The sequence below is a fragment of the Micromonospora sp. ANENR4 genome (assembly GCF_015354395.1).
In the GTDB taxonomy this organism is placed as follows: Bacteria; Actinomycetota; Actinomycetes; order Mycobacteriales; family Micromonosporaceae; genus Micromonospora; species Micromonospora aurantiaca.
In genome coordinates this window covers 227,254-284,444 of sequence record NZ_JADKYQ010000001.1, presented here as the reverse complement: position 1 = coordinate 284,444, position 57,191 = coordinate 227,254, and the positions used below count along the sequence as shown (strand labels likewise).

The window sequence follows — 57,191 nt, the reverse complement described above, 5'->3', positions numbered from 1 at the left end:
TCCGGCCCTGCCCGCCGCGGGTCCGCAGCAGAACGGCCCGGCACCGGCCTTCGGCGCCTTGGCGGCCTTCGGCAACAACAACCCGCCGAGCCTGCCGCCGGCGCCCCACCCGGGCTCCTCGGGCAACCAGGTCACGCTCGGCGGACGCGCGTTCGACCCGGCGCCGCGCAACGGCTCGGGCACCCCGGCGAACGCCGGTGGCGGCCGTGCCATGCCGGCCTGGTCCGACCTGACCGGCGCCAGCCCGTCCGGCGGTGACGGCGGATTCGGCGGCCGGCCCAACGGCCAGTCGACGGACCCGCTGCCGCAGCGGCGCAACCCGGCCGACGGCGACCCGGGCAGCACCGGGCAGCAGCCGGCGATCCCGCGCCAGCTGCCGAGCAGCCCGGAGGCGCGGCCCTACAGCCCGCCGCCGGTCTCCGCGCCGCCGGTCCCGCCGGTGTCGGCCCCGCCGCTGCCCCCGGTCTCCGGCGCGCCGGTCTCCGGTAGCCCGCTGCCGTACCGCCCGGTCTCGGCCGCGCCGGTCTCCGGTGACCCGTTCTCGGGCCGCCCGGTCTCCGCGGCACCGGTCTCCGGTGACCCGCTGCCGTACCGCCCGGTCTCGGCCGCGCCCGTCTCCGGGCACCCGGCGCCGGTGTCCGGGCAGCCCGCTGCCGGGTACCCCGCCTCCGCGCCGCCGGCGAACCAGCCGCAGGCACGTCCGATGCCCGCACCGGGTGTCAGCGCCCCGCCGGTCTGGCCGCCGGTCACGCCGGCCCCGGCTCCGGCGGCGCCGGAACGGGCCACCGGTGGCATGGACATGACCACCGAGCTGCCCAGGGTGCCGCGCACGGAGATTCCGGCCACCCCGCAGCAGGCGGCCGGCCAGCCGTCCGCCGCTCCGGCCGCGAGCCGGCCGGCCGAGGCCCCGGCGGCGAACCGCCCGGCGGCCCCGGCGGCACGTCCGGCCGCGCCGCAGCAGCAGGGCAACCGCCAGCGGTACGCGGACGAGACGATGGAGCTGCCGATCTTCCGGGAGCTGGAGTCGGCGTGGTTCCGCACCCGCCGGCCCGGGCCCAACGAGGAGCCGGCGGCCCCGGCCGCGACGACGAACGGCGGCGCCGCCACCCAGCAGTTCGCCAAGGTGGACACGGCCGGCCGGCCCGTGCCGCAGAAGACACCCGCAACGACAGGTAACACGCCGATGGCACACACTCCGACGGCCGGCGGAGCACCGCGTGACAACGGCGCGGCGAACGGGAACACCCGTCCCGCGTACACCGGCGGGTTGCCCACCCGGCAGCCGACCGCGTCGCCGCAGTCCTCCTCCCCGTGGCAGACGGCGGCCGACGACGGCTGGCGTGCCGCCTCGGCGGCCACCGAGGTCCCGGTTGCGGAGACCACCCGGAAGGGCCTGCCGAAGCGGACGCCGATGGCGCAGCTCGTGCCCGGCAGCATCGAGAAGCCTTCCGCGTCGGTGCAGCGGCGTACTCCGGAGGGTGTTCGGGGCCTGCTCTCGGCCTACCATCGGGGCGTGCAGCGCGGGCGTAACACCGACAGCAACACGACCGGCCCGGAGGGCACTCCGGGCGGGCAGCAGTCCTCGCAGTCTGACTCAGGCCCGGTGGCCGGGAGCGGGCAGAAGGAGCAACAAGGATGACTACTACGCAGGATCTCGGATGGCTGCTCGCCAACTTCGCCGACCGGGTGCCCGGTGTGGCGCACGCGGTCGCGGTCTCGGCCGACGGCCTGCTTCTGGCCTCGTCCCGTGACCTTCCGCGGGACCGCGCCGACCAGCTCGCCGCGATCGCGTCCGGTCTGGTCAGCCTGACCCAGGGCGCGGCCCGCTGCTTCGAGGGCGGGGCGGTGTTGCAGACAGTCGTCGAGATGGACAACGGTTTCCTGTTCCTGATGTCCATCTCCGACGGCTCGTCGTTCGCGGTGCTGGCGGCGCGGAGCTGCGACGTGGGTCAGGTCGGGTACGAGATGGCCCTGCTCGTGGACCGGGTGGGCGATGCCCTGACGCCGCAGCCGCGCACGGCTGTGGGGATGATGGGCTGAATGACGCGCTGGCCGGTGGGTCAGGTGCGGGAACAACTACGACAGCGACGGATGTCACCGGGGCGAGCCGGTGCCGGGTACGAGGGAGGTGAGCGGCGAAATGGCGGATCGTGACGAGCCGACCGGAGCGTTGGTCCGGCCGTACGCCGTTACCCGCGGTCGTACCCGCCCTCGGCTCGACATCGCCCTGGAGGCACTCGTCGAGACGACGGTGCGCGGCCGAGCGGTTGCCACTGGCAATGGTGGCCACGGTCGTGAACACCAGTACATCGCCGCGTTGTGTGACGGACGTGTGCAGTCGCTCGCCGAGATCGCGGCGCGGATGCAGCTTCCGCTCGGCGTGGCCCGGGTGCTCATCGCCGACATGGCGACGGACGGCCTGGTCGCGGTCCACGAGCCGACCATTTTGGACGACTCCGACGACGCGGTGGGCACTGAACTGCTGGAGAGGGTGCTGAGTGGACTTCGCAGGCTCTGACATGTCGCACCGGCCGCCGGCCCCGAGCGGCCGAGTGACGTCGGCGAAGATCGTTATCGCCGGTGGGTTCGGCGTCGGCAAGACGACGCTGGTCGGCTCGGTCTCCGAGATCACGCCGCTGACCACCGAGGCGATCATGACCTCCGCCGGTGTCGGCGTCGACGACACCCGGCAGGTGCCGGGCAAGACGACGACCACGGTGGCGATGGACTTCGGTCGTATCTCGATCGACCGGGATCTGATCCTGTACCTGTTCGGTACGCCGGGTCAGACGCGGTTCTGGTTCATGTGGGACGAGTTGGTCCGGGGTGCGATCGGCGCGGTGGTGCTTGTCGACACCCGGCGGCTCGCCGACTGCTTCGCCGCCATCGACTTCTTCGAGCACCGGCGGCTGCCGTACCTGGTGGCCATCAACTGCTTCGACGGCATGCAGTACCACGATCCGCAGGACGTCCGGGACGCGCTGGCGATCTCCCGCGACGTGCCGGTGGTGCCGTGCGACGCCCGTAACCGGGAGTCCACGAAGCACGTGCTGATCTCGCTGGTCGAGTACGTGCTCACCATGCGGCGCTCGCGGGCCGTCGCGCCCGCCTGACCGACGCGCGGAAGCGCCCGGCGGCCTCAGGGCCACCGGGCGCTTCCTGCCGTCCGGGGTCGGACACGGTACGCGACCGCCCGGTGACCCTCCACGGGACGGTCACCGGGCGGTGAGCGGGGTCAGGCGTACCGGGTCCAGGTGCCGCGGAACACCTGGTACACGGCGAGCGAGTCGGGCTCCATGCCGCCGTGCCGGTCGGCGCTGAACGCGTACCCGCCGGCGATGCCCTCGACGGTCTGCGCCTGGAGGAGGGCCCGCAGCCGGCCCCGGTCCAGGCTCGTCGCCATCCGCGCCGACGTGGCGAGGAGCTGGAGCGCGTCCGAGGCGTACGGGGCGAAGTCCGGGCTGACGCCGTGCCGCTGCGTGTAGCGGTTGACGAAGTCCCTGCGGGCCAGCTGCGCCGTCGTGGTGGCGGTGGCGGCGGAGACGTCCAGGCAGGCCGGGTGCACCGCGTATGCGCCCTCCACGGCCGCGGCGTTCGCGCCCTGGACGGTGTCGTCGGCGACCGCGCCGGCGTCGAAGAAGATCGGGCCGCGGTGACCGGCGGCGCGCAGCTCCCGCGCGGCGACTCCGGAGTCCGGCGCGGTACCCCAGACCACCACGCCGTCCCGCTGGCCGCCGGCGACGCGCTCGGCGGCGGCACGGAAACGCCGGCCGGTCGCCGGCAGGCGTACCGTGCGGGCCAGGTCGACGGTGCTGTCGGCGAGCGCCTCCCGCATCGCCCGCACACCCGAGTCGCCGTGCATCCCGTCGGTGGCGAGCACCGACACCCGCCGGATCTTCTTGGACTCGAACAGCTCCACCAGGCGACGTGCCATGTCGACGGCGTCCGGGGTGAGCTTGTAGGTGAACGTGCGCTCGTCCAGCGGCAGCACGATGCGGTCACCGTAGCCGAGCGACAGGAACGGCGTCTTGACCCGCTGGGCGGCCGCCGCGAGGGCCGCCGAGGTCTCGCCCAGTACACCGCCGATCAACGCCTGCGCGCCGATCCGGGTGAGGTCGGCGGCGTGCCGGGCGGCGACCTCGGGATTGCTGCCGTTGTCCAGGATCTGGAGCCGGACCGACCGGACCAGGTTCCCGACCGGCAGGCCGGTGCGGTTGAGCGAGTCGGCGGTGAGCTGCAGGGCCTGCCGCTGGGCGACGCCGAGCAGCGACCCCGCTCCGGTCAGCTCCAGGCTCGCGCCGACGATCAGATCCTGGTCGCTCGGCGCGCTGCTGGACGGGCCGTCCTCCGGCCGCTGGCCCTGCGGAGCGCAGCCGGCGAGCAGCAGGCTCCCGGCAGCGGCGGCGAGGACGCCCCGCCGGGTGAGCACAGTGGAGTCGAACGCCGGTGTCGCCAATGGAATCGCCTTCCCACCCCGGCGAACAGGCGCCGCCGCTGGTCCGCCGGGTATGTTCCCGGCCGGTCCAGCCCAGCGTCAAATCGCCCCGGTGTGGGATGAAACACCCCCGGGGAGCCCGGTCAGGAGCGGTAGCCCGCCGAGCGGTACTCGTACTCCCGGTCGTCGTCGCGGTCACCGGTGTCGCGGGTGAAGTCCCAGCCGCCGGCCGCCTCGCGGCCCGGACGGCCGCCCACGGCGAAGCCGCCGATCTCCTGGCCGCGCCGCCAGCCCCGGAAGTATCCGGTGGTGTTCTCGGCGAGGCTCGCCGCGTTCCGGACGATCCGCAGTGGACGTTCCTCGCGCAGCGGGGAGCCCGGCACCAGGTTGGCCTGCGGCACGCGCTTCGGCAGCCCGGCCTTGGTCTCGGCGCCGACGGCCGGACGGGCCGCCTGCTCGGCCGCCTGCCAGCCGGTGTCGGCGGTGCTCGACCACTCCAGGTCGGCCTCGTCGCCGTGCCCGACGAACCAGGCGGACTTGGCCTGCGCGAAGATCAGCAGGTCGCCGTCACCCTCGTCGGAGACCGGCGGCGGCCGGTGCTCCTTCGGTGCGGGACGCCGCTCGGGCGCGGCGGGCAGCGGGACGCGGCCCGGGTCACCCTGGTCGACGAGACGCAGCGGTGGCGTCTCCAGACCGGGGTCGGCCGAGCGGCTCATCTCGTCGCGCAGCGCCCGGTCGGCGAGCGGCGGCGGCTCCACCAGCCGCAGCATCGGCGGCTCCTGCGGCAGGTCGTCGGCGAGCCACGGCGGCGTGACCCGGCCCGGGTCGCTCGGCGCGTCCACGCCCCGCCCGTACGGGTAGGTGGTGCCCTCCCGCTCCCGCGCGGTGTCGTCCTCGTTGTTCACCAGCGGCCAGTTCGCCCGGGAGCCCGGCGGCGCCTCCGGCGCGGGCGGACGCGGGGCCGGCACCGGAATGCTCAGGTCGGTGGCGCTGAAGCCACCGGTCGGCGGTTCCTGGTGCTGGTTGGTCTTCGGCCGGGGCGGGATGACGGTGCGCTGCCGCTCGGCCCGCGCCTTGTTGATGGCCGCGGTGGTGAGCGTCGGCCGGAACGGCTCGCCAGCCTCGGCGGGCGGTACGGCGCCGCGCGGGGACGGGGCGATCGGGGTGATCCCGGGGGGCGGCGGTGGCGGCGCGGAGATCGGCCGGTTGGTGGGGCCGTCCACCCGCGACGGCAGCGGCGCGCCGGTCGGCTCGGGCCGCGCCGGGGGAGCCGACGACGGCCGGCCCAGTGCGGCTGCCGGAGCGACGGGCGTGACCGGAGTCGGGGCGACGGGCGGCGGCGTGACGGGCGCGGGCGCGACGGGCGGCGGGCCGAGCGGCCGGGGCGTCGTCGTGGCGGCCGGACCGGACACCGGCTCCGGACGGCTGCGCCGCCCGCCGGGGACCGGTTCGGGACGGCCGCGACGGCCGGCCGGTTCGGGTGCGCCGGCCGGTTCGGGACGACCGAGGTGGGGCTCGGCGATCGGTTCCGGCGGGATCGAGCGCACCGGACGCAGGTCGGCCGCGGGCGCCGGGGCCAGCTCGTCGACCTGCTCGCCCCGTCGCGCGGCGGCCCGGCGGCCGGTCGCGGGAGCGGGAGCGGTGCGTTCGGCGAGCGCGCCGACGAGCGCGTCGCAGCCGGCGTCACAGGTGCGGACGGAGGCGACGGCCTGCCGTACGGTCTCGGCGACGGCAGCGGTGAGCGTGCGGTTGACGGTGGCCCGCCGGGGCGTCTCGGAGATGGCGACGCGCAGCGCGGTCACCGCGTCGGAGACGGCGTCGGCGTCTGCCACTCCCTCGCCGGCCAGATGCGCGACGACCGCGTCGGCGGCCGGCGCGCCACCACGGCCCGCGGGGCCGGTGAGCATGCCCGGCTCGGGCAGCGCGTCGAGCACCGCCAGGGCGACCCGGTCGGCAGGATCCGGGTAGGCCCGCAGCGCGGCCGGGTAGAGCTCGCGGAGCACCTCGCGCAGCGTCACCGCGGCGGAGTGCCGGCCGCTCGCCAGCGCCGCGTGCGCGGCCAGGACCTGCGTGTATCCGGCCAGCTCACGCGGTGCCGGGAGGGTCACCGCGGAGAGCGCGCCGGCCTGGAGCGCGCGGGCCAGCCCGACCGCGCGGCGTTCGGCGGGCGGGGACTGCATCTCCTCCAGGGAGTCGTCGTCGGCGAAGCGCTCGGCGAAGTCGTCGACCGAGTCGTCGTCGGCGATCGCCAGCGGCCGGCCGGCGGCGCTCAGCAGCGAGGTGACGATGTGGTCGTCGCTGTCGGCGGCGATGGCCGCGCCGCTCGGACCGCCGGACCGCTCCACCAGCAGCGCGACCAGCCGGGCGTAACCGGCGGGATCGTCACCGATCTCGCAGACGTGCAGCAGACGGCCTGCGTCGTCGACCACAGCGGACGTAAGCGTCGTTCCGGCCGAAGCCGTTCGGTCGGCCGGATCTGCCGAGGCCAGACCGCAGTACACGCGCACGAGCGCCACGGCGTCGTCCTCCTCCCGGGACACAGGTCTTGCTCTGCCAGAGACTGATGCTCCCCGCTCCGGGTCAGTCGCGCCAGTCCACAACCGCAGAGATCTTGCCGACAATGGTGCGCCAACCCAAACTTGCGGTTTGTGCCCCGATTTTCTTCAGCCGGCGTCGACCCAGGAAACCACCGACGCCACCGTTGACGGAAGCGCGCAGAGCCTCGTCCAGGTCGTCCAGGCTGGAGCCCGCCGAGAGCATGTCCAGCACGGCGGGTAGCCGCAGGGCGTACGCCAGGTCACGGGCGATCTCACCGGCTTCGATGAGCAGCTCGTGGTCCCACGCGTCGTGGCCGCCGCGCAGGTTCTCGACCACCAGGTCGAGCTCGTACGTGTCCTCGTCCAGCGGGGCGATGTCGGCCGGTTCCAGCCGTTCGGACAGTTCATTCCAACTGTCCAGCTGGGACAGATCGTTCGGCGCGCCGGAACGGATGAAAGTGACCAATGACTCGGGGGTCTTGAACAGCAGGAGCCGGCCCTTGTGAGTGAGGAAGAGCGGCACCTCCTCGTCGCCCGCCTCGTCCTCGTCGTCCTCGTCCTCGGAGTCGTCCTCGTCGTCCTCGGCCTTCTCCTCGTCCGAGGCGTCGGCCTTGCCCTTGCGGCGGGACTTGGCGTCCTTCTCCTCGTCCTCGTCGTCCTCCTCGGCGGAGAGGGCGGCGAACTCCTCGTCGAGGATCACCACCTCCTCGTCCTCCTCGGTCTCGACGACCTGGCGGCGGGCCAGGAACGGGTCGTCCTGGTCGCGTTCGGCGACGTCGGTCGGGGTCAGCTCGCGCGCCGGCCGGTACGCCCGCAGCGTGAAGCCGGTGCCGGCGGGCAGGGCGATCTCCACCGGGTCGATCCGCACCTCTTCCCAGAGCGCGCGGTCCGCCGGCGGGCGGTCCTCCTCGACCTCGTCGGCCGCGGCGGCGGCGTCGGTGTCGTCGAGCTCGGGCTCGTCGGCGTCGGGCCGTTGGGGCGACTGGCGGGCCACGCTGACCTCCGTGTGCGTTCGGGTTGCCCACCCGGCGGCGTCGCGCCGCCGAGTGACTCTGCGCACATACCCTAGTGGGCGACGGTTCCGACCGGGAGTCGCACCCCTTGGCGTCGCGGCGGCACGACAAGTAGCGTTGCTACACATGAAGGCGCAGGCGCTGCACGGACACCTGGACGCGCTCCTGCTCGCCGTGCTGGAACGGGGCGCGCTGCACGGCTACGCGATCATCGAGGCGTTGCGGGCCCGCAGCGGCGGCACGCTGGATCTGCCCACCGGCACCATCTATCCGGCGCTGCGCCGGCTGGAGCGGGCCGGGCTGGTGGCGAGCACGTGGAGCACCGTCAACGGCCGGGAGCGCCGTACGTACGAGCTGACCGAGGCGGGCGGTCGCGCGCTCGCCGGGGAGCGGGCCGGGTGGCACGAGTTCAGCGCCACCGTCGGGCGGTTCCTCGGCGCGGACGAGCCGCCCACCGCACCGGCCTGACGGGGGCGCGTCGGCAGCCGCTCAGCCGGCCGACCGGCGATCGGCGAGCACCCAGCATCGGGCCGCCCGGGCCAGCGCGAACCAGGCCGCCGAGACCACCACCATCCCGATGACCAGGGGTGGCCAGGTGAGCGCGGCGTCCCACAGCCCGATCGACCAGCCGAACAGCGCGCCGCCGGCGACCGCGCCGAGCAGCAGGCTGCCGGTCAGACCGAAACCGATCAGTCGCGCCGGGCGGACGAGCCGCGGTGAACCCCACCGGGCGACCAGCGGACCGACCAGCAGCCCGGCGAGCGCCAGCGCGGCGACCACGCCCCAGATGCCGTTCAGCGCGGCGGAGAGCAGCAGGTAGCTCTGCGGCGGCGGCGGACCGTCGCTCCAGCTCGACCCCTGCCAGGTCAGGTCACCGGCGGCGATGAGCACCACCGCCACCACGAGCGTGCGCAGCGCCAGCCCGCGCAGCGCGCCGACGGCCAGCTCGGCCTGGAAACCCGGCACGAGCTGGGCGTCGCTGCCGAACTCGGCGACCGCCCGCCGCTGCGCCTCCGCGCGCGGCAGGCCCCCTTCCCGGTACGCCTCGACGGCGTCCTCCAGCGCGTGCCGCGCCTCGGTCAGCAGGTCGGTCTTGAGCCGGTTCGGCCCGTGCAACCGCGTGGACAACTCGTGCAGCCGCTGGTCGACCACTGCCTCCTCATGCACCCGCATGGGGTAAGCCTGCCACCGGCGGGCGGCAACCCGCGTCAGGGAAAACCCCGATCGGCCGGGCGTCAGGGCGTGATCGCCAGGTAGCCGCGTTCGGCCGCCTCCTGGCGCAGCCACTGCTCCCGGTACCAGCCGGGGCGTGCCACCAGCTCGTCGTGCCGGCCGCGCTGCACGATCCGGCCGCCTTCGAGCACCACGATCTCGTCGAACCCGGCGAGGCCGCTGAGCCGGTGGCTGATCAGCAGCACCGAGTGCCCGGCCGGGGTCGCGGCGAGCGTGGAGTCCAGCACCGCGTCGGCGGCCGCCGGGTCGAGCCCCTCGGTCGGCTCGTCGAGCACCAGCACCGGCGGGGCGGCCAGCAGCGCCCGGGCCAGCGCGAGCCGCTGCCGTTGCCCGCCGGAGAGCTGCCCGCCCTGCTCGCCGACCACCGTGTCCCAGCCGTCGGGTTGTTCGCGTACCCAGTCGAGCAGGCCGGCCGCCCGGGTCGCGGCGACCAGGTCCGCCTCGGTGGCGTCCGGGCGGCCGAGGAGCAGGTTCTCCCGGACCGTGGCGTGGAAGACGTACGCCTCGGCGAGCAGGCCGCCGACCACCCGGGGCAGATGTTCGGCCGGGATCTCGGACACCGGCACGCCGCCGGCGGTGACACGGCCGGTGTCGGGGCGTACCGCGCCGGTGAGCACCGCGGCGAGCGTGCTCTTGCCGGCGCCGCTCGGCCCGACCACCGCCACCCGGCGGCCGGCCGGCAGGTCGAGGTCGAACCCGGCCAGGGCGGGGGCGGCGCCGGCCCGGTAGCGGACCGTCACGTCGGCGAACCGCACGCCGTGGCCGTCGACGGTGGGCTCCGGCGCGTCCGGTGGCGTCGCCGGGCCGGGCTCGGTGAGCAGGTCGGCGACCCGGGCCAGCCCGGCCCGCAGCTGGGTGCGCTGGCGGGCCGCCGCGACGAGCGCGAGCGCCACCTCCACGGCGGCGAGCGAGCCGACCGCGAGGACGCCGACCAGCACGCCGCCGACCTCGGCGCGCAGCGCCACGACCACCACGGCGGCGGCGGTGAGGCCGCCGACGAGGACGCCGAGCGCGTCCACCGCGAAGCCGGCCGCTGCGAGCCGGCGTTCCAGCAGGGCCAGTCGTCCGGCCCGCTCGTCGGCGGCGGCGAGCGCGGCGCCGGTGGCCCCGAACGCGGCCAGGTCGGCGGCGCCGTGGGTGAGGTCGACCGCGTCCACGGCGAGCGCGCCCCGCAGCGGGGCCACCTCGTCGGCGGCGCGGCGGGTGATCCGGGTGGCGAGCGCGGGCAGCGCCACTCCCGCCACCAGCAGTCCGAGCGCGAGCACCCCGGCGGCCGGTGGTGAGATCAGCGCGGCGACGCCGACCGCGAGCACGCTGACCAGTGCCGCCGCCGCGCCGGGCACGAGGACGCGCAGCAGCAGGTCCTGGGCCGCCTCCACGTCCGAGACCAGGCGGCTCAGCGCGTCCCCGGTACGGCGGCCGGTCTCGCGCCGGGCGGCGAGCGTGGCGAAGACGCGGGCCCGCACGTCGGTGATCATGCGAAGGACGGCGTCGTGCCCGGCGAGCCGTTCGGTGTACCGGAACACGCCCCGGCTGACCGCCAGTGCCCGGACCGCGACGATGGCCACCGTCAGCCGGTCCAGCGGCGGTCGGCCGGCGGCGCTCATCAGCAGCCAGGTGGCGGTGGCCATCAGCGCCAGGCCGGCGAACTCGGTCACGGCGGCGAGCAGCCCGGCGCCGAGCAGCCGGCTCAGGTAGGGCCGGGCCAGTCGCAGCACCGCCCGTTCCCCGCCGGGGATCATCGGGGCACCGCCGGGCCGGTGGCGGTCGGGTGCAGTTCGGTGACCCGGCCGTCCTCGACCCGCAGGATCCGGTCGGCGTCGGCGAGCAGCGCGGGCCGGTGCGCGACGAGCAGCGCGGTACGCCCGGCGACCAGCCGCCGGGTCGCGTCCAGCACGACCGCCTCGCTGGCGCTGTCCAGCCGCGCGGTCGGTTCGTCGAGCAGCACGATCGGCGCGTCCCGGAGGAACGCGCGAGCCAGCGCGACACGCTGCCGCTGACCGCTGGACAGGCCGTGACCGCGCTCGCCCAGGCGGGTGTCCAGCCCGTCGGGCAGGGCGTCCACCACCTCGTCCAGCGCGGCGCCGGTGACCGCCGCGGCGAGCGTGGCATCGGAGGTGTCCGGTGCGCCGAGGCGGATGTTGTCGGCCAGCGATCCGGCGAACAGGTGCGCCCGCTGCGGCACCCAGGCCAGCTCGCGCCGCCAGTCGTCGAGGTCGACGCCGGCTAGGTCCACCCCGTCGACGGTGACCCGGCCGGAGGTCGGTGCGACGAAGCCGAGCAGCAGGTTGAGCAGCGTGCTCTTGCCCGCGCCGCTGGGTCCGATGATCGCCACCCGGTCGCCGGGCCGGATGGTCAGCGTGACGTCGCGCAGCGCCGTGGTCCGGTCGTACGCGACTGTGACGCCCTCGAAGCGGATCTCGCCCGAGCCGCGCGGCGCCGGACGGCGTGGCTCGGCGGTGGCGGGCGCGTCGGCGGCGGAGAGCGTGAGCGCCTCGTCCAGCGCGGTGAGTCCTTCCATGCTGGCGTGGAACCGGCTGCCCGCGGCGCGCAGCGGCAGGTACGCCTCCGGGGTGAGCAGCAGCACCAGCAGCGCGGTGGAGAGCGTGAGGCCGCCGCCGAGCAGCCGGATGCCGACCGGCACCGCGACCAGCGCGACGGAGAGCGTGGCGACCAGTTCCAGCACCAGCGCGGACAGGAACGCGATCCGCAGCGTCTTCATGGTGGCCTGGCGGTGGCCGTCGGCCATCCGGCGTACCACGTCGACCTGCCCCTTGGACCGGCCGAACGCGCGCAGCGTGGGCAGCCCGGCGACCATGTCGAGGAAGTGCCCGCCGAGCAGCGACAGCCGGCGCCACTGCCGTTCGGTGGCGGCCTGCGCCTGCCAGCCGAGCAGCGCGCCGAAGATCGGGATGAGCGGGATGGTGAGCGCGATGATCAGCGCCGAGCTCCAGTCGGCGAACACGATCCGGGCCAGCACGGCCACCGGCACCGTGACGCTCAGCACGAGCTGCGGCAGGTAGCCGGTGAAGTACGGGTCCAGCGCGTCCAGGCCACGCCCGGCCAGCGTGGCGAGCTGCCCGGCCCGCTGCCCGGCGACCCAGGTCGGGCCGTGCCGGCCGACCGCGCCGAGCAGGTCGGCGCGCAGCGCCGCCTTCACCGTGGCGGCGGCCCGCGCCGCGACTGTGCCCTGCGCCCAGCTCACCAGCGCCCGCCCGGCCACAGCGGCCACGAGACCGGCCAGCGCCGGCCGGTGCAGCCGCCCGTCGAACGCCGTCGCCAGCAGCGTCGCCAGCGCGGTGGCCTGAGCGATCACCAGCAGCGCGGTGAGCCCGCCCAGCACCGCGAGCACGGCGAGGTCGCGCCGGGCCGCGGGGACCCGACGCAGCAGACGCGGGTCGAACGGGCGGCGGTTCACCAGTACACCGGTGCCCTGCCGTCGATCCGTCCCCGGAACACCCACCAGCACATCGCCTGAAAGCCTAGTAGGGCCGGCAGGAGCGGTAGCGCGAGCCATCCCAACAGCGCCAGCGTCGGGTGGCTGGCGGCCGCCTCGGCCACCGTCAGCGACGCCGCCGGGTCGCCTGCGGAGACCAGGATCCGGGGCCAGAGCGCGGCCCCGATCAGCGGCGCGGGCAGCGCCAGCGCGGTCGCGGTCGCGGCGAAGGCCGCCAGGGCCCAGCCCCGCCGCAGCGCCGCGCGGGCCGCCAGCAGCGCCGCCACGAGCGCCAACGGCAGGAGTACGGCCACAGCCGGGCGCGCCACCGCGGCGCGTACCCGATCGGAGAGCACGCCCAGGACGGTGGCCGCGCCGACCGCGACCAGTGCGGCGGGCACCAGGCCGCTCGCCAGCCGGGCGAGGGCCGGGGCCTCGGCGGCGGGCAGCCGGAGCGTGAGGAACGTCGCACCGTGCACCGCCACCAGCGCGAGCAGCGCCAGCCCGGCGGCGGCGACGAACGGGGTGGCGAGGTGACCGACACCGACCACGTGGCCGTCGGCGCTCAGCGGCACGCCCTGGAGCAGCCCGGCGAGCACCGCGCCCCAGCCCAGCGCGGCCAGCACGCAGCCGACCACCACCACCCGGTCCCAGCGGGCGCGGGCGGCGGCGGAGGCCGGGCGGCTGCGCAACTGCACCCCGGCGGTCACCAGCACCACACCGGCCAGCGCGGCGAGCACCGCCGGGTAGAAGCCGGAGAGCAGCTCGCCCTCCAGCCGGGGGAACGCGCCGAACAGGATGCCGACGGCTGCCACCAGCCAGACCTCGTTGCCGAGGAAGAACGGCCCGAGCGCGGTGAGCGTGGCCCGGCTGCCCGGTGCCGGGCCGCGCCGGGCCAGCAGCAGGCCGACGCCGTAGTCGTAGCCGCCGAGCACCAGGTAGGTGGCGAAGAAGAGGCCGAGCAGGGCGTACCAGGCGAGTTCCACGGCGGGCTCCCTCAGACGAACACGGGCTGGTGGTGGGCGTCGCTGTCGGGCGCGGGCGGGCGGCCGAGCGCGGGGTCCTGCGCGCCACGGGCCGCGTGCCGGGCCATCAGCGTCCAGTTGGTCACCGCGAGCGCGCCGAGAAGCAGACTGAACCCGATCAGCGAGGTGAGCATCAGCCCCGGTGAGACCGGCGAGACGGCCTGCGCGGTGGGCAGCAGCCCGTACGCCGCCCAGGGCTGGCGGCCGACCTCGCGGGCGATCCAGCCGAGCAGCATCGCCACGAAGGGCAGCGGCAGGCCGAGCAGGATCAGCCAGAGCGGCGCCTTCAACCTGATGATCCAGTCCCGCCAGAGCAGCGGCAGCAGCAGCCAGAGGGCGCCGAGCGTGAAGCCGATCAGGATCATGAAGCCGAGGGCGACGTCGGAGAGCACCGGCGGTGCCCAGTCGCCCGGGCCGAAGCGGGCGGTCCAGTCGGCGACGAGTGCGTCCCGGTCGGGGCCGCCGCCGAACTTGGTCGGCTGGAGCTGCCCGACCGGCCCGAACTGGGCGAAGCCGAAACCCTGGAGCATGCTGACCGCTAGGGCCGCGGTGACCAGGCCGAGCCGCAGCGAGGTGCGGAACAGCGCGTAGTCGGGGGTACGCCGCAGCAGGTGCCAGGCGCTCACCGCGGCCATCAGCAGGCCGCCGGTGACCAGGCTCGCCGAGATCACGTGGCCGAACGCCATGCCGAACGTCGGGTTGCTGAGCAGCGCGCCGAAGTCGGTGAGGTGGGCGACGCCGTCGCGGACCTCGTACCCGACCGGGTTCTGCAGCCAGGCGTTCGCCACCATGATCCAGAAGGCCGAGGCGTACGCGGTGATCGCCACGCCCCAGAGCAGCGCCAGGTGCACGCCGCGCCGCAGCCGGTGCCATCCGAAGATCCACATGCCGAGGAACGTGGACTCCAGGAAGAACGCCACCAGCGTCTCGATGGCCAGCGGCGCGCCGAACACGTTCCCGACGTAGCGCGACAGCCCGCTCCAGTTCAACCCGAACTGGAACTCCATCACGATGCCGGTGGCGATGCCGAGCACGTAATTGATCACGTAGAGCTGGCCCCAGAACCGGGTCAGTCGCTCGTACACCGGCTTGCCGGTCAGGTAGCCGGCCGTCTGCAACCCGACCAGCAGCGTGACCAGGCCGAGCGTGACCGCCACGAACAGGAAGTGGATCGACGTGGTGGTGGCGAACTGGAGGCGGGCGAGGAGCAGCGGGTCCACTGTCGTCCTCCCATGCATGGGTTGGCTCTCTTGTCGTAGCCAACCTACACGTAGCCTCGCTACCTATAGGTGCGCGCGAACCCGGAGAAGTCCCGTAGGGGGCGACGTCAGCTCAGGAACAGGGCGAACGGCAGGGAGACGAGCGTGCCGGCGACAGCCAGCGCCATCGCGCCGAGCACCCGCGGCGGGCGGTCCGCGACGAGCAGCCGCTGCACGCGTACGTCGAGGTCGCGGTCGCCGAGTCCGAGCGTGCCGGCCGGCTGGACCCGGTGCTCGGCGGCGGCGAACCGGCGCAGCGCACCGGCCAGCGGTGCGTCCGCGTGCAGCTCCCGGGCCTTGTCGTCGGCGCGCATCTCGACCAGCAGCGCCACCCGCGCGTGCGCGTCCCGCACCCATTGGAACCAGGGCAGTGCCCGGCACAGCGCGGTGAACGGCAGCAGCACCAGGTCGTGCCGCTCCTGGGCGTGCGCGCGCTCGTGGGTGAGCACCGCCGCCAGCTCGGCCGGGTCGAGCAGGTCGAGCGTGCCCGCGCTCACCACCACCCGGGGACGCACCCCGGGCAGGCAGTACGCCGCCGCGCTCGGGTGGTCGAGCACCAGCGCGCCGGGCACCGTCGGGTCACGCCGGGCCACCAGGTGCAGCAGCTCCCGGTGCCGGCGCTGGGCGCGGACCGCGCCGTGCAGGCTGCGTACCGTCGTGGTGAGCAGCACCGCGCCGATGCCGAGACCGACGCCGACCAGGCTGAGGTGCACCGCACCCACACCGGCCGGCAGTGTGCCGTGGGCCAGGTCGTCGGCCAGGGCCAGCAGCGCGTAGCCGGTCGCCCGGTCGTACGCGTCGAGCCCCAGCGCCATCGGCAGCCCCATGGCGGACAGGCCGAGCGCCAGCCCGACCGCCTGCCAGCAGAGGATCGCCACGCGAGGCGCCCGCCAGGTCCAGCGCGCGGCGGCGAGGACCTGCGCGGTCAGCCAGCAGGCCAGGATGATCGCGGCGAAGTGCAGGGCGTACGCCACGGCAGCCGCCCTACCGGTCCGTCGCCTCGTCGAGCGCCGGCCGGCCGGACCGGGGGTTCTCGACCCGGCCGGCCGGTCCGTCCTCGACAGTCGCCCCGGCCTCGGCGCCGAGCGCGGCGCGGAGCACGTCCGCCTCCGTGCCGGTCACCGAGCGGGCGAAGCGTACGAGTGCGGCGTCCCGGCTGCCGCCGAGGTCGAGGGCTTCGAGCATGAGCTGGGCGATGTGCGCCTCACGGGTGGCGGCCGGACGGTAGCGCCACGCGCGGCCCTCCCGCTCACGCTGCACCATGCCCTTGCCGGCGAGCCGGTCGAGCACTGTCATCACTGTGGTGTAGGCGAGTTCCCGGCCGTCCAGGGCGTCGGCGACCTCGCGTACGGTCACCCCGCCCGACGAGGCGGGCGCCGCGTCCCACAGCACGTCCATCACCGCACGCTCAAGGTCCCCCAGCCGAGTCACCCGTCAATCCTACCCCCGGTAGTAGATCCCCTCCGCCGCCCCGGTCCCCGGTTCCGTTCGCCGTCCCTCCCTCCCGAAGATCAACACCAGCTCGGGGAGGTGGTGCGGTCCGAGGCGGCTCGATGCAGCCACCTCGCCGTGCTGGTGTCGATCACGCGGTCCTCGGGCCGCCCCGCCAAGATCCAATCCACCTCGGGGAAGTGGTGTTGTCCCGGGTCGCTCGATGCATCCACTTCGGGGATGTGGTGTTGATCGTGCTGGCCTCGTGCGCGCGCCCCGGCAAGATCCATGCCAGTTCGGGGAGGTGGTGGCATTCGGGGCGGGTTGATCGGCCCACTTCGCCGTGCTGGTGTTGACCTTGGTGCATGGGGGAGGGCGGGGTTGGTGCCGGTTCGGGGAAGAGTGGTGCTGTCCGGTGTCGGTTGGATGTGGCCACCTCGGGGAAGTGGTGTCGATCTTGCCCGGCGCGGGTGCAGTCGACAACAGTCGCGGGAAGCGCGGGAACGGGAAGTGGCGGCAACCCGGCTGGGGGTGTGCCGCCACTTCGGGCCGGACCGGGCTGCGTCGGTCAGACGCCCTTCGGGTGCCAGACCGTCTTGGTCTCCAGCAGCGTGGTCATCCGGGTGATGCCGGGGTCGGCGTACCAGTCGCGGTCGGCCGGGGCCGGCCGGAGCACCCGCTTGAGGTTCTCCGCGGCCTTGATCTCCAGGTCGGCCGCCAGGTCGGCGTCGGCGACGCCGGTCAGGTCGATCGCGTTGACGTCCATGTGCGCGGCGAGCGTCGGCACGGTCTCGGTCAGCCGGCCGGTGAGGATGTTGACCACTCCGCCGGGCAGGTCGGAGGTGGCGAGCACCTCGGCCAGCGTCACCGCGGCCAGCGGCGCCGCCGGGGAAGCGGCCACCACGACCGTGTTGCCGGTGACGATCGCCGGGGCGATCACGCTCACCAGGCCGAGCAGCGCGGGTTCCTCGGGGGCGACCACCGCCACCACGCCGGTGGGCTCCGGCGCGGACAGGTTGAAGTACGGGCCGGCCACCGGGTTCGCCCCGCCGTACACCTGGGACAGCTTGTCGGACCACCCGGCGTACCAGACCCAGCGGTCGATCGCCGCGTCCACCTCGTCGGCCGGGACGCCCAGGGCGACGAACTGCTCGCGCCGGCCCTCCAGCATCTCGGCGACCCGGTAGAGGATCTGGCCCCTGTTGTACGCGGTCGCCCCGGCCCAGCCCTTCACCGCGGCGCGGGCGGCCACGACGGCGTCCCGCGCGTCCTTCCGGGAGGCAAGAGACACGTTCGCGGATTGCACGAGATACGACCGTCCCGACTCGCTGCGCGGGAACTTCCCGCCGATGAAGAGCTTGTACGTCTTGCGTACCGCGACCCGCTCAGACATTGAGGTACCCCTCCAGCCCGTGCCGGCCGCCCTCGCGACCGTAGCCCGACTCCTTGTAGCCGCCGAACGGCGACGTCGGGTCGAACTTGTTGAACGTGTTGGCCCACACCACGCCCGCGCGCAGCCGGTCGGCCAGCCACAGGATCCGGGAACCCTTGTCGGTCCAGATCCCGGCCGACAGCCCGTACGGTGTGTTGTTGGCCTTCTCGACGGCCTCCGCCGGGGTGCGGAACGTCAGCACGGACAGCACCGGGCCGAAGATCTCCTCGCGGGCGATCCGGTGCGCCTGGGTGACGCCGGTGAAGATGGTCGGCGCGAACCAGAAGCCGCGCTCGGGCAGCTCGCACGGCGGCGACCAGCGCTCCGCGCCCTCGGCGGCCCCGGCGTCGGACAGCTCCCGGATCCGGGCGAGCTGCGCGGCCGAGTTGATCGCGCCGATGTCGGTGTTCTTGTCCAGCGGGTCACCGACCCGGAGCTGGGCCATCCGGCGCTTGAGCGACTCCAGCACCCGGTCGGCGACCGACTCCTGGACCAGCAGCCGGGAACCGGCGCAGCAGACGTGCCCCTGGTTGAAGAAGATGCCGTTGACGATGCCCTCGACGGCCTGGTCGATCGGTGCGTCGTCGAAGACGATGTTCGCGGCCTTGCCGCCCAGTTCCAGCGTCAGCTTCTTGCGGGTGCCCGCCACCGAGCGGGCGATGGCGCGGCCGACCTCGGTGGAGCCGGTGAACGCCACCTTGTCCACGCCCGGGTGCTCGACCAGCGCCCGGCCGGTGTCGCCGGCGCCGGTGACGATGTTCACCACGCCGGCCGGCAGATCGGCCTGCTGGCAGATCTCGGCGAACAGCAGCGCGGTCAGCGGGGTGGTCTCGGCCGGCTTGAGCACCACCGTGTTGCCGGCGGCCAGCGCCGGGGCGATCTTCCACGCCAGCATGAGTAGCGGGAAGTTCCACGGGATGACCTGCGCGGCCACGCCGAGCGGCTTCGGGTCGGGGCCGAAGCCCGCGTGAGGGAGCTTGTCCGCCCAGCCCGCGTAGTAGAAGAAGTGCGCGGCGACCAGCGGCAGGTCGACGTCGCGGGACTCCTTGATCGGCTTGCCGTTGTCCAGCGACTCCAGCACCGCCAGCTCACGCGAGCGCTCCTGGATGATCCGGGCGATCCGGAACAGGTACTTGGCCCGGTCCCGGCCCGGCATCGGACCCCAGACCTTCTCGTACGCGCTCCGGGCGGCGCGGACCGCGCGGTCCACGTCGTCGGTGCCCGCCTCGGCGATCTCGGCCAGCACCTCCTCGGAGGCCGGGTTCACCGACTTGAAGCTGCCGCCGGAGGCCGGGTCGACGAACGCGCCGTCGACGAAGAGCCCGTACGAGGGCTTGATGTCCACCACCGAGCGGGACTCGGGGGCGGGTGCGTATTCGAACATCGCGTTCAGTCCAGGGTGAAGTAGTCGGGGCCGGCGTAGACGCCGGTCGTCAGCTTGGTGCGCTGCATGAGCAGGTCGTTGAGCAGGCTCGACGCGCCGAACCGGAACCAGTCCGGGCTCAGCCAGTCCGCGCCGACCGTCTCGTTGACCATGACCAGGTACTTGATCGCGTCCTTGGTGGTCTTGATGCCGCCGGCCGGCTTGACGCCGACCTGGCGCCCGGTGGCGGCGCGGAAGTCGCGGACCGCCTCCAGCATCACCAGCGTCACCGGCAGGGTCGCAGCGACCGGGACCTTGCCGGTGGAGGTCTTGATGAAGTCACCGCCCGCGAGCATGGCGAGCCAGGACGCCCGCCGCACGTTGTCGTACGTGGCCAGCTCGCCGGTCTCCAGAATCACCTTGAGGTGCGCGTCCCCGCAGGCTTCCTTGGTGGCCACGATCTCGTCGTAGACCTCGGCGTACCGCCCGGCCAGGAACGCGCCGCGGTTGATCACCATGTCGATCTCGTCCGCGCCCGCCTCGACCGCCGCGCGCACGTCGGCGAGCTTGATCTGCAGCGGCGCCTGGCCGGACGGGAACGCGGTCGCCACGCTGGCCAGGTGCACGCCGCTGCCGCGCAGCACCTCCGCCACGTACGGGACCATCGACGGGTAGACGCAGACGGCGCCGACGTGCGGGCAGCTCGGGTCGGACGGGTCGGGGCGCAGCGCCTTGGCCGCCAGCGCCCGCACCTTGCCCGGGGTGTCCGCCCCTTCCAGCGTGGTCAGGTCGACCATCCGGATCGCCAGGTCGATCGCCTCGGCCTTCGCCGTGGTCTTGATGGAGCGGGTGCCGAGTTGTGCCGCCCGCTGCTCCGCGCCGACCTGGTCCACGCCGGGCAGGCCGTGCAGGAAGGTCCGCAGAGCGGTCTCGGATCGTCCCAGCTCGGTGAGGTCCGACCGAGCCGACGTCGTTGTCGCCGTCATGCCCCGAATAGTACGCACCCGCGAGTCGAGTGATCTTGCTCACGAACGACCGGTAGTGAGCGTCATACGTGAGCGGTGTCGCTGGTCGTACCGCACCCGCCCGGCGCCCGGCCGGCAAACGGTAGGTTGAGCGATCGTGGACGTAACCGTCATTGACCATCCGCTCGCCCAGACGCGGCTGACCGCCATGCGGGACGCCCGGACCGACTCGTCGTCGTTCCGGGCCGCGCTGCGCGAACTCACCACCATGCTGGTGTACGAGGCCGCGCGCTCCTTCCCGGTCGAGAAGTACTCGATCCAGACCCCGGTCACCGCCACCGAGGGCAGCCGGCTGGCGAACCCGCCGCTGCTGGTGCCGGTGCTGCGGGCCGGTCTCGGCATGGCCGACGCCGCGCTCGGCCTGCTGCCCGAGTCGTCGATGGGCTTCGTCGGCCTGGCCCGCGACGAGGAGACGTACGAGCCCCGCGCGTACATGGAGTCGCTGCCGCGCGACCTCGCCGGCCTGCCGGTGCTGGTGCTCGACCCGATGCTCGCCACCGGCGGCTCGCTGGAGCACTGCTGCCGGCTGCTCGCCGACCGCGGCTGCACCGACATCACCGTGCTGTGCGTGCTCGCAGCGCCGGTCGGCATCGAGCGGCTGGAGCGCTCCGGCCTGCCGCTGCGCCTGGTCACCGCCTCGATCGACGAGGGCCTGAACGACTCGAAGTTCATCGTCCCCGGCCTGGGTGACGCCGGCGACCGCCAGTTCGGCGGCATGCCCCGCTTCTGAGACCGGTCCGGTGCGGAGGGACGCCCTCCGCACCGTGTCCGGCCCTACCCGGCGAGTCGACGCGCGGGGGTGCGGGGAGGCGCTAGCGTTCCGGGCCATGACTGGTGTTGCGCTCGCCGAGGAGTTGCTGCTCCTCGCGTATGACGACGAAACCGGCAAGGCCACCATGCCGCGGATCAGCCTGGACCTGGGCATGGCCGCCGCGGTGCTGGTCGAGCTGGCCCTGGCCGGACGGGTCGCGTACGCGGACGGGAACCTGGCGGTGGTCGACCCGGCCCCCACCGGCGAGCCGATCGCGGACGCCGTACTCGCCAAGATCGCTGCGGACACCCCGCACACGCCGTCGTCGTGGGTGCAGCGACTGCGGCACGGGCTGCGCGACCGGATCCTCTCCGACCTCTGCGGCCGGGGCGTGGTCCGCGACGTCGACGAGACCGAGCTGGGCTTCATCCACGTGCACCGCTACCCGGTGGCCGACGCCTCGGTCGAGGCGGACATCCGGCAGCGGCTGGCCGACGCGCTGACCAGCGGGCAGCTCCCGGACGAGCGGACCGCCGCGCTCGCGACGCTGGTCGCCGTGCTGCGGATGGAACCCGCGCTCGGGCTGACCGGCTCGGCCGCCGAGGACGCCGGCCGGCGCCTGGAGGAGATCGCCGCCGGCGCCGGGTTCTCCGGCACGGTGAGCCTGGACGACAGCGTGGTACGCCCGTCGATCAGCCTGGTCATCGCCGCGCTGGGCCAGGCCGTCGACGCCGCCCTCGGCAAGCGGTGAGGAAGGCCCCTTCTTAATGCCTCCGGTAGAGGAAGGGCCCCTTGTTGACGCCTGGCGTCAACAAGGGGCCCTTCCTCGCAGCAGGGGTCAGAGGCCCAGGGCGGCGGCGATCTCGTTGCGCAGCTCGGTCACCGCGGCACGCGCGCGCTGCCGGGCCGCGGGCACGTCACCGCCGGTCACCGGCTCCACCACCTCCAGGTACGCCTTGAGCTTCGGCTCGGTGCCGGACGGCCGGATCACCACCCGGGCCGCGCCGGTGCGCAGGATCACCACGTCGGCGTCCGGGAGCAGGTCGGACGCCTCGGTCACCGGCTGCCCGAGCAGCGCGGTAGGGGTGGCCGCCCGGATCCGGGCCATCGAGTCCGCGATCACCCGCAGGTCCTCCACCCGGACCGAGAGCTGCTCGGTGTGGTGCACACCGAACTCGGCTGCGAGCTCGTCCAGCCGGTCGAGGAGCGTGCGGCCCTCGGCCTTGAGATTGGCGGCCAGCTCGGCGACAGTCAGCGCGGCGGTGATGCCGTCCTTGTCCCGGACGTGCTCCGGCGCGACGCAGTAGCCGAGCGCCTCCTCGTAGCCGTACACGAGCGGCTCCCGGCCGCCGCCGGCCCGGACGATCCACTTGAACCCGGTGAGCGTTTCGTCGTAGGGCAGGCCCCGGGCCGCCGACATGGCCCGCAGCAGCGCCGACGACACGATCGTGGTGGCGTACAGGCCGGTCACGCCCCGCCGCATCAGGTGGTCGGCGAGCAGCGCGCCCACCTCGTCGCCGCGCAGCATCCGCCAGGACCCGGCGTCGCGTACGGCAACCGCGCAGCGGTCCGCGTCCGGGTCGTTGGCGATGGCCAGGTCCGCGCCGGTGCGGTCGGCGAGCGCGACCAGAAGGTCCACCGCGCCCGGCTCCTCCGGGTTGGGGAAGCTGACGGTCGGGAACGCCGGGTCCGGCTCGGCCTGCTCGGGCACCACGCCCGGCACGCCGAATCCGGCGCGTGCGAACGCGGCGGTCAGCACCGCGCCGCCGACCCCGTGCAGCGGCGTGTACGCCACCTTCAGGTCGCGCGGTCCGGCCGGGTCCACCACGGCGGCGGCCCGCTCCACGTAGGCGGCCACCAGGTCGTCGCCGAGTACCTGACCGGCCGGACCGAGCGGCACCGCCGCGAGCGGGCCGACGGCGCGGATGGCCGCCTCGATCCCGGCGTCGGCGGGCGGCACGATCTGCGCGCCGGAGCCCAGCTCACCGCCGAGCTGCGCGCCCAGGTAGACCTTGTAGCCGTTGTCCTGCGGCGGGTTGTGGCTGGCGGTGACCATCACGCCGGCGACCGCGCCGAGCTGCCGGACCGCGAACGCCAGCACGGGCGTGGGCAGCGGCCGGGGCAGCAGCAGCGCCGGACGGCCCGCACCGGTGGCGACCTGCGCGGTGCGCTCGGCGAACGCACGGGAGCCGCGCCGGGCGTCGTACCCGATCACCAGCGGGCCCTCGCCGCCCTGGGCGGCGAGCCAGCCGACGAGCCCGGCGGCGGCCTGGGTGACCACGGCGAGGTTCATGCCGTTGGGCCCGGCCCGCAGCGGGCCGCGCAGCCCGGCGGTGCCGAAGGTCAGCGGACCGGCGAACCGGTCGGCCAGGTCGGCCGCCGTGTCGGGCAGCCCGTCGAGGACCGCGCGCAGCTCGTCGCGGTCGGCCGGGTCCGGGTCGTCGTCGAGCCAGCGCTCGGCGCGTACGCGAAGGTCGTCAAGGTCAGTGGTTTCCGCCGCCATTGCCTCATGAAAGCACGGCGGCGGATCACCACCGACCGTCGGCCTCGACTCAGTTCGCCGCCGTGAGCTGGAACGAGCCGGCCATCGCGTCGAAGATCGGCTTGCTCTCGGCGAAGGTGGCGTCGCTGGAGGAGAGGTAGAACGAGTAGACCTTGCCGCCCTGGACCACGCCCCGCCACACGCCGTGCCGCTTCTCGTCACCCTCGCCGCAGGTGTACTCGAACTCGGCGGCCGGCTTACCGGCCAGCGTCGTCTCGGTCATCGCGAGCTGTTCGTAGGGCTTGGCGCACGACTTGCTCTTGTCGCGGAGGTTGCGGGAGGCGAACTCGGCCCAGCTGACCGACGTGCCGCCCCAGTTCTCGGCCAGCACCCGCACCTTGCGGCTCTCGTCCTGCGGGTCGACGTAGTCGACGAAGACGCCACCGGTCTTGCGGTCCCAGCCCTTCGGCACCTGGACGGTGATGCCCTTGACGGTCTGCTCCTGCATCTCCACCGGCGAGGCGGCGGCCGAGTTCGACGGCAGCGCGCCCACGATCGGCGGGGGAGCGTCGTCGCCGCCGCTGGTCAACGCGATCACGCTCACCAGCAGCACCACGGCGAGGCCACCGGCGGCGGCGAGCTGGACCTTGCGCGGCCACGCCTTCACCCGGCCGAGCAGGCCCTTGGCCGTGCCGAGCGGGCCGCCACCACCGGCGGCGGGTGCGGTGGCCGGGGTGGTCCACGCCTGGCCGGTGCCGGGCACCGACCACTGGTTGCCGGCGCCGTACACCGGCTGGGTGGCGTCGACGGTGCGGCCGTAAGTGGCGGGTACCGCCTGGGTCGCGTCCGCACCGGCGCCCGCCCCGAGCCGGACCGTGGCGTCCGGCGAGATGCGCTGGGTGGCGTCCGGCGTGCCCGGCCCGGACATCGCGCCGGTCGGGGTGTGCAGCGGACCGGCCAGCGCGTCGGCGCTGGTCTCGTCGAGCGCGGCGGCACCCGCTGCGGCCTTCTCGGCCTGGGGCCGCTCGCCGCGACGCAGGGCGGCGAGGCGGTCGGTGAGCGACTCGTCCGGGCCGATCATCGCCCGGCCGCCGATCTGCCCGCTCGGCTTCGGCTCCGCGGCGATCGCCGGCGGCGTGGTCGGGCGCGGCACCGGGACCACCGCGTACGGGTCGGTGACCGAGTTTACGGCGGTCGCGGTGCTGGTCAGCGGCCCGGCGAGCAGTTCGCGCAGGTTGGCGCGCGCGCGGTGCACGTCCATCCGGCGGGCCGGGTCCTTCTCCAGCAGCCCCATCAGCACCCCGGTGAGCGGGCCGCTGCGCTGCGGCGTGGCGGGCGGGTCCTCGACCACCGCGTGCATGGTCTCGATCGGGTCGCCCTTGTCGAACGGGGGCCGGCCCTCGACCGCGGTGTAGAGCGTCACACCGAGCGAGAACAGGTCGCTCGGCGGCCCGAACTCCTGGCCCATTGCCCGCTCGGGCGAGATGAAGTGCGGCGAGCCGAGCACCATGCCGGGCGTGGTGAGCTGCACGTCGGTGGGCATCCGGGCGACGCCGAAGTCGGTGAGCACGCAGCGGCCATCGGTGCAGATCAGCACGTTCGCCGGCTTCACGTCGCGGTGCAGCACGCCGATCGCGTGCGCGACCTCCAGCGCGCCGAGCAGCGCGATCCCGATCTTGGCGACGGCGCGTGGCGCGACCGGCCCGTCCTCGATCACCATGTCGGCCAGGCTGCGGGCGTCCAGCAGCTCCATCACGATCCACGGGCGGCCACCCTCGGTGACCACGTCGTAGACCTGCACCACCGCCGGGTGCTGGATCGCCGCGGCGGCTCGGGCCTCCCGCAGCGTCCGTTCGTAGAGCGCGTCGCGGTCGCTCGGGGCGAGCCCCGGCGGGAGGACGACCTCCTTGACCGCCACATCACGGCGCAGCAACGTGTCTGTGGCCCGCCAGACCGTGCCCATGCCTCCGTTGCCCACCGGGGAGCGCAGCGAGTAGCGACCACCGATGGTGGTGCCGGGCGCCGCGCGTCCAGTGGGGGGACTGGCCGGTCCGCCGCTCCACGTCGGAATCTGAGTCACAGAAAAGCCACCGGGGGATATCGAGGGGGCTGGGACACAACCCCTCTATCTTGCTGGTTCCGACGCCCGATGCGAAACCCGACGCGGCGGGCGTTTACCTACTCGACGGTATGTGGTCGGTTGCTCACCTCCGGTGGGTCGCCGCCGCGAGGTGTGCGGTATCCCTCACCCACCAGGCGGTCTGCGCGTCCTACCATCCGGTAATGAGCGATGCGCGGTCAAGCGAGTCGGGTTTCCCGATCCAGGGCGTCTACACGGCGGCAGACCTTCCGGCGGATCTGGACGCCCGGCTGGGCGAGCCGGGCGAGTTCCCGTACACCCGCGGGGTCTACCCGACGATGTACACGTCCCGGCCCTGGACCATGCGACAGTACGCCGGGTTCGGCACCGCGACCGAGAGCAACGCGCGCTACCACCAGCTGCTGCGCGCCGGCACCATGGGCCTGTCGGTCGCGTTCGACCTGCCCACCCAGATGGGGTACGACTCGGACGACCCGATCGCGCACGGTGAGGTCGGCAAGGTCGGCGTCGCCATCGACTCCATCGAGGACATGCGCACGCTGTTCGGCGGCATCCCGCTGGACAAGGTCTCCACCTCGATGACCATCAACGCGCCCGGCTCGGTGCTGCTGCTGCTCTACCAGCTCGTGGCCGAGGAGAACGGCGTGCCGGGGGCGGCGCTCAACGGCACCATCCAGAACGACATCCTCAAGGAGTACATCGCCCGGGGGACGTACATCTTCCCGCCGAAGCCCTCGCTGCGGCTGGTCGCCGACACCTTCGCCTACTGCCGGGCCGAGGTGCCGAAGTGGAACACCATCTCGATCTCCGGCTACCACATGGCCGAGGCCGGCGCGTCGCCCGCGCAGGAGGTGGCGTTCACGCTCGCGAACGGCGTGGAGTACGTCCGCGCGGCGCTCGCCGCCGGTCTGGCCGTCGACGACTTCGCGCCCCGCCTGTCGTTCTTCTTCGTGGCCCGCACCACGCTGCTGGAGGAGGTCGCGAAGTTCCGCGCGGCCCGGCGCATCTGGGCCCGGCTGATGCGCGACGAGTTCGGCGCGAAGAACCCGAAGTCGATGATGCTGCGGTTCCACACCCAGACCGCCGGCGTGCAGCTCACCGCCCAGCAGCCGGAGGTGAACCTGGTCCGGGTGGCGGTGCAGGGCCTCGGCGCGGTGCTCGGCGGCACCCAGTCGCTGCACACGAACAGCTTCGACGAGGCCATCGCGCTGCCCACCGAGAAGGCGGCCCGGCTGGCGCTGCGGACCCAGCAGGTGCTGGCGTACGAGACGGACCTGACCGCCACCGTCGACCCGTTCGCCGGGTCGTACGTGGTGGAGGCGATGACCGCCGAGGTGGAGGCGGCCGCCACCGAGCTGATGGACCGGGTCTTCGACCACGGTTCGGCGGTGGACGCGATCGAGGCCGGGTTCCAGAAGCGGGAGATCGAGCAGTCCGCGTACCGGATCGCCCAGGAGATCGACTCGGGCGAGCGGGTGGTGGTCGGGCTCAACCGGTTCCGGATCGACGAGGAGGAGCCGTACGAGCCGCTGCGGGTCGACCCGTCGATCGAGGCGGCGCAGGGGGAGCGGCTGGCCCGGCTGCGCGCCGAGCGGGACTCCGGCGCGGTGGAGCGGGCCCTGGCCGAACTGCGTGCCGCCGCCGAGGGGGACGCCAACGTGCTCTACCCGATGAAGGAGGCGCTGCGCGCCCGCGCCACTGTCGGCGAGGTGTGCGGGACGCTGCGCGAGGTGTGGGGGATCTACCGGCCCAGCGACCGGTTCTGAATCGTCCCGGCGGCGGCCCCGCCGCGCACCCTGAGTGCGCGGTGCGGGCCGCTTTCGCGTGTGCGATTCGGCGATTCGGGTAACCGGATCGGGTGAACGGGACGGACAGCCTGTGCGGTCGGCGGTCGGACGCTCGTGTCACCGTCGGGAGTCTTCCGGCAGCCGACAGTTGTCGTGCAATTGTCGGAGCGGCAGTTAATTGCCACGACTAATGCGACAATTCGGAACGACGGGTCGTTATTTGTGGCCGATGAAACGGTTACGCGTTGTAGGAGGTGGGAGGCGGATGACGGCGTTCGACCGCGATCTACCTGCTGTCCCGCAGATATTCGAGCCCTCCCACCAGGGCATTCGTGACGCTGCGCGGTCCGACCGCTACGCGAAAGATGTTGCGCAGCGTCACCGTCGGAGGTCTAGGCTGTCTGCTGTCCGACCCGAAGATCCATCCACTTCTAGTGATCGAGAATTCGACGTGACGAGTGCGTTGACGCTGCCTTCCGGCGGCCCGCTGGCGTCGTCCCGGCCCGAGGCGCCGACCGGTTACCAGCCCCTGCCCTTCGAGCTCGACCATCTGCTCGCTCTGCGCGTACCGGGCCTCATCGAGACGCGCCGTCACATCCACTCCCACCCGGAGCTGTCCGGCGAGGAGTTCGAGACGGCCGCGCTGGTGCACCGCGAGCTGTCCCTGGCCGGGCTGAAGCCGCGTCTGCTGCCGAAGGGCAACGGCGTCATCTGCGACATCAACGGGCGCCCGGACGGGCCGGTGATCGCGCTCCGCGCCGACATCGACGCGCTGCCGCTGAGCGACCCGAAGGACGTGTCGTACCGCTCGACAGTCGAGGGCGTCTGCCACGCCTGCGGCCACGACGTGCACACGTCGGTGATGCTCGGCGTCGGCATGCTGCTGGCCCAGCTCGCCGACACCGGCCGGCTCGACGGCCGGGTCCGGCTGATCTTCCAGCCGGCCGAGGAGATCCTGCCCTGCGGCTCGCTCGAGGTCATCGAGGCCGGCGGCCTGGACGACGTGGTGCAGATCTTCGCGCTGCACTGCGACCCGAACCTGCCGGTGGGCAAGGTCGGCCTGCGGGTCGGCCCGATCACCGCCGCCGCCGACAACGTCACGGTCCGGCTCACCGGGCCGGGCGGGCACACCGCCCGCCCCCACCTGACCGTCGACCTGGTGGACGCGCTCGGCCGGCTGGTGACCGAGGTGCCGACGCTGATCAGCCGCCGGGTGCCGGCCAACAGCGGGCTGCTGCTGGTGTTCGGCCACGCCTCGGCCGGCACCCGTTACAACGTCATCCCGTCCGAGGCGTGCGCGGCCGGCACGCTGCGGGTGATGGACCGCGACACCTGGGACCAGGCACCCGAGATCGTGGCTCAGGTGGTGCGGGACGTGCTCGCCCCCACCGGCGCCACAGTCGACCTGGAATACCTGCGCGGCCGGCCCCCGGTGACGAACGACGCCGGCGCGATCGGCGTGCTCACCGCGGCCACCGCCGCGGCGCTCGGCCCCGACGGCATCGCCGAGACGCCGCAGAGCATGGGCGGCGAGGACTTCTCCTGGTACCTGGAGCACGTGCCGGGTGCGCTCGCCCGCCTCGGCGTCGGCCGTAGCGGGCCCAACGTGGACCTGCACCGGGCCTCGTTCGACGTGGACGAGCGCGCCATCGAGGCCGGCGTACGCCTCATGGTCCAGACCGCGCTGCGGGCACTGGCGGCGGCGCGCTGACCGGACCGTCGGCCGGCCCGGCCGGGCCCGGCGGCATCGGGCCCAGGCCGGGCGGCAGCATCGCACCCGGGCCGGGCGGCGGCGTCCGCCGGGCCCGCACCCGGCGCCGCCACAGGAGCAGCAACCACAGCGGTACGCCGATCACCACCGCGAACGGCAGCACCGCGCCGAGCACTGTGAGCAGGACCCGGGCCGAGGCCAGGAACGCCGTCCAGCCGCCGCCCAGCCCGGCCAGGAAGCCCAGGTCAGCCTCCTCCTCGGCGGTGCTGGCGTCCTGACCGAGGAACGTCACGGTGATGGTGGACAGCGAGGTCAGGTCAGCGAGCCGGCGCTTGCGGGCCTCCAGCGCGGCCAGGTCCGCCTGCCGGGTGCCCACCTCGTTCTCCAGCCGGACCAGCTCGTCCACCGACGTGGCCCGGGCCAGCAGCTTGCGGGAACTCTCCACCCGCGCCCGCTGGGTGGCGATCCGGGCGTCCAGGTCGACCACCTGCTCGGTGACGTCCTCGGTGCGGATCTCCCGGCGCTCCTGCCGGCCGAGACCGGCGAGCCGGTCGATCACCGCGGTGAACCGGTCGGCGGGCACGCGCAGCGTCAGCGCCGCCCGCGCCTCGGCGGCCCGGCTCGACCGCCGGTCGGCGCCGACGAATCCGCCGGCCGCCGTCACCGCTGTGGTCGCCTCCCGCGCGGCGGCCTCCACATCGTCCACCCGGACCTGCATGGTTCCGGTGTAGATGATGGACCGCTGGTCGACCCGCAGGTCCGCGCCGCCGGTGCCGCCCGGGGCCGCCTGGTCGCTGTCCGCACCGCCCTCGGCGGCCTGCTCGCGCCCCGCGCCTCCGTCGGCGGCGGGCGCGGCCGAGTCGCTGCCACTGTCACCGCCCGCGCCGCACGCGCCCACACCCAGCGCTGCTATCAGACCCACAGCCACCAGGGCCACGCCCCGGAGTCGTCGTCCACCCATGCCCCGTACTCCGATCGTCGGCGGCCCCGACTGCCGGGACCGATACCTCGGACGTGACGCGTGGTCGCGCCGGTTCCGGCAGACTGCGCTGAGGACATCACGATTCGATAAGCGAGGAGTCACGATGCAGGTGACCAAATTCGCCCACTCCTGCCTCCGGCTGGAGCACGACGGTGCGGTGCTCGTCGTCGACCCGGGTGTCTTCAGCGATCCGGCGGCGCTGGACGGTGCCGACGCGGTGCTGATCACCCACGAGCACCCGGACCATGTGGACGTCGGCGCGCTGACCCGGGCGCTGGAACGGCGGCCGGTGCCGGTGCACGGTCCCGCCTCGCTCGCCGGGGTGCTCGGCGACGCCGCCGAGGCGCTGGTGACGGTCGAGCCCGGACAGTCGCTCACCGTCGCCGGGACGCCGGTGCGGACGTACGGCGGGCAGCACGCGGTCATCCATCCGGACATCCCGGTGATCCAGAACATCGGCTACCTCTTCGCCGACGTGGTGTACCACCCGGGCGACGCGTTGTTCGTGCCCGACGACGTGCAGGTGGACACGCTGTTCGCCCCGATACACGCACCCTGGTCGAAGTTCTCCGAGGTGGTCGACTTCATCCGCGCGGTCGCGCCGCGCCGGGCGTACGCGCTGCACGACGGGCTGCTCAACGACAACGGCTTCGGTGTGCTGGACCGGCAGTACACGGCGATGTCCAACACCGACTACCGCCGTCTGGAGCCGGGCACCCGGATCGACGCCTGACCATGACCGAGGTGCCCGCGGAGGTGATCCGGCGGCTCTACGCCACGCCCCCGGACCGGTTCGTGGCGGCCCGGGACGAGGCCGTCGCGCAGGCGCGTCAGTCCGGCGACCCGCGTACCGCCCGGGAGATCGGCAGGCTGCGCCGGCCCACGGTGGCGGCCTGGCTGGTCAACCTGCTGGCGATCCGCCGGCCCGAGCTGGTCGCCGACCTGAGCCGGCTGGCCGAGTCGCTGCGTGCCGCGCAACGCGACCTGCGCGGCGGCACGCTGCGGGAACTGTCCGCGCAGCGGCGCGCCGTCGTGGGCGCGCTGGTGGCGGAGGTACGCCGGCTCGCCGCCGCCGAACCCGCCGCGCCCCCGGTCGGGAAGCTGCCGCTGGGCGAGGTGGAGGCGACACTCAACGCCGCGTTGTCGGACACCGAGGTGGCCGAACAGGTACGCGCCGGACGCCTGCTGCGGGCCAGCCACTACGCCGGGTTCGGCGAGGTGCCCCGCCCCCAGTTGCGGCTCGTGACGGGGGGCGAGGAGACGCCCGTCGTACCGGATCGGGCGGCCGAGCGGGCCGACGCGCGCCGGGCCCGCGACGAGCGGGCGACGCGGGCCGAACGGGCCGGGCGGCGGCGGACCGCGACCCGGGAGCTGACCCGCGCCCGCGCGGACCTGGACCGGGCCGAGAAGGAGCTGGCGGCGGCCGACGCGGCCGAGCGGGACGGCGCCGCGACGCTGGACCGGATCGAGACCGAACTGGCCGAGCTGGAGCGTCGCCGGGCCGTGGCCGAGCAGGAGCTGAGCCGGGCCCGGCTGGCCCGCCGGGGCGCGGAACGGGCGGTCACCGCGGCCCGGCGCCGGGCCGGTGAGGTGGAGGCCGTGTTGGAGGCGCTGGACGCCGAAGAGGGGGATGCCGACACCGGTGACGACCGGGCAGACTGAGCGTGATGAATGGCTACGGTGGAGTGACGGGCGGCCGATGACTCCGGAACAGCTCGCCGCCGCCTGCAAACCGCTGGTGCTCGAACTCGGCGAGGCGTTCGCCCGCTGCCCGTCCACGCTGCGCCGGGCGCGGCTGCTCGGCATCTCCGGGTGGGCCTTCTACATCACCGGGCGGGCCGGTGCGCTCGGTGACGTCCGCGCCGAGACGGTCGCCGCGGCGCTCGGCTTCATCGCTCCCGAGGCGGTCACCGACGGCTGGGACGCCGCCGCGCGCACCGTCCCGCCGCTGGAGGTGGCCGCCGCCAACCTGGCCGAGTGCTGCCGGTGGGGCACCGCCCGGCTGGGCGACGGCGCCGAGTCGTCCCGGCTCGCCGCGCTACTGGGCCGGGCGGTCGACGCGGCGGATGGCAGCGGCATGCCGCTGTTCGCCGCCTGGCGGGCCATGCCGGTACCCGATCCCTCGCCCGGTGCGCGGGCGGCGGTCGGCATGCTGCTGCTGCGTGAACACTTCGCCGGGGCGTACCTGCTGGCGGTGCGCGCGGCCGGACTGACACCGCTGGAGGCGGTACTGGCCGGGCCGGAGGGCGAGGCCGGTGCCGCGGCGTGCGGCTGGGTGCCCCCGTACCCGCCGGTCGGGCCGCTGGTGCGGCGCCGGCTGTGGGCCGAGGCGGTGACCGACCGGCTGGCCTCGGCGGCGTTCCGCGCGTTGAGCGCGGCCGAGGGTGCTGAGCTGCTGGGCCTGCTCGGCGCCGCGCGGCAGCGCGCCCGCGGCGGATAAATGGGAGGCGATCCGGCCGGTCCGGCTGCCACGATCTGGCCCGTGACGCTCCCCGCAGGCTGGTCGGCCCGCCGCCCGACCCTCGACGACATACCCGCGATCCTGGCGGTGGTGCACGCCGCCGACACGTTCGCCGTGGGCCACCCCGACTTCGACGACGAGGACGTACGGTCCGCGCTGACCGCGCCGTTCGTCGACCCGGCCCGGGACTCGTGGCTGGTCACCGATCCGGACGGCACGGCGGTGGCCTGGTCGATCCTGGCCAACCCGAGCGGCGTCGGCCGGGAGTGGGTGGACGTGCTCGTCGACCCCGACCGCGGCGCCGACCTGCGCGCGCCGCTGCTGGCCCGGCTGCTGGAACGCGTCGCCGAACGGGCCGCCGAGCGCGGCCTGCCCGCGCTGACCGCGCGCGCCGGCGTGTACGCGCCGGAGACCCGCTGGGCCGGTGAGCTGACCGAGGCCGGGTTCACCCGGATCAAGCGCTACATCCGGATGAGCCGCTCGCTCGCCGACCTGCCCGCCGAGCCGGCGCCCCCGCCCGGGGTGACCGTCCGGCCGCTGCGCGCCGACGACGAGGACGACCTGCGGCTGTTCCACCGGATCTACGACACCGCGTTCCGGGACACCCCCGACCACGACCCGCTCGACTTCGCGCAGTGGCGGGACCTGCTGCCGTCGTACGGCAAGGTCTGGGACGAGTGGTTCCTGGCCGAGGTCGACGGCGAACCGGCCGGTGCGCTCCAGTCCTCCGACCAGGCACTCGACCAGGACCGGGGGTGGGTGCGGACGCTGTCGGTGCTGCCCGCGTACCGGCGTCGCGGGGTGGGCGCGGCGCTGCTGCGCCGGGCGTTCGCGGTCTACGCGGCGAAGGGCCGCACCGGCGCCGGGCTCGGCGTCGACCTGGCCAACCCGACCGCGCCGGTCACGCTCTACCGCTCCGTCGGGCTGGTGGAGGAGCACTGGGCCGACATGTACGAGCGCAGCGTGCCCGCCTCGCGGGTGTGACCCGGCACCCCTCGTGCCGGGGTCGCCGAGCGCGGGTACGGCCGCCCGGCGCACACTGTGGGTGTGGGAGACGCGCTACGCCGACGCGGTGCCGGTGGGGCGGGACCGCAGCTCGGTGACGTAGTCGTCCGGCGCGCCCGCCTTCTCCGCGGCGTTCGCGAGCTCCGAGAGGTACCACGCGGTGGGCAGCCCGCCCTCGTACCCGTCGAACACGTAGACCCACGCCGTCACGTCGCCGTCGAGCGTCGAGACGCGGACGGTCAGCTTGCGGTACGTCCCGGCGGTCACGCCCTCGATCTCGTCGAGTTGCGCGGCGTCGTACGGGTGGATGTCGTAGAGGGCCACGAACACCCGGTCGCCCGGGGACTCGACAACGGTGCTGACCGAGCCCTCCCAGCCGATGACGTCCTCGCCGGCGAAGGTGAGCCGCCAGCCCTCGAGCCAGCCGGTGCCCACCATCGGCGAATGCGGGCAGTAGGCGCGCATGCGGGCGGGATCCAGGTTCGAGCCGTAAGCAGCGTAGAGACCCACGGCGACGACGATAGCCCGGCTGGTGGGTGAGGGAGAATACGACAGTGCGTGTCGGACGGGACGGGGAGAAGAAAGTCACTGTGAGCACAGACGAAGGGACGGCTCCGTGAGCGCGAGGAGTGCAGCGGAGCGGAGCCCCGCAGTCGCGAACGAAGGGACGGCTCCGTGAGCCAGATCGTGATCATCGGCGGCGGGCCGGCCGGGTACGAGGCGGCTCTGGTCGCCGCGCAGTTGGACGCCGATGTCACGGTGGTCGAGGCGGAGGGCGCCGGCGGCGCCTGCGTGCTCTCCGACTGCGTGCCCTCCAAGACGTTCATCGCCAGCTCCGAGGTGGTCACCGGCTACCGGGACACCGAGGAGTTCGGGGTGCACTCCGACGGCCTGGAGGCGGTCACCGTCGACGCGCGGGCGGTGCACGAGCGGGTCAAGCGGCTCGCGCTGGCCCAGTCCGCCGACATCCACACCAAGCTCGTCAAGGCCGGCGTCGAGTTCGTCGCCGGCACCGCCCGGCTCGGCGAGGACACGCTCGGCCACACCCACCGGGTGATCGTCACCCCGGCCGGCGGCGGCGCCGAATACTCCATCGCCGCGTCGACGGTGCTCGTCGCGACCGGCGCGACCCCCCGCCAGTTGCCCACCGCCGTACCGGACGGCGAGCGCATCCTGACCTGGCGCCAGGTGTACGACCTGCCCGACCTGCCCGAGCACCTGATCGTGGTCGGCTCCGGGGTGACCGGCGCCGAGTTCGCCAGCGCGTACCTCGCCATGGGCGTCAAGGTCACGCTCGTGTCCAGCCGAGACCGGGTCATGCCGCACGAGGACGCCGACGCCGCGATGGCGATCGAGCGGGTGTTCCGCAACCGGGGCATGAGCATCCTGAACAACTCCCGCGCCGAGGCGGTCCGCCGGGTCGGGGACGGCGTCGAGGTGGTGCTCTCCGACGGCCGGCAGGTCACCGGCTCGCACGCGCTGATCGCCGTCGGCTCGATCCCGAACACCGCCGACCTGGGCCTGGCCGAGTACGGCGTGGAGCTGGCCCGGGGCGGTTACGTGACGGTGGACCGGGTCTCCCGTACCAACGTGCCGGGCATCTACGCGGCGGGTGACTGCACCGGCGTGCTGCCGCTCGCGAGCGTCGCGGCGATGCAGGGCCGGATCGCCATGTGGCACGCGCTGGGCGAGGCGGTGCGGCCGCTGCGGCTGCGTACCGTCGCGGCGAACGTCTTCACCGACCCGGAGCTGGCCACCGTCGGCGTCTCCCAGGACGAGGTAGACGCCGGCAAGACCCCGGCCCGCCAGGTGATGCTGCCGCTGTCCGGCAACGCCCGCGCGAAGATGGACGACCTGGCCGACGGCTTCGTCAAGCTGTTCTGCCGTCCGGCGAGCGGCCAGGTGATCGGCGGCGTGGTGGTGGCGCCGAAGGCCAGCGAATTGATCCTGCCGATCACGATGGCGGTGGAGAACAACCTCACCGTCAACGAGCTCGCGCACACCATCACCATCTACCCGAGCCTGTCCGGCTCGATCACCGAGGCCGCCCGCCAGCTCATGCTCCACGAGCTGGAGTAGCCCCCCTTTGCTCGTCGATCATGGAGTTGCGGCCCCCGATCCGACCGGTATGCCCGGTCTGTGCGGGGCCACAACTGCATGATCGACGACTTTGGTCAGGGTGACGTGCAGGGCCAGGGTTGTCAGCAGGGCTGTCTCGGTCAGGATGAGCGCGCGCTCGATCAGGCCCAGGAGGGCGCGGTCGCCGGGGTAGGCGGACCAGATCATCGCGCCCGCCAGCACCAGGCTGGCCACTGTCAGCCCGCGTAGCCAGGCGGCGGCTCCGGCGACCGGGTGACGGGCCAGCAGCCAGCCGGCCACCGGCAGGGCCAGGAACGACAGCACCGAGGCGTACCGGTGCACGTACGCGGCGGTGTCCATCGGCGTACCCGGCTCGTTCGTGGGCACCACGGCGGCGGCCAGCAGCCCGGCCGACCAGGCGGTCAGCAGCGCGAGCGGCACCCGGCCCGCACCGGCCCGGCGCAGCGACGGCAGCAGCACCAGACTGGCCGCCGCGAGCACCGCCATCGCGGTGTCGATGACGCCGCCCCGATCGGAGACGGCGAAGTCGCTGACGGTCAGCGACCAGGGATCCAGGTCGTCGCTCACCTCGAGATGACCGACCATTGCGAGCACCGCCGCCAGGACGATCCCGCCGAGGGCCAACAGGCCGCTGCTCCGCGTTCCAGGCATACGGCCAGCCTGTCGCCGCAACCGCCCCAGACGGATCCGGGACCACCACCCACTTCGCTACCCGGGTCGTCCCCTACCGGACCCCCGAGAACGCGTCAGGCCACGTCCAGGCGGATGTTCCCGATTCGGGCGACCACATCGAGGTGGCCGCCCAGGCCGGTCACGTAGGCGCGCAGGATGTCCAGGTTGACACTCTCGCCGTTCTCGATCTGGCTGATCCGTGCCTGAGACAAACCGGCCGCTTCCGCCAGCTGGGCCTGGGTCATGCCCAGCTGCTTGCGGATCTCCGCCAGCTGCGCGCCGCTGACCGAAGCCAGCATCTGCTCTCGGATTTGTCCCCGCCTGGCCACACGCTCGCTGTCGTCCCACGAGGGATCGATACTTCGGGCTTTCGCCTTGACGTCGCGCCAGTTCGCCCCACCACTCATGGCTGTTCTTCCTTCAAGTTGATCAGGTGCTCCTGGAACCGCTCGTCCGCCAACGGAATGGCGAGCCGGTACCAACTCTGCCACTGCCCCGCCTTGTTCCCGGCCACCAGGAAGATGGCTTCACGGGAGGGGTCGAACGCGAAGATCATCCGAACCTCCGAGGTCGACGCTCCGAACTGCGCGTCAGGTGCCGGTGGAGTCGGCGGTGGCCTCGGCGCGGGTCTGCCGGGCGCTGCTGATCCAGGTCATCGCCCACCCGGCCAGCGCGAACCCCGCAGCGGCCACCCCGCCGATCAGCAGCAGCCGCCACGCCGAGTGGGTCAGCGCCGTACCGCCCAGATGGCCGACGAGCGCGCCGTAGCTGGACCACGCGAGCGCCGCCGCCGCCTCGTAGGGCAGGAACAGCCGGTACGGGTAGCGGCTGCGCCCGGCCGAGAAGCAGGCAGCCATCCGGCCACCTGGTACGAAACGGCAGAGCAGGATCACCATCGGCCCCGGTTCGCGCAGCCCACGGGTGACGCGAGTGACCGCCCGGCGTGCCCGTCCGGGTGGCGTGGCGCGTGCCGCGCGGCGGGTCGGCGTGCTGCGGCCGATCAGGTAGCAGGCCAGGTCACCGATGAACACACCGGCAGCGCCGACCGCGATGGTGAGCGGCAGGCTGAGCCCGCCGTACACGGTCAGCGCCCCACTGGTGATCATGACGAGCTGGGTCGGCACCACCGGGACGAAGGCGTCGGCGATCAGCAGGATCAGCAACAGCGCGTACGCCCACATGGGTGACGCGACGTCAGAGATGAGCTCGGCCACGACCGCCACCTCGCCGGAGTTCTCCGTTCGACCGGATCGAGCCTGACGCCGTGTCCGGCGCCACCGCCACCGGCCCCGCCGCACGGTGACAGGCGACACCGGCAGGCCGTAGGTGTGAAACGAGGCGGCCCGCCCGCGAGTGACGGGCCACCGGCGCGTACACCACGGGGCGGGGCGGCGCATCGTCGATTCCCGGCGTACCGTTGGTCGGACGCGGCACCGGAGCCGTCGGGTCCCCCGTTCCTGACGACCGGGCCGCCGCGGGTCGCCGGCAGGTCCCGTGCCGGCGACCCGCACCCACTCTCCGAAACTCAGGTGCGCCGTCGATGTCCGCGTGCCTATCGTCCGGGCATGCGCAGTGCGGTAGTGACCACGACGCCGGGTGTTCCCGGCGCGCCGCACTGACGTTTCCGTCGACGAGGCCCCGGGGCGATCCGCTCCGGGGCCTCGCGGCGTACCGGGCCTGCTCGCCTCCGGGTCGTACCCGATCAAGGAGAGCGACATGATCGACCACCGCAGGCTCGGCCGGGACCTGGAGCTGTTCGTCTCCGACCCGCTCGCGGGCGCCGGGCTGCCGATCTGGCTGCCGGCCGGCGCCGCCGCCCGGCACGCCGTCGAGGAGTACGTCCGGGAGTTGGAGCGCCGGGCCGGCTACCGGCACGTCTACTCGCCGCCGCTCGGTAAGCGGGAGCTGTTCGAGCTGTCCGGGCACCTGGGCTACTTCGCCGACGACATGTTCCCGCCGATGCGGCTGAGCGCCGACGACGAGTTCGTGCTGCGTCCGGCGCTCTGCCCACACCACGCGCTCGTGTTCCGCGCCCGCGGCCGCTCCTACCGGGAGCTGCCGCTGCGGATCGCCGAGCTGGGCGGCATGTACCGGGCGGAGCGCTCCGGTGTGCTCGGCGGGCTGTCCCGGGTGCGCGCCATCTCGCTCAACGACGCGCACAACTTCTGCGCCCTGGAGCAGGTCGGTGACGAGGTCCGCGAGATCCTGCGGCTGATCGGCGAGGCGCACGCGGCGCTCGGCGTCCGTCCCGCCGGGTTGCGGCTGTCGCTGCGCGGGCCGGGCCAGCGGTACGTGGGCGACGACGCCGGCTGGGCGCGGGCCGAGGAACTGCTCCGCGCCGCGCTCGACGGGGTGGACGTCGTCGAGGCGCCGGGCGAGGCCGCGTTCTACGGCCCGAAGATCGACATTCAGATCGTGGACGCGGCCGGCCGGGAGTCGACCATCTCCACCGTCCAGCTCGACTTCGACAAGCCGGAGCGGTTCGACCTGTCGTACACCGACTCGGACGGCCGCCGGAAACGGCCGGTGATGGTGCACCGCAGCCTGGTCGGCAGCATGGAGCGGCTGTTCGCGTACCTGATCGAGGTGCACGAGGGCGCGTTCCCCGCCTGGTACGCCCCGGTGCAGTTGCTGCTGCTCCCGGTCGACGCGGCGCAGGCCGACGCGGCCGTCGGGCTGGCCCGCCGGGCCGAGGCGGCCGGGCTGCGGGTCGAGGTGGACCACACCGGTTCGCTCGGTGCCCGGATCCGGGACGCGTCCCGCCGCCGCGTCCCGTACACCGGGGTTCTCGGCCCCCGGGAGGCGGCCGACGGTTCGGTCTCGCTGCGCCTGCGCGACGGCCGGGTGCTCGACCCGATGCCCGCCGCCGATGCGCTGAGCCTGGTCGGCGCGGTGGTCGCGAGCCGGTCGGCGGCGCTGCTCCCGGCCTGACCCCGGCCCGTCCGGGTGCCGGTGAGGCACCCGGACGGGGACCGGTGTCGGACCTGTGGCCGGGTCCACGTCAGTTCCCGACCGGCGTGCCGGCGCCGGCACGCATTCCCGGCGGGCCGGCCGGGGCGGGCGCCGGCACCTCGTCTTCGATCACCGCGCCGCTGAACTGCGCCCGGTAGAGCCGGGCGTACGCGCCACCGGCGGCGACGAGCTGGTCGTGGGTGCCCTGCTCGACGATCCGGCCCTGCTCCATCATCAGGATCAGGTCGGCGTCGCGGATCGTGGAGAGGCGGTGCGCGATGACGAAGCTCGTCCGGTCCGAGCGCAGCGCCGCCATGGCGCGCTGGAGCAGCACCTCGGTCCGGGTGTCCACCGAGCTGGTCGCCTCGTCCAGGATCAGCAGCGACGGCTCGGCCAGGAACGCCCGCGCGATGGTGATGAGCTGCTTCTCCCCGGCGCTGACGTTGCTGCCCTCCTCGTCGATCACCGTGTCGTAACCGTCCGGCAGGCTGCGGACGAACCGGTCCACGAACGTCGCCCGGGCGGCGGCGAGGATCTCCTCCTCGGTGGCGTCCGGCCGGCCGTAGGCGATGTTGTCCCGGATGGTCCCGCCGAACAGCCAGGTGTCCTGGAGCACCATGCCGATCCGGCCGCGCAGGTCGTCGCGGCGCATCGTGGCGATGTCCACCCCGTCCAGCGTGATCCGCCCGGCGTCCAGCTCGTAGAACCGCATGACCAGGTTGACCAGCGTGGTCTTGCCGGCGCCGGTGGGACCGACGATGGCGACCGTGTGACCCGGCTCGGCGACCAGCGACAGGTCGTCGATGAGCGGCTTCTCCGGGTCGTACCGGAAGGAGACGTGCTCGAACTCGACCCGCCCGTGCGGGTCGGCGATCCGGGCCGGCTCGGCCGGGTCGGGGCTCTGCTCGTCGGCGTCGAGCACCGCGAAGACCCGCTCGGCCGAGGCCACCCCGGACTGCAGCAGGTTGGCCATCGACGCGACCTGGGTGAGCGGCTGGGTGAACTGCCGCGAGTACTGGATGAACGCCTGCACGTCACCGAGGCTCATCGAACCCGACGCCACCCGCAGGCCGCCGACCACGGCGATCGCGACGTAGCTGAGGTTCCCGATGAAGAACATCGCCGGCATGATCAGCCCGGAGACGAACTGCGCGCCGAAGCCGGCCCGGAACAGCTCCTCGTTCTTGGCGTGGAAGGCGGCCTCGACCTCCTTCTGCCGGCCGAAGACCTTCACCAGCTCGTGCCCGGTGTACGCCTCCTCGATCTGCCCGTTCAGCTCGCCGGTGTGCTTCCACTGGGCGATGAACTTGCCCTGCGACCGCTTGGCGATCTGACCGGTGACCACCACCGACAGCGGCACCGCGACGAGCGCGACGACAGCCAGCAACGGCGAGATCCAGAACATCATCGCGAGTACGCCGACGACGGTGAGCAGCGACGTGAGCAACTGGCTCAGCGTCTGCTGGAGCGTCTGCGACACGTTGTCGATGTCGTTCGTGACCCGGCTGAGCAGCTCACCGCGGGGCTGCTTGTCGAAGTAGGGCAGCGGCAGCCGGTTGAGCTTGTCCTCCACGTCGGCGCGCAGCGTCAGCACCGTGCGCTGCACCACGCCGTTGAGGACCCAGCCCTGCGCCCACTGGAGCATGCTCGCGCCGACGTAGAGCACCACGGCGAACGCCAGCACCCGGCCCAGCGCGTCGAAGTCGATGCCGGTGCCGGGGATCACGTCCATCCGGGCCAGCATGTCGGCGAAGTTGCCGTTGCCCTCGGCGCGGGCCGCCTCCGCCGCCGCCTCGGTGGTGGTGCCGGGCGGGAGCTGCCGCCCGATCACCCCGCTGAAGATGATGTCGGTGGCGTGGCCGAGCACCTTCGGCCCGATGACGCTGAGCCCGACGCTGGCCAGGGCCAGCGCGAGCACGCCGGTGAGCTGGAGCCGGTACGGCCGCAGCCGCGCCAGCAGCCGCCGTGCCGAGGGCCCGAAGTTCATCGCCTTCTCGGCCGGCATGCCCATGCTCATGTGCGGCGGACCGCCGCCGGGCCGCCGCCCGGCCGGTGGCAGCCGCGTCGGCTCGTTCTTCTGCTGGGGAACCGACGAGGTCACGCGGCCACCTCCGCCGTCTGCTGCGACGCGACGATCTCGGCGTACGTGGGGCAGCTCTCCAGCAGTTCCTCATGTCGTCCCATCCCGACGACACCCCCGTCCTCGAGCACGATGATCTGGTCGGCGTCGACGATCGTGGAGACCCGCTGGGCCACGATCACCACCGCCGCGTCCGCGGTGACCGGCTTGAGGGCGGCCCGCAGCCGGGCGTCCGTGCCGAGGTCGAGCGCGGAGAAGGAGTCGTCGAAGAGGTAGATCTCCGGTTTGCGGACGAGCGCGCGGGCGATGGCCAGGCGTTGCCGCTGGCCGCCGGAGACGTTCGTGCCGCCCTGCGCGATCGGCGCGTCCAGCCCGCCCGGCATCTCGGCGACGAAGTCGCGCGCCTGGGCGATCTCCAGCGCGGCCCACAGGTCGGCGTCGGTGGCGTCCGGGTTGCCGTAGCGCAGGTTGCTCGCGACCGTGCCGGTGAACAGGTAGGGCCGCTGGGGCACCAGCCCGATCCGCCGCCACAGCTCGTCCGGGGCCAGGTCCCGTACGTCCACGCCGTCGACCAGGACCGCGCCGGCGGTCGGGTCGACCAGCCGGGGGATAAGTGTGAGCAGCGTGGTCTTGCCGGCGCCGGTGGAGCCGATGATCGCTGTGGTCCGGCCCGGCTCGGCGCGGAACGAGATGTCGTGCAGCACCGGGGCGCTCGCGCCCGGGTACTGGAATCCGGCGCCGCGTAGTTCCAGCTCGCCCCGGCCGGTGACCTCGGTGACCGGGTCGGTGGCCGGCACCACCGACGAGTCGGTGTCCAGCACCTCCTCGATGCGCTCGGCGCAGACGGCGGCCCGGGGCACCATCATCAGCATGAAGGTGGCCATCATGACCGCCATCAGGATCTGCATCAGGTACTGCAGGAACGCGGTGAGCGCGCCGACCTGGATCTGACCGGAGTCGACCCGTGCCGCGCCGAACCAGAGCACCGCGACGCTGGAGACGTTCAGCACCAGCATCACGATCGGGAAGATCAGCGCCTGGAGCCGTCCGATCCGCAGTGCGGTGGTGGTCAGGTCGGTGTTGGCGACCCGGAACCGGTCGGTCTCGTACGGCTCACGGACGAACGCCCGGACCACCCGGATGCCGGTGATCTGCTCGCGCAGCACCCGGTTGACGGTGTCGATCCGGGTCTGCATGAGCCGGAAGCCCGGCACCATCCGGCGGATGATCAGGCCCAGCGCGACGGCGAGCACCGGTACGCAGACCAGCATCAGCCAGGAGAGCCCGACGTCCTCGCGTAGCGCCATCACCACGCCGCCGACGCTCATGATCGGCGCGGCGACCAGCATGGTGCAGCTCAGCAGCACCAGCATCTGCACCTGCTGGACGTCGTTGGTGTTGCGGGTGATCAGCGACGGCGCCCCGAACCGGGCGACCTCGCGGGCGGAGAAGCTGTTGACGCGCCGGAAGATCGAGCCGCGTACGTCGCGGCCGAACGCCATCGCGGTCTTCGCGCCGAAGTAGACGGCGGCGATCGAGCAGGCGATCTGGAGCAGGCTGACGAGCAGCATCCACCCGCCCGTACGCAGGATCTGGTCGGTGTCGCCGACGGCGACGCCGCGGTCGATGATGTCGGCGTTCAGGCTGGGCAGGTAGAGCGAGGCGATCGTGCCGACGAACTGGAACGCCACCACGGCGGCCAGCCATCGTCGGTACGGGCGCAGATGTGTGCGGAGCAGGCGGATCAACACAGATGGCTCCCCGTTGGCGGCTCGGTGTCGGACTCGCTGTCCCGGTTCAACCGACGGAGGTCCCCGTCGGACATGCCGGTGATGATTTCGATCAGGAACTGGCGGATCACCGCCCGGTTGGCCGGGTCGGCGTCGACCGACGTCAGCGGCCGGTCGCTGTGGATCATGTCGCTGATGGCGCGGGCGTGTTCGCCGCCCTTGTCGGTCAGCGTGAGCCGGACCGTGCGGCGGTCCTCCGGGTCGCGGCGGCGGCTGACGAAGCCGTCGCGTTCGAGGGTGTCCACGATGCCGGTGAGCGTGGCGGGCCGGACGAAGCACAGCTCGGCCATCTCCCGGTGGCTCACGTCGCCGGCCCGGAGGAGGATCATCAGGACCCGCATGCCGGCGGACGTGAGCCCGTGTTCGGCGAGGTACCGCCCCCAGTGCTGTTCGACCACGTGACCGGCGATCGAGATCAGCCGGCCGAGTGGCGCGTGGTGCAACGCGTCGGGGAAGCGGACGAGCGGGCCCATGTTCACGAGCGTCAGGTTAGCCCCCGAACCATCAGGGCCCAAACTAATTCTGAGAATCTCCTCAGCCGCGGTCGGCGCGGGCGCGTGGCGGCTCGTCCGGGGCGGTGGCGACGTACTCCCGCATCACCTCGGTGACCTCGCGCAGGAACGCCGTGGTGGCCTCGGCCTGCTCGGGGGTGAGCCGGGCGACCGCCCGGTCGACGCCGACGAGCATCGGACGCAGCGCCTCCAGCACCTCGCCGACGGCGCTCTCGGTCACCTGGAGGCTGAGCCGCCGCCTGTCGTGCGGGTGCGGGGTCCGGGTGACGTGACCGGCCTGCACGAGCCGGTCCACAAGCGTGGTCGCCGAGGCGGATCGGATGCCGAGCCGGTTGCCCAGCTCGACCGGGCCCAGCGGCTCCGGGCTGGAGACCAGGTGGTCGATCGCGGCGGCGTCTGTCGCGTTGAGGCCCAGGCGGCGGGCCAGCGCGGCCCGGGTGTCACCGGCCAGGCGCAGCACGTCGCGCAGTGCGCGGGACGCCTCGCTGCTCGGCGGCGCGACCCGCGCGGACTCTCCGGTTGACGGCACCCCCTCCACGGGATAAAGCTAGCATCTCAGGTAGCTAGAAAATCTAGCTAAAGGGAGGGCGCCATGCGCGGCGACGGGCGCGGCCGCTGGTTCGGCTTGCTGGCCATCAGCCTCGGCGTAGCGATGATCATCGTGGACGCCACGATCGTGAACGTCGCGGTGCCGCAGATCATCCGGGACCTCGACATCACCTCCACCGACGCGCAGTGGGTGCAGGAGGCGTACACCCTGGTCTTCGCCGCGTTGCTGCTGGTCGCCGGCCGCTTCGCCGACCGGTCCGGGCGGCGGCGGATGTTCCTCGTGGGTGTCACCGTGTTCGTGGTCGCCAGCGTGCTCGCCGCGCTCGCCGGCTCCGGCGAGACGCTGATCGCCGCCCGCGTGCTCCAGGGTGTCGGCGGGGCGATGATGCTGCCCACCTCGCTCTCCCTGCTGAACGCCAACTTCACCGGCCGGGAGAAGGGCATCGCGTTCGCCGTCTGGGGCTCCACGATCGGTGGCGCGGCGGCGCTCGGGCCGCTGCTCGGCGGCTGGCTCACCACCACGTACTCCTGGCGGTGGGCCTTCGGCATCAACGTCCCGGTCAGCCTGGCCGTGATCGTGGCGACGCTCGTGCTGGTGGCCGAGTCCCGCGACGAGCGGGCCGAGCGCGGGCTGGACCTGCTCGGTGCGCTGCTCTCGGTGATCGGCATGACCGGCGTCGTCTTCGCGCTGATCGAGGGCCGCACCTACGGCTGGTGGGAGCGGGAGCGGCCGTTCAGCCTCTTCGGGCTGGACTGGACCGCGTCGATCTCGCCGGTGCCGGTGGCCGCGCTGGTCGGCCTCGTCGCGCTCGGGATCTTCCTGGCCCAGCAGGTACGCCGCAACCGGGCGGGCCGTCCCGCGCTGCTCGACCTGTCGCTGTTCGGCATCGGCTCGTTCCGCAACGGCATCCTGGCCGCCGCGATCGTCAGCCTGGGCGAGTTCGGGCTGCTGTTCGCGCTGCCGCTGTGGTTCCAGAACGTGCTCGGCTACAGCGCCTTCCGGACCGGCCTGGCGTTGCTGCCGCTCGCCGTCGGCAGCTTCCTGGCCAGCGGCATCGGCGCGCCGCTGACCCAGCGCTGGGGTGCGGCCCGGGTGGTGCAGCTCGGCGTCGCCGCCGAACTGGTCGGCGTGGCCGGGCTCGGGCTCGTGGTCGCGCCGGACACGAGCTGGTGGGCGCCACTGGGCTTCCTGTTCGTGTACGGCGTCGGCGTCGGCCTGGCCACCGCCCAGCTCACCGGCGTCTCCCTGTCGCAGGTGCCGGTACGCCGCAGCGGCCAGGGCTCGGGCCTGCAGAGCACCGCCCGGCAGGTCGGCTCCGCGCTCGGCATCGCGGTGCTCGGCACCGTGCTCTTCGCCGGCCTCGGCGGGCTCCTCGGCGACCGCCTGGCCGACCAGCCCGGGTTCACCCCCGCCCAGCGGGACCAGGTGGTGAGCGCGGTCAAGGAGAGCGCCGGCGCGGCGATCGGCGGGCTGGAGGCGGACCCGCGTACCGCGCCCATCGCCGAGGAGGCGAAGGCGGCGTTCTCCGAGGCCACCCGGTACGCCGCCTTCGCGGGCGCCGGATTCCTGCTGATCGGCCTGGTCGCCTGCCTGCGCCTGCCGACGGTGCGCGCCGAGGAGACCGGGGACAGCCCGCCCGCCGAGGCGGAGCCGGCCCGGGCCTGAGCCGGGTTCCGCCGTTCTCGTCCCGCCGGCTCGGCGCGGGCGGCCGGGTCGGCGGCGGGTCATCCGCCGAGGGCCACCGCCAGCGCCGCGGCCACGAAGACGACCTGGAGCACGGTACGGACGCCGAGCGGCGTCACCGGGCGCCCGGCGAGCGTGAGCCGTCGCCGTGCGGCCGACACGTTCGCCGGGAACATGGCGAGCATCAGCAGCACCAGCCCGGCCGCCGCCGGGCGCGCGGTGGCCGGGAACAGCAGGGCGAGCGCGCCGGCGAGTTCCAGTACGCCGGTGACGGTGACCAGCAGATCCGGCCGGGGCAGCGCCGGCGGAACCATCGCGATGAGGTCGGCGCGGCGGGACGCGAAGTGGGCCACGCCGGTCAGCACGAACATCAGCGCCAGCCCCACCCGCAGCGCGGGGTGCCACCCGTCCAGGGCGTCCACGCCGAGCAGGCCGGCGATCCGGGCCAGCGCGGTGCCGGCGAACAGTGCGATCAGGGGTGCCATTGTCGATCCCTCCGACGAACATCTTGTCGCTGACAAGATTGCGTCGATGGTGCCATCTTGTCAATGACAAGTTAGGGTGACGGCATGGCCTCGTACCACCACGGCGACCTCCGCCGCGTCCTGCTGAGCACCGCCGCCGAGGCGATCGCCGAGTCCGGACCGGCCGCGCTGAGCCTGCGTGAGCTGGCCCGGCGCGCCGGGGTCTCGCACGCCGCGCCGGCGCACCACTTCGGCGACAAGGCCGGGCTGCTCACCGCGTTCGCCGCCCAGGGCTTCGACCTGCTCGCCGACGCGTTGCGGCAGGCCGGGGACGACCTGCTCGACACCGGCGTGGCCTACGTCGGGTTCGCGGTGCGGCACCGGGCGCACTTCGACGTCATGTTCCGGCCCGAGCTGTACCGGGCCGACGACCCGGAACTGGTCGCCGCCCGCGCCCGCTCCGGCGACGTGCTGCGCGAGGGGGTGGCCCGGCACACCGGGCGGGAGCCGGACGCCGACGCGCTCGCCGCCTGGTCGATCGTGCACGGCTTCGCCACGCTCTGGCTCTCCGGCGCGCTGCCATCACGGGTGGGCGACGACCCGGAGGCCGCCGCCCGTAGCGTGATCAGGCGGTTGTTCGACTGAGCCGGCCGGACGTCACCAGCTCGTCGGCAACGGCATCCCCTCGGTGTACCCGGCGGCGCTCTGCACGCCGACGAGCGCCCGCTCGTGGAACTCCTCCAGGCTGCGCGCGCCCGCGTACGTGAACGCGCTGCGCACCCCCGAGATGATCTCGTCGATCAGGTCCTCGACGCCGGGCCGGTTCGGGTCCAGATACATCCGGGCCGAGGAGATGCCCTCCTCGAAGATCGCCTTCCGGGCCCTGTCGAACGCGCTGTCCTCGGCCGTACGGGCGCTCACCGCACGCGACGACGCCATGCCGAAGCTCTCCTTGTAGCGCCGCCCGTCGGCGTCGGTGTAGAGGTCGCCGGGGGACTCGTAGGTGCCGGCGAACCAGGAGCCGATCATCACGTTCGAGGCGCCCGCGGCCAGCGCCAGCGCGACGTCGCGCGGGTGGCGGACGCCGCCGTCGGCCCAGACGTGCCGCCCCAGCGAGCGGGCCGCCGCCGCACAGTCGAGCACCGCGGAGAACTGCGGGCGCCCCACGCCGGTCATCATCCGGGTGGTGCACATCGCGCCCGGCCCGACGCCCACCTTCACGATGTCCGCGCCCGCGTCGACCAGGTCACGTACGCCGTCTGCAGTCACCACGTTCCCGGCCGCCACCGGCACCGGCGGGTCCAGCCGGCGGACCGCCCGCAGCGCCTGGAGCATCCGCTCCTGGTGCCCGTGCGCGGTGTCCACGACGAGCGTGTCCACCCCGGCCTCCAGCAGCGCGGCGGCCTTGCCGGTGACGTCACCGTTGATGCCCACGGCGGCCGCGATCCGCAGTCGCCCCCGGTCGTCGGTGGCCGGCTTGTACAGCGTGGCGCGCAGCGCGCCCTGCCGGGTCAGCACGCCGACCAGGCGGCCGTCGTCGTCCACCACCGGCGCGAGCCGCCGCCGGCCCGCCGACAGCCTGTCGAATCCGGTACGCGGGTCCGCGTCCGCCGGCACGGTGTGCAGCTCGGTCGACATCACGTGCCGGAGCTGGGCGAAGCGGTCCACCCCGACGGTGTCCGCCTCGGTCACCACGCCCATCGGCCGGCCGTCCGCGTCGACCACGACCACCGCGCCGTGCGAGCGTTTCGGCAGCAGGTGGATGGCGTCGCCGACGGTGTCGGTCGGGCCGAGCGTGATCGCCGTGTCGTGTACCAGGTGCCGCTGCTTGACCCAGCCGACCACGTCGGCGACGACCTCGATCGGGATGTCCTGCGGGATCACCGCCACCGCGCCCCGCCGGGCCACGGTCTCGGCCATCCGCCGTCCGGCGACGGCCGTCATGTTCGCCACCACGAGCGGGATCGTGGTGCCGGTCCCGTCGGTGGTGGCCAGGTCGACGTCGAGCCGGGAGCCCACCTCGGACCGGTTGGGCGCCATGAAGACGTCGTTGTAGGTCAGGTCGTGCGCGGGGACCGCGCCGTGAAGGAACCGCACCCGGCCATCATTCCCGCCCGGCGGCGCTCCCGCCCTCCGTGGTGGCTCAGACCACCCGCCCCCGCGCTGTTGCGAAGGGGTCCTTCCGCATGCCTCAGGCGATGGTGCAGATCGCGGCGCCGGACGTGATCACCGCGCCGACCTCGGCGGCGAGCCCGCTGACCGTGCCGGCCTTGTGCGCGTGCAGCGGCTGCTCCATCTTCATCGCCTCCAGCACCACGACCAGGTCGCCCTCGGCCACCTCGTCGCCGTCCGCGACGGCGATCTTCACGATCGTGCCCTGCATCGGGGAGGTGAGCGTGTCCCCGCTGACCGCGGCGCCCGCCTTGCCCCCGCCACCCCGGCGGGCCGGCTTCTTCGCGGCGGGCGCGGCTGCCGCCGTACCCGCGCCGAGCCCGGCGGGGAGGACGACCTCCAGCCGCTTGCCGCCCACCTCGACCACGACGGTCTCGCGCTCGGCCGGTTCGTCGGCGGCGCCGGCGCCGGCGGTGAAGGCCGGTACGGTGTTGTCCCACTCGGTCTCGATCCACCGGGTGTGCACGGCGAACGGCTCGGCCGTGAACGCCTCGTCGCGGATCACCAGGCGGTGGAAGGGCAGCGCGGTCGCCATGCCCTCGACCACCATCTCGTCGAGCGCCCGGCGGGCCCGCTCCAGCGCCTCGGCGCGCGTCTCGCCGACGATGATCACCTTGGCGAGCAGCGAGTCGAAGTTGCCGCCGATCACGTCGCCGGCCGAGATGCCGGTGTCCACCCGCACGCCCGGCCCGGAGGGCAGGCGCAGCGCGGTGACGGTGCCCGGCGCGGGCAGGAAGTTGCGGCCCGGGTCCTCGCCGTTGATCCGGAACTCGATGGCGTGCCCGCGCGGCGCCGGGTCCTCGGTGAAGCGCAGCTTCTCCCCGTCGGCGATGCGGAACTGCTCGCGCACCAGGTCGATGCCGGCGGTCTCCTCGGTGACCGGGTGCTCGACCTGAAGTCGCGTGTTGACCTCCAGGAACGAGATCGTGCCGTCCGCGCCGACCAGGTATTCCACGGTGCCGGCGCCGTGGTAGCCGGCCTCCCGGCAGATGGCCTTGGCGCTGTCGTGGATCTGGGCGCGCTGGGCGTCGGTGAGGAAGGGCGCGGGCGCCTCCTCGACCAGCTTCTGGTGGCGGCGCTGCAGCGAGCAGTCCCGGGTGCCCACCACGATCACGTTGCCGTGCTGGTCGGCCAGCACCTGCGCCTCGACGTGGCGCGGCTTGTCCAGGTAGCGCTCGACGAAGCACTCGCCCCGGCCGAACGCGGCGACCGCCTCGCGGGTGGCCGACTCGAACAGGTGCGGGATCTCCTCCATCGTGCGGGCGACCTTCAGGCCACGCCCGCCACCGCCGAACGCGGCCTTGATGGCGACCGGCAGGCCGTGGTCGACGGCGAACGCCATCACCTCGTCCGCGTTGGCGACCGGGTCCGGTGTGCCGGGCACCAGCGGCGCGCCCGCGCGCTGCGCGATGTGCCGGGCGGTCACCTTGTCGCCGAGGTCGCGGATCGCCTGCGGGGTGGGGCCGATCCAGGTCAGCCCGGCGTCGAGGACGGCCTGGGCGAAGTCGGCGTTCTCGGAGAGGAAGCCGTAGCCGGGGTGCACCGCGTCCGCGCCGGAGCGGGCCGCCACGTCGATCAGCTTGTCGATGCGCAGGTAGCTGTCGGCGGCGGTGTCACCGCCGAGCGCGTACGCCTCGTCGGCGAGCGTGGCGTGCAGGGCGTCCCGGTCGGAGTCCGCGTAGACGGCGACGCTGGCCAGCCCGGCGTCGCGGCAGGCGCGGATGACGCGGACGGCGATCTCGCCGCGGTTGGCGATGAGAACCTTGCGCACCTTGTGGCTCCTCCCGGGAGGTCGTTGCCGGGAGTTTAGCGGCCGAGCTGCGGGGCCTAACGATCGCTCAGTGTGGGATGCGGCACTGTAGTCAAACTTGGTTATTACGCTTGTCCCGTGTCGGCAACGAGGATGATGATTCTTGGCCTGGTTCGGTGGATGCAGCCGGTGCACGGCTACGACGTGCGCCGCGAGCTGCTCAGCTGGAGCGCGGACAAGTGGGCGAACGTGCAACCGGGCTCGATCTACCACGCGCTGCGCAAACTCACCGACGAGGGCCTGCTCCGGACCGTCTCGGTGGAGCAGGTGGGCGCCCGCCCAGCGCGCACCACGTACGAGGTGACGCCGAAGGGAGAGGACGAGTTCGAGACGTTGCTGCGGGCGCAGTGGTGGCAGCTCCACGAGCCGCCGGACCCGTTCGTGGCGGCGTTCTCCTTCCTGCCGGCGATGCCGCGCGAGGAGGCCGCGGCGGCGCTGCGCAACCGGGCGAACCTGCTCCGGGCCGGGGTCGAGTCGACGCGCGCCTCGCTCGACTCGGACTGGGTACGCACCCGCAAGCCGGTGCACGTCGGGTGGATGTTCGAGCTGTGGCTGGCCCGCGCCGAGGCGGAGACGGCCTGGTGCGAGCGGATCGCGGAGCGGATCGAGTCGGGAGTGTCGTACCTGCCCAATGGGATGGAACGGGCCGAGGGCTGGTCGGGGTGGTCAGAAGGGTCTCGATGACACGACATAATCAACGTTGACCAAAAGAGCTATATCGCGTTAGCCTCGGCGGGAATCGCGGGGGATTCGTGCGTCCTCGCGGACGATCGGCGGCCGGTCAGGTCCGCCCGGACGACCAGGAGCAGAAATGATCGAGACCAGGGGGTTGCGGAAGTCGTACCGCTCCCGCGCAGGTCGCGAGACGAAGACAGTGGACGCGGTCCGCGGCGTGAACCTCGACGTCGCGGCGGGGGAGATCTTCGGCTTCCTCGGGCCAAACGGCGCCGGCAAGACCACCACGCTGCGGATGCTCGCCACGCTCATCGAGCCGGACGGCGGTGAGGCCACAGTCGCCGGCGTCGACCTGCGCAAGGACCCGGCCGAGGTGCGCCGCCGGATCGGGTACGTGGCCCAGGGCGGCAGCACCTGGGACGAGTCGAGCGCCCGCGAGGAGCTGGTGCTCCAGGCCCGCCTCTACGGCATCGGCAAGGCCGACGCGCACCGCCGTGCCGAGCGCGCGCTCGAAGCCTTCCAGCTCACCGAGTACGCCGACCGCAAGTGCAAGACCTACTCCGGCGGTCAGCGCCGGCGCGTCGAGATCGCGCTCGGCATCATCCACGAGCCGAAGATCGTCTTCCTGGACGAGCCGACCACCGGCCTCGACCCGCAGAGCCGCGCGCACATGTGGGACGAGATCCGCCGGCTGCGTACCGAGGGGATGACCGTCTTCATCACCACGCACTACCTGGACGAGGCGGACGCGCTCTGCGACCGCATCGCGATCATGGATCACGGCGAGGTGGTCGCCGAGGGCACACCGGCCGAGCTGAAGCGGGAGATCTCCGGCGAGGTGGTGATCGTCGGCCTGGACGCCCCGAGCACCCCGCGCGCCGCCGAGCTGCTCGACACCGAGGCGTACGTGAGCAAGCTGGAGACCGTCGACGAGGGCGGCCTGCGCCTCTACGTCGACGAGGGCGCCACCGCCATCCCGCAGGTGCTGCGCCGTCTCGACCACGCCGGGCTGGACCTGCGCTCGATCGAGCTGCACCGCCCCAGCCTCGACGACGTCTTCCTCACCAAGACCGGCCGCTCGCTGCGCGAGTCCTGACCCCCGGAGAAGCTGTCATGAAACTCGCCCGCGACACCTGGCTGATCTTCCAGCGCCAGACGCAACTGCTGCTGCGCAACCCGGTCTGGATCTTCGTCGGCGTCTTCCAGCCGGTGATGTACCTGCTCCTGTTCGCCCCGCTGCTCAAGCCCGCGCTGAACGCGCCCACCCAGGCCGCCGCGTACAAGATCTTCGTACCCGGCCTGCTCGTGCTGCTGGCCATCTTCGGCGGCCTGTTCCAGGGCTTCGGCCTGATCGCCGAGCTGCGCGCCGGCGTGATCGAGCGCTCCCGGGTCACCCCGGTCAGCCGGCTCGCCCTGCTGCTCGGCCGCTCGCTGCGCGACGTGGTCTCGCTGATCGCGCAGGCGATCATCATCACGCTGCTGGCGCTCGCGTTCGACCTGCGCGTGTTCATCGGCAACCTGCTCCTGGCGTACCTGATGCTCGCGCTCATCGCGCTGATGACCTCGGCCGTCTCCTACGGCATCGCGCTCAAGGTCAAGAGCGAGGACGCGCTCGCCCCGCTCATGAACACCGTCGCGCAGCCGGTGCTGCTGCTCTCCGGCATCCTGCTGCCGCTCACCTTCGCCCCCGGCTGGCTCCAGGGCGTGGCCAAGTGGAACCCGTTCTCCTGGGCGGTCGAGGGCACCCGCGCGCTGTTCAACGGCGACCTCGGCAACGACCGAGTGTGGCAGGGCCTCGGCATCATCGCGGTGCTCGCCGCCGCAGGCGTGTTCTGGGCCGCCCGCCAGTTCGCCCGCAGCGTCCGCTGAGCAGGGGGAGAGCTACCTCTCAGCAGGGGCGGGGCACCGGCCGGGCGCGCGTAGCGTGGGCCGGTGCCCCGCCTCACCCGTGACCGGATCACCTGGCTGACCTACGCCCAGCTCGGTCTGTGGGGCTTCTTCCTCTACGGGTTCGGCCCGGTCGTACCCCTGCTCCGCGACGAACAGGGCACCAGCGCCGCCGTCGCCGGCCTGCACAGCACCGGCATCGCGGTGGGCGCGCTCGCCGGCGGCGCGCTGTTCGCCCCGGTCGCCCGCCGCCTCGGCCGTGGCCCGGCCATCTGGCTCGGCCTCGCCGGCGTCGCCGCGGGCGTGACCGCGCTCGGCCTGCTCCGCCCGCTGCCGGCCACGCTCGCCGCCGTCGCGGTCATCGCCACCTTCGGCATGATGGTCGTCAGCGGCGTGAGCGTGGTGCTCACCGCCCGGCACGGCTCCGCCGCCCCGGCCGCGCTCACCGAGGCCAACGCGGCCTGCGCCGGCATGGGCATCCTGGCGCCGCTGACCATCGGCGCCACCGTCGACGCCGGCCTCGGCTGGCGACCCCTGATGGCCGTCGAGGTCGGGCTGATCACGCTCGTCGCGCTCGCGGCCCTGACTTTCCGGGTACGCGTGCCGAAACGCGCCCCCGCTGACGCGGCTGCCGGCACGCCCGTCCCCGTGGCCGCCGCCACCCGGGTGCCCGTCGTCCCCGCGTCCGGGGTGCCCGAAGCCGTCGTGCCCGCTCCCGTCGTGCCCGCTCCTGCCGTGCCCGCTCCTGCCGTGCCCGCGTCTGCCGTGCCCGCCTCCGGGGAGCCCGTTTCCTCCGGCTCCGGGGCGGCGGGGCGGTTGCCGCGTGCGTACTGGATCGCCTGGGTCCTGATGTCGGTCACCGGGTCGATCGAGGTCTGCCTGTCGCTGTGGACAGCCGACGTGCTGCGGACCCACGCCGGGCTGAGCGCGGGCGGGGCGTCGGCGGCGGTCGCCGCGATCGTGTGCGGCATGTTCGCCGGCCGGATCGCCGGTGGCCGGGCCGCGCTGCGCTGGGCGCCGGTGCCGCTGCTGCTCGGCGCGCTCACCGTCTCGATGGCCGGGTTCGCGCTGTTCTGGGGCAGTACGGTCGGCTGGCTGGCGGTCACCGGGCTGGTCGTGCTCGGGCTCGGCAACGCGCTGCACTACCCGTTGGCGATCTCGATCGCGCTCGCAGTCGCAGGCCCGGCCGCAGACAAGGCGGCGGGCTGGTCCGCGTACTCGATGGGTGTGGGTTTCGGGATCGCGCCGGTGGCGCTCGGGTGGGTGGCCGACGGCCTCGGCCCGCACCCGGCGTTCCTGCTGCTGCCCGCGTTCATCGCGGTGGCGGTGCTGCTGACGGTGCGGCTGGGACGTGCCCTGCCCGCGCCGGTCCGCGCGGCTTGATCGACTCCACTACGGCGAGGTGGCGGCTTCCGGTGCTCGGGGTTGCCGCCACCTCGGCGAGGTTGTGTTCGGTCGGCTCAGAGCACTCGGGCGAGCGTGACGCCGTCGGCGATCGGCAGCATGACCGCGGTGTCCTGCCCTGCTTGGTCCGCGGGGCTTGATCGACTCCATTTCGGCGAGGTGGTGGTATCCGGTGCTCGGGGTTGCCGCCACCTCGGCGAGGTTGTGTTCGGTCGGCTCAGAGCACTCGGGCGAGCGTGACGCCGTCGGCGATCGGCAGCATGACCGCCTCGACGCGGACATCAGCGATGACCGCGTCGTTGAACGCGGCGATCGCCCGGTCGGCGGCGTTGCGCGGGGCGAGCACCCGGCCGTCGCGCAGCGTGTTGTCGACGGCGATCACCGCGCCGGGACGCATGCGGGGCACCAGCTCGTCCCAGTAGATCGGGTAGCCGACCTTGTCCGCGTCGATGAACGCGAAGTCCAGGTAACGCTCGCGGGGCAGCTCGCGCAGCGTCTCGGCGGCCGGGCCGATGCGCAGCTCGATGCGGTCCTGCACACCGGCGCGCTGCCAGTAGCGCCGGGCCACGCCCGTGTACTCCTCGGAGATGTCGAAGCAGGTCAACCGGCCGCCCTCCGCCAGCCCCCGGGCGATAGCCAGCGAGGAGAGGCCGGTGAACGTGCCGACCTCGACCGCCTGCCGTACGCCGAGCAGCCGGGTCAGGAACGTCAGGAACGCGGCCTGTTCGGGCGCTACCTGCATGACCGCCTCGGCGGGCAGGGCCGCCCGGGTCTCCTCGGCCAGTTCCTGGACGATCTCGTCCGGGGCGGACCCGTGGGCCACCAGGTAGGCGTGCAGTTCCGGGGTGAGCGGCAGCGGCTTCGTGGTCATGTCCGGACGTTAGCCGAGATGTTCGATCTCCTGGCCCCCGGGCGCGATCTTCGTCCACAGGTCGACGATGCTCAGCTCCACCTCGGCGAGCAGCCGGCGCAGCAACGGCAGGGACAGCCCCACCACCGTGCCCGGATCGCCCTCGATCCCGGTCAGGAACGCCCCACCCAGCCCGTCGATGGTGAACGCGCCGGCCACGGCCAGCGGCTCGCCCGTCTCCACGTACGCGGCGATCTCCTCGTCGCTGATGTCGGCGAAGTGCACAGTCGTAGAGGCGACGGCCTCGGCGCGGGACTCGTGCGTCACGTCGATCAGGCAGTGCCCGGTGTGCAGGACGCCGCTGCGCCCGCGCATCCGCTGCCACCGCCGGGTGGCGTCCGCTGCGTCATCGGGCTTGCCGAGAATCTCACCGTCGAAGGCGAGCACCGAGTCGCAGCCGAGCACCAGCGTGCGCTCGTCCGGCGAGGGCCGCAGCCGATCGCGTACCGCCTGCGCCTTCAGCCGGGCCAGCTCCAGGCACAGATCCTCGGCCTGATCGCTCACCACCTGCGACTCGTCCACGCCGCTGACCAGCACGTCCGGCTCGATCCCGGCGGCCTGGAGCAACTTGCGGCGGGCGGGGGACTGCGAGGCGAGCACGAGGCGCACCGGTACGGAGGTCGACACCCCGCCGACGCTACCGGCTGACCCTCGGCGGCGGGTCGTCGGCACGTCGGCGCCGCCGCCAGAAGAGGTAGCCGCCGCCCGCCGCCACCAGCACACCCAGGGTGGCGAGTCCGCGTACCGTGCCGGCGCTGTCACCCTTATCGGGTGCTGCCTCCGCCGACGCGGGTGGCGTGACGTCGGAGGACTCGAAGCCGAGCGGCGGTACGTCTGCGGTGAGCGCGGCGACCAGGTCGATGACGCCGTAGCCGTACTGGTCGTCGCGACCAGGTGGTCCCTTGTCGACGGCGGTGGCGGTCAGGCGGTGGGCGACTTCCTGGGCGGGCAGATTGGGGTACTTGGAGCGGATGAGAGCAGCAGCCCCGGCAACGATCGCAGTCGCGCTGGACGTCCCCGTGCCCTTCGAGTACTTGCCGTCGTAGCTCGTGCTGTAGATGTCGACAGCAGGCGCAACCACATCAATCTCCGGGCCGCTCACCGAAACGGGGGCATGTTCTCCGCTGCGGTCAACGCCTCCAACTGCGATCACACCTGCTGCGCTGGCCGGGTATCCAACGTACCCGTCTTCTGGCCTATTTCCGGCCGCCGCAACGACTACAATATCGGCCAATAAGGCCGCTCGGATTGATCGAACTAGTTCCGGGCTCGATGCGCCACTGCTGGAAATGCTAATGACAGTCGCATTCTTTGCGATAGCAAAATCAATTCCCGCTGCCAGATCATCCGGCAGTCCAGTATTCTCTGCCCCAGACGACTGGATTGGGAGAATTTTTGCACGGGGTGCAATCCCAACCGCTCCTGTCCCATCGCTCTGGCCGTGGGCGGCAATAAGGCCAGCCATGCCCGTGCCGTGGCTGTTTTTGTCGTCGCGGCCATCCCCGGTTGCACCCTGGACTGTGGTAGTGCCCGGTAGCAGGTTGTTGCGTAGGTCTGGGTGAGGGGCGACGCCTGTGTCGGGGACCGCGACAAGGACTCCCTCGCCTTGAGCTATTGAATTAGCGACGTCTGACTTCAAGTAACGAAGGTGCCACTGGTCCGCTCTTACGCGGTTGCCCGGTTCGTCAGCCGATTGAGATGGAATCTGGCGCCCTGGCGCCACGATGGCCAGGACTAAGAGAGCGGCCGCGATTGATCGCGTCACGCTCACCGGTCGAAACCGATTGCAGGACCTGGGTCTATCGGTCCACTGTCGTCGGGGGGACGCATGACTGGATCGACGCCTCGGCTCGTCTCCCAAGGATGATCGGCGTCCCAGACTGGCTTGCCTTCGCTGTCAGGATCCCGTCGGCTCCTAGGATTCGCTGATGCTGAGGGGGAGCCGCCAATCGGGAAAGGGCCCGCTCCGGGCGGTACGGTCCGCCCAGTTCCCGGCCTGGATCCTGCGGCGCCGCTGGGGGCTGTGCCTGCTCCGCCCCCACCAATTACTCCACCCACCGG

General features: G+C 73.3%; 50 protein-coding genes and 2 pseudogenes (1 of these 52 running past the window's edge). 21 read left to right on the top strand and 31 right to left on the bottom strand.

The features are described 5' to 3' along the window. The 4 genes from IRY44_RS01305 to IRY44_RS01290 form a co-directional block, all read left to right on the top strand. Window positions 1–1,639 carry the 3' end of a nitrate- and nitrite sensing domain-containing protein gene (locus tag IRY44_RS01305; protein ID WP_194798641.1) on the top strand. It extends 2,006 nt beyond the left edge of the window, so only the last 1,639 of its 3,645 coding nucleotides appear in the window; its start codon lies off the left edge, out of view; its stop codon occupies window positions 1,637–1,639. Then, complete coding sequence (locus IRY44_RS01300) at window positions 1,636–2,040, top strand: roadblock/LC7 domain-containing protein (protein ID WP_013283992.1); 405 nt, start codon at window positions 1,636–1,638, stop codon at window positions 2,038–2,040. The genes IRY44_RS01305 and IRY44_RS01300 overlap by 4 nt, the downstream gene beginning before the upstream one ends. Before the next feature lie 100 nt (window positions 2,041–2,140). Further along, window positions 2,141–2,518: a DUF742 domain-containing protein gene (locus IRY44_RS01295; protein WP_030501200.1), complete on the top strand. Its 378-nt coding sequence runs from the start codon at window positions 2,141–2,143 to the stop codon at window positions 2,516–2,518. A 1-nt stretch (window position 2,519) separates the two neighbouring features. Beyond that, window positions 2,520–3,113: an ATP/GTP-binding protein gene (locus IRY44_RS01290; RefSeq protein WP_030501201.1), complete on the top strand. Its 594-nt coding sequence runs from the start codon at window positions 2,520–2,522 to the stop codon at window positions 3,111–3,113. A 122-nt stretch (window positions 3,114–3,235) separates the two neighbouring features. Here the strand turns inward: IRY44_RS01290 and IRY44_RS01285 are convergent, their stop codons facing one another. From IRY44_RS01285 to IRY44_RS01275, 3 genes are all read right to left on the bottom strand, one after another. Continuing rightward, window positions 3,236–4,456, bottom strand: coding sequence for an ABC transporter substrate-binding protein (locus IRY44_RS01285; protein WP_194798640.1), 1,221 nt, complete (start codon window positions 4,454–4,456; stop codon window positions 3,236–3,238). Between the two features lie 122 nt (window positions 4,457–4,578). After that, a complete protein-coding gene (locus IRY44_RS01280) occupies window positions 4,579–6,975 on the bottom strand; it encodes a transposase (RefSeq protein ID WP_194798639.1) in 2,397 nt (798 codons plus the stop codon). Between the two features lie 40 nt (window positions 6,976–7,015). Continuing rightward, window positions 7,016–7,966, bottom strand: a complete 951-nt coding sequence (locus IRY44_RS01275; RefSeq protein ID WP_194798638.1) for a DNA primase — start codon at window positions 7,964–7,966, stop codon at window positions 7,016–7,018. A 145-nt stretch (window positions 7,967–8,111) separates the two neighbouring features. Between IRY44_RS01275 and IRY44_RS01270 the strand changes: the two genes are divergently transcribed. Then, entirely contained in the window at window positions 8,112–8,453 is a 342-nt protein-coding gene (locus IRY44_RS01270; protein WP_194798637.1) for a PadR family transcriptional regulator, read from the top strand. A gap of 21 nt (window positions 8,454–8,474) precedes the next feature. On the opposite strand, the gene IRY44_RS01265 is transcribed toward IRY44_RS01270, so the two are convergent. The 10 genes and pseudogenes from IRY44_RS01265 to deoC form a co-directional block, all read right to left on the bottom strand. Beyond that, window positions 8,475–9,158 (bottom strand): permease prefix domain 1-containing protein, encoded by a 684-nt coding sequence (locus tag IRY44_RS01265; RefSeq protein WP_194798636.1) that lies wholly within the window; start codon window positions 9,156–9,158, stop codon window positions 8,475–8,477. Window positions 9,159–9,220: 62 nt separating this feature from the next. Beyond that, window positions 9,221–11,035: pseudogene (gene cydC, locus IRY44_RS01260) on the bottom strand (thiol reductant ABC exporter subunit CydC); the annotation flags it as partial. After that, window positions 10,957–12,636 (bottom strand): thiol reductant ABC exporter subunit CydD, encoded by a 1,680-nt coding sequence (gene cydD, locus IRY44_RS01255; RefSeq protein WP_194798635.1) that lies wholly within the window; start codon window positions 12,634–12,636, stop codon window positions 10,957–10,959. The pseudogene cydC and the gene cydD, both read right to left, overlap by 79 nt. After that, window positions 12,633–13,640: a cytochrome d ubiquinol oxidase subunit II gene (locus IRY44_RS01250; protein WP_194798634.1), complete on the bottom strand. Its 1,008-nt coding sequence runs from the start codon at window positions 13,638–13,640 to the stop codon at window positions 12,633–12,635. The genes cydD and IRY44_RS01250 overlap by 4 nt, the downstream gene beginning before the upstream one ends. Window positions 13,641–13,651: 11 nt before the next feature. Further along, window positions 13,652–14,899, bottom strand: coding sequence for a cytochrome ubiquinol oxidase subunit I (locus IRY44_RS01245; protein ID WP_194798633.1), 1,248 nt, complete (start codon window positions 14,897–14,899; stop codon window positions 13,652–13,654). Between the two features lie 107 nt (window positions 14,900–15,006). After that, a complete protein-coding gene (locus IRY44_RS01240) occupies window positions 15,007–15,912 on the bottom strand; it encodes a M56 family metallopeptidase (protein ID WP_194798632.1) in 906 nt (301 codons plus the stop codon). Between the two features lie 10 nt (window positions 15,913–15,922). Beyond that, window positions 15,923–16,369 (bottom strand): BlaI/MecI/CopY family transcriptional regulator, encoded by a 447-nt coding sequence (locus tag IRY44_RS01235; protein WP_194798631.1) that lies wholly within the window; start codon window positions 16,367–16,369, stop codon window positions 15,923–15,925. A 568-nt stretch (window positions 16,370–16,937) separates the two neighbouring features. Then, window positions 16,938–17,762, bottom strand: a complete 825-nt coding sequence (locus IRY44_RS01230; RefSeq protein ID WP_194798630.1) for an aldehyde dehydrogenase family protein — start codon at window positions 17,760–17,762, stop codon at window positions 16,938–16,940. Next, window positions 17,755–19,185 (bottom strand): aldehyde dehydrogenase family protein, encoded by a 1,431-nt coding sequence (locus IRY44_RS01225; RefSeq protein ID WP_194798629.1) that lies wholly within the window; start codon window positions 19,183–19,185, stop codon window positions 17,755–17,757. The genes IRY44_RS01230 and IRY44_RS01225 overlap by 8 nt, the downstream gene beginning before the upstream one ends. A 5-nt stretch (window positions 19,186–19,190) precedes the next feature. Continuing rightward, complete coding sequence (gene deoC / locus IRY44_RS01220) at window positions 19,191–20,150, bottom strand: deoxyribose-phosphate aldolase (protein ID WP_194798628.1); 960 nt, start codon at window positions 20,148–20,150, stop codon at window positions 19,191–19,193. 136 nt (window positions 20,151–20,286) lie between these two features. On the opposite strand from deoC, the gene upp reads away from it, so the two are divergent. Next, window positions 20,287–20,919: a uracil phosphoribosyltransferase gene (gene upp / locus IRY44_RS01215; RefSeq protein ID WP_120571672.1), complete on the top strand. Its 633-nt coding sequence runs from the start codon at window positions 20,287–20,289 to the stop codon at window positions 20,917–20,919. A gap of 97 nt (window positions 20,920–21,016) precedes the next feature. Further along, window positions 21,017–21,691: a GPP34 family phosphoprotein gene (locus tag IRY44_RS01210; protein ID WP_194798627.1), complete on the top strand. Its 675-nt coding sequence runs from the start codon at window positions 21,017–21,019 to the stop codon at window positions 21,689–21,691. Between the two features lie 87 nt (window positions 21,692–21,778). Here IRY44_RS01210 and IRY44_RS01205 read toward each other — a convergent pair whose 3' ends face one another. Continuing rightward, window positions 21,779–23,443: a phospho-sugar mutase gene (locus tag IRY44_RS01205; RefSeq protein ID WP_194798626.1), complete on the bottom strand. Its 1,665-nt coding sequence runs from the start codon at window positions 23,441–23,443 to the stop codon at window positions 21,779–21,781. A 49-nt stretch (window positions 23,444–23,492) separates the two neighbouring features. Next, window positions 23,493–25,502: a serine/threonine-protein kinase gene (locus IRY44_RS01200; protein WP_194798625.1), complete on the bottom strand. Its 2,010-nt coding sequence runs from the start codon at window positions 25,500–25,502 to the stop codon at window positions 23,493–23,495. Between the two features lie 203 nt (window positions 25,503–25,705). Here IRY44_RS01200 and IRY44_RS01195 point away from each other — a divergent pair, with 203 nt between their 5' ends. Beyond that, entirely contained in the window at window positions 25,706–27,289 is a 1,584-nt protein-coding gene (locus IRY44_RS01195) for a methylmalonyl-CoA mutase (RefSeq protein ID WP_135243294.1), read from the top strand. Between the two features lie 472 nt (window positions 27,290–27,761). Then, entirely contained in the window at window positions 27,762–29,021 is a 1,260-nt protein-coding gene (locus tag IRY44_RS01190; protein ID WP_194798624.1) for an amidohydrolase, read from the top strand. Here IRY44_RS01190 and IRY44_RS01185 read toward each other — a convergent pair. Then, window positions 28,978–29,982, bottom strand: coding sequence for a DUF4349 domain-containing protein (locus IRY44_RS01185; protein WP_194798623.1), 1,005 nt, complete (start codon window positions 29,980–29,982; stop codon window positions 28,978–28,980). The genes IRY44_RS01190 and IRY44_RS01185 overlap by 44 nt on opposite strands. 124 nt (window positions 29,983–30,106) lie before the next feature. On the opposite strand from IRY44_RS01185, the gene IRY44_RS01180 reads away from it, so the two are divergent. Genes IRY44_RS01180 through IRY44_RS01165 form a run of 4 tightly spaced genes read left to right on the top strand, consistent with a single transcriptional unit; the run spans window position 30,107 to window position 33,448 of the window. Next, entirely contained in the window at window positions 30,107–30,736 is a 630-nt protein-coding gene (locus IRY44_RS01180; protein ID WP_194798622.1) for an MBL fold metallo-hydrolase, read from the top strand. A gap of 2 nt (window positions 30,737–30,738) precedes the next feature. Continuing rightward, window positions 30,739–31,665: a hypothetical protein gene (locus IRY44_RS01175; RefSeq protein ID WP_194798621.1), complete on the top strand. Its 927-nt coding sequence runs from the start codon at window positions 30,739–30,741 to the stop codon at window positions 31,663–31,665. Window positions 31,666–31,702: 37 nt separating this feature from the next. Then, the gene (locus tag IRY44_RS01170; protein ID WP_194798620.1) at window positions 31,703–32,443 is read left to right on the top strand and encodes a hypothetical protein; all 741 of its coding nucleotides are present in this window, start codon (window positions 31,703–31,705) and stop codon (window positions 32,441–32,443) included. 42 nt (window positions 32,444–32,485) lie between these two features. After that, the gene (locus tag IRY44_RS01165; protein WP_194798619.1) at window positions 32,486–33,448 is read left to right on the top strand and encodes a GNAT family N-acetyltransferase; all 963 of its coding nucleotides are present in this window, start codon (window positions 32,486–32,488) and stop codon (window positions 33,446–33,448) included. Window positions 33,449–33,523: 75 nt separating this feature from the next. Here IRY44_RS01165 and IRY44_RS01160 read toward each other — a convergent pair whose 3' ends face one another. Next, complete coding sequence (locus tag IRY44_RS01160; RefSeq protein WP_194798618.1) at window positions 33,524–33,979, bottom strand: gamma-glutamylcyclotransferase; 456 nt, start codon at window positions 33,977–33,979, stop codon at window positions 33,524–33,526. A 165-nt stretch (window positions 33,980–34,144) separates the two neighbouring features. Between IRY44_RS01160 and IRY44_RS01155 the strand changes: the two genes are divergently transcribed. Then, a complete protein-coding gene (locus IRY44_RS01155; RefSeq protein WP_194798617.1) occupies window positions 34,145–35,548 on the top strand; it encodes an NAD(P)H-quinone dehydrogenase in 1,404 nt (467 codons plus the stop codon). Window positions 35,549–35,566: 18 nt separating this feature from the next. On the opposite strand, the gene IRY44_RS01150 is transcribed toward IRY44_RS01155, so the two are convergent. The 4 genes and pseudogenes from IRY44_RS01150 to IRY44_RS01135 all read right to left on the bottom strand — a co-directional run bounded on the left by IRY44_RS01150 (window position 35,567) and on the right by IRY44_RS01135 (window position 37,455). Beyond that, window positions 35,567–36,220 (bottom strand): DUF998 domain-containing protein, encoded by a 654-nt coding sequence (locus IRY44_RS01150; protein ID WP_194798616.1) that lies wholly within the window; start codon window positions 36,218–36,220, stop codon window positions 35,567–35,569. Window positions 36,221–36,315: 95 nt separating this feature from the next. Continuing rightward, the gene (locus IRY44_RS01145) at window positions 36,316–36,648 is read right to left on the bottom strand and encodes a helix-turn-helix domain-containing protein (protein ID WP_121684334.1); all 333 of its coding nucleotides are present in this window, start codon (window positions 36,646–36,648) and stop codon (window positions 36,316–36,318) included. Further along, a pseudogene (locus tag IRY44_RS01140) lies at window positions 36,645–36,803 on the bottom strand (type II toxin-antitoxin system RelE/ParE family toxin); the annotation flags it as partial. The gene IRY44_RS01145 and the pseudogene IRY44_RS01140, both read right to left, overlap by 4 nt. A gap of 28 nt (window positions 36,804–36,831) precedes the next feature. After that, a complete protein-coding gene (locus IRY44_RS01135; protein WP_194798614.1) occupies window positions 36,832–37,455 on the bottom strand; it encodes a DedA family protein in 624 nt (207 codons plus the stop codon). A gap of 502 nt (window positions 37,456–37,957) precedes the next feature. Here IRY44_RS01135 and thrS point away from each other — a divergent pair. Beyond that, window positions 37,958–39,172 (top strand): threonine--tRNA ligase, encoded by a 1,215-nt coding sequence (gene thrS, locus IRY44_RS01130; protein ID WP_194798613.1) that lies wholly within the window; start codon window positions 37,958–37,960, stop codon window positions 39,170–39,172. Between the two features lie 70 nt (window positions 39,173–39,242). Here the strand turns inward: thrS and IRY44_RS01125 are convergent, their stop codons facing one another. The 4 genes from IRY44_RS01125 to IRY44_RS01110 form a co-directional block, all read right to left on the bottom strand. After that, a complete protein-coding gene (locus IRY44_RS01125) occupies window positions 39,243–41,198 on the bottom strand; it encodes an ABC transporter ATP-binding protein (RefSeq protein ID WP_370584830.1) in 1,956 nt (651 codons plus the stop codon). A 92-nt stretch (window positions 41,199–41,290) separates the two neighbouring features. Beyond that, window positions 41,291–43,024, bottom strand: coding sequence for an ABC transporter ATP-binding protein (locus IRY44_RS01120; RefSeq protein WP_194798611.1), 1,734 nt, complete (start codon window positions 43,022–43,024; stop codon window positions 41,291–41,293). Continuing rightward, window positions 43,018–43,536, bottom strand: coding sequence for a MarR family winged helix-turn-helix transcriptional regulator (locus tag IRY44_RS01115; protein ID WP_135243310.1), 519 nt, complete (start codon window positions 43,534–43,536; stop codon window positions 43,018–43,020). The genes IRY44_RS01120 and IRY44_RS01115 overlap by 7 nt, the downstream gene beginning before the upstream one ends. A gap of 61 nt (window positions 43,537–43,597) precedes the next feature. Next, on the bottom strand, window positions 43,598–44,113 hold the full coding sequence (locus IRY44_RS01110; RefSeq protein ID WP_194798610.1) for a MarR family winged helix-turn-helix transcriptional regulator: 516 nt from the start codon (window positions 44,111–44,113) through the stop codon (window positions 43,598–43,600). A 54-nt stretch (window positions 44,114–44,167) separates the two neighbouring features. Here IRY44_RS01110 and IRY44_RS01105 point away from each other — a divergent pair, with 54 nt between their 5' ends. After that, on the top strand, window positions 44,168–45,790 hold the full coding sequence (locus tag IRY44_RS01105) for a DHA2 family efflux MFS transporter permease subunit (RefSeq protein ID WP_194798609.1): 1,623 nt from the start codon (window positions 44,168–44,170) through the stop codon (window positions 45,788–45,790). Window positions 45,791–45,849: 59 nt separating this feature from the next. Here IRY44_RS01105 and IRY44_RS01100 read toward each other — a convergent pair whose 3' ends face one another. After that, window positions 45,850–46,293, bottom strand: a complete 444-nt coding sequence (locus IRY44_RS01100; protein ID WP_194798608.1) for a DoxX family membrane protein — start codon at window positions 46,291–46,293, stop codon at window positions 45,850–45,852. A gap of 84 nt (window positions 46,294–46,377) precedes the next feature. Here IRY44_RS01100 and IRY44_RS01095 point away from each other — a divergent pair, with 84 nt between their 5' ends. Next, window positions 46,378–46,917, top strand: a complete 540-nt coding sequence (locus IRY44_RS01095) for a TetR/AcrR family transcriptional regulator (protein WP_194798607.1) — start codon at window positions 46,378–46,380, stop codon at window positions 46,915–46,917. Window positions 46,918–46,929: 12 nt separating this feature from the next. On the opposite strand, the gene IRY44_RS01090 is transcribed toward IRY44_RS01095, so the two are convergent. Both IRY44_RS01090 and IRY44_RS01085 read right to left on the bottom strand, forming a co-directional pair. Further along, entirely contained in the window at window positions 46,930–48,369 is a 1,440-nt protein-coding gene (locus IRY44_RS01090) for a GuaB1 family IMP dehydrogenase-related protein (RefSeq protein WP_194798606.1), read from the bottom strand. Between the two features lie 94 nt (window positions 48,370–48,463). Continuing rightward, window positions 48,464–50,215 carry a biotin carboxylase N-terminal domain-containing protein gene (locus IRY44_RS01085; protein ID WP_194798605.1) on the bottom strand — a complete coding sequence of 584 codons (1,752 nt, stop codon included), beginning with the start codon at window positions 50,213–50,215 and terminating at the stop codon, window positions 48,464–48,466. Between the two features lie 132 nt (window positions 50,216–50,347). Here IRY44_RS01085 and IRY44_RS01080 point away from each other — a divergent pair, with 132 nt between their 5' ends. From IRY44_RS01080 to IRY44_RS01065, 4 genes are all read left to right on the top strand, one after another. Next, a complete protein-coding gene (locus IRY44_RS01080) occupies window positions 50,348–50,938 on the top strand; it encodes a PadR family transcriptional regulator (RefSeq protein WP_194798956.1) in 591 nt (196 codons plus the stop codon). A 127-nt stretch (window positions 50,939–51,065) separates the two neighbouring features. After that, on the top strand, window positions 51,066–52,025 hold the full coding sequence (locus IRY44_RS01075) for an ATP-binding cassette domain-containing protein (RefSeq protein WP_194798604.1): 960 nt from the start codon (window positions 51,066–51,068) through the stop codon (window positions 52,023–52,025). A gap of 17 nt (window positions 52,026–52,042) precedes the next feature. Next, window positions 52,043–52,798, top strand: a complete 756-nt coding sequence (locus tag IRY44_RS01070) for an ABC transporter permease (protein WP_013284036.1) — start codon at window positions 52,043–52,045, stop codon at window positions 52,796–52,798. 63 nt (window positions 52,799–52,861) lie between these two features. Continuing rightward, window positions 52,862–54,199 carry an MFS transporter gene (locus IRY44_RS01065; protein ID WP_194798603.1) on the top strand — a complete coding sequence of 446 codons (1,338 nt, stop codon included), beginning with the start codon at window positions 52,862–52,864 and terminating at the stop codon, window positions 54,197–54,199. A 238-nt stretch (window positions 54,200–54,437) separates the two neighbouring features. Here IRY44_RS01065 and IRY44_RS01060 read toward each other — a convergent pair whose 3' ends face one another. Genes IRY44_RS01060 through IRY44_RS01050 form a run of 3 tightly spaced genes read right to left on the bottom strand, consistent with a single transcriptional unit; the run spans window position 54,438 to window position 56,901 of the window. Then, window positions 54,438–55,091 carry an O-methyltransferase gene (locus IRY44_RS01060; RefSeq protein ID WP_194798602.1) on the bottom strand — a complete coding sequence of 218 codons (654 nt, stop codon included), beginning with the start codon at window positions 55,089–55,091 and terminating at the stop codon, window positions 54,438–54,440. Between the two features lie 9 nt (window positions 55,092–55,100). After that, a complete protein-coding gene (locus IRY44_RS01055) occupies window positions 55,101–55,757 on the bottom strand; it encodes a Maf family protein (protein WP_194798601.1) in 657 nt (218 codons plus the stop codon). 10 nt (window positions 55,758–55,767) lie between these two features. Then, on the bottom strand, window positions 55,768–56,901 hold the full coding sequence (locus IRY44_RS01050; protein WP_370584811.1) for a S8 family serine peptidase: 1,134 nt from the start codon (window positions 56,899–56,901) through the stop codon (window positions 55,768–55,770). Window positions 56,902–57,191: the final 290 nt, after the last annotated feature.

Excerpts from the sequence above, each read along its gene's own strand:
- IRY44_RS01300 (WP_013283992.1), top strand. The coding sequence starts at position 1,636 with ATGACTACTACGCAGGATCTCGGATGGCTGCTCGCCAACTTCGCCGAC.
- IRY44_RS01295 (WP_030501200.1), top strand. The coding sequence starts at position 2,141 with ATGGCGGATCGTGACGAGCCGACCGGAGCGTTGGTCCGGCCGTACGCC.
- IRY44_RS01290 (WP_030501201.1), top strand. The coding sequence starts at position 2,520 with ATGTCGCACCGGCCGCCGGCCCCGAGCGGCCGAGTGACGTCGGCGAAG.
- IRY44_RS01270 (WP_194798637.1), top strand. The coding sequence starts at position 8,112 with ATGAAGGCGCAGGCGCTGCACGGACACCTGGACGCGCTCCTGCTCGCC.
- IRY44_RS01265 (WP_194798636.1), bottom strand. The coding sequence starts at position 9,158 with ATGCGGGTGCATGAGGAGGCAGTGGTCGACCAGCGGCTGCACGAGTTG.
- IRY44_RS01230 (WP_194798630.1), bottom strand. The coding sequence starts at position 17,762 with ATGTCTGAGCGGGTCGCGGTACGCAAGACGTACAAGCTCTTCATCGGC.
- IRY44_RS01225 (WP_194798629.1), bottom strand. The coding sequence starts at position 19,185 with ATGTTCGAATACGCACCCGCCCCCGAGTCCCGCTCGGTGGTGGACATC.
- deoC (WP_194798628.1), bottom strand. The coding sequence starts at position 20,150 with ATGACGGCGACAACGACGTCGGCTCGGTCGGACCTCACCGAGCTGGGA.
- IRY44_RS01210 (WP_194798627.1), top strand. The coding sequence starts at position 21,017 with ATGACTGGTGTTGCGCTCGCCGAGGAGTTGCTGCTCCTCGCGTATGAC.
- IRY44_RS01205 (WP_194798626.1), bottom strand. The coding sequence starts at position 23,443 with ATGGCGGCGGAAACCACTGACCTTGACGACCTTCGCGTACGCGCCGAG.
- IRY44_RS01195 (WP_135243294.1), top strand. The coding sequence starts at position 25,706 with ATGAGCGATGCGCGGTCAAGCGAGTCGGGTTTCCCGATCCAGGGCGTC.
- IRY44_RS01185 (WP_194798623.1), bottom strand. The coding sequence starts at position 29,982 with ATGGGTGGACGACGACTCCGGGGCGTGGCCCTGGTGGCTGTGGGTCTG.
- IRY44_RS01180 (WP_194798622.1), top strand. The coding sequence starts at position 30,107 with ATGCAGGTGACCAAATTCGCCCACTCCTGCCTCCGGCTGGAGCACGAC.
- IRY44_RS01175 (WP_194798621.1), top strand. The coding sequence starts at position 30,739 with ATGACCGAGGTGCCCGCGGAGGTGATCCGGCGGCTCTACGCCACGCCC.
- IRY44_RS01170 (WP_194798620.1), top strand. The coding sequence starts at position 31,703 with ATGACTCCGGAACAGCTCGCCGCCGCCTGCAAACCGCTGGTGCTCGAA.
- IRY44_RS01150 (WP_194798616.1), bottom strand. The coding sequence starts at position 36,220 with ATGCCTGGAACGCGGAGCAGCGGCCTGTTGGCCCTCGGCGGGATCGTC.
- IRY44_RS01145 (WP_121684334.1), bottom strand. The coding sequence starts at position 36,648 with ATGAGTGGTGGGGCGAACTGGCGCGACGTCAAGGCGAAAGCCCGAAGT.
- thrS (WP_194798613.1), top strand. The coding sequence starts at position 37,958 with ATGATCGACCACCGCAGGCTCGGCCGGGACCTGGAGCTGTTCGTCTCC.
- IRY44_RS01125 (WP_370584830.1), bottom strand. The coding sequence starts at position 41,198 with ATGCCGGCCGAGAAGGCGATGAACTTCGGGCCCTCGGCACGGCGGCTG.
- IRY44_RS01115 (WP_135243310.1), bottom strand. The coding sequence starts at position 43,536 with ATGGGCCCGCTCGTCCGCTTCCCCGACGCGTTGCACCACGCGCCACTC.
- IRY44_RS01105 (WP_194798609.1), top strand. The coding sequence starts at position 44,168 with ATGCGCGGCGACGGGCGCGGCCGCTGGTTCGGCTTGCTGGCCATCAGC.
- IRY44_RS01100 (WP_194798608.1), bottom strand. The coding sequence starts at position 46,293 with ATGGCACCCCTGATCGCACTGTTCGCCGGCACCGCGCTGGCCCGGATC.
- IRY44_RS01095 (WP_194798607.1), top strand. The coding sequence starts at position 46,378 with ATGGCCTCGTACCACCACGGCGACCTCCGCCGCGTCCTGCTGAGCACC.
- IRY44_RS01080 (WP_194798956.1), top strand. The coding sequence starts at position 50,348 with ATGATGATTCTTGGCCTGGTTCGGTGGATGCAGCCGGTGCACGGCTAC.
- IRY44_RS01075 (WP_194798604.1), top strand. The coding sequence starts at position 51,066 with ATGATCGAGACCAGGGGGTTGCGGAAGTCGTACCGCTCCCGCGCAGGT.
- IRY44_RS01070 (WP_013284036.1), top strand. The coding sequence starts at position 52,043 with ATGAAACTCGCCCGCGACACCTGGCTGATCTTCCAGCGCCAGACGCAA.
- IRY44_RS01060 (WP_194798602.1), bottom strand. The coding sequence starts at position 55,091 with ATGACCACGAAGCCGCTGCCGCTCACCCCGGAACTGCACGCCTACCTG.